At 59.1% G+C, this 57,671-nt stretch carries 52 protein-coding genes (2 of these 52 only partly in view); 10 read left to right on the top strand and 42 right to left on the bottom strand.

Features of this window, described 5'->3' with window-relative positions; genetic code table 11:
• A protein-coding gene (locus Q5H92_RS10435; RefSeq protein WP_305011457.1) for a rhomboid family intramembrane serine protease crosses the window boundary here: on the bottom strand, positions 1-240 show its start. 555 nt of this gene lie to the left of the window's left edge; only the first 240 of its 795 coding nucleotides appear in the window; the start codon lies at positions 238-240; the stop codon falls past the left edge of the window.
• A 40-nt stretch (positions 241-280) separates the two neighbouring features.
• Positions 281-2,347: a DNA mismatch repair endonuclease MutL gene (gene mutL / locus Q5H92_RS10430; RefSeq protein ID WP_305011456.1), complete on the bottom strand. Its 2,067-nt coding sequence runs from the start codon at positions 2,345-2,347 to the stop codon at positions 281-283.
• Positions 2,348-2,693: 346 nt separating this feature from the next.
• On the opposite strand from mutL, the gene Q5H92_RS10425 reads away from it, so the two are divergent.
• From Q5H92_RS10425 to bshA, 3 genes are all read left to right on the top strand, one after another.
• A complete protein-coding gene (locus tag Q5H92_RS10425; RefSeq protein ID WP_305011455.1) occupies positions 2,694-5,705 on the top strand; it encodes a serine hydrolase domain-containing protein in 3,012 nt (1,003 codons plus the stop codon).
• A 37-nt stretch (positions 5,706-5,742) separates the two neighbouring features.
• Positions 5,743-6,969: a hypothetical protein gene (locus Q5H92_RS10420; RefSeq protein WP_305011454.1), complete on the top strand. Its 1,227-nt coding sequence runs from the start codon at positions 5,743-5,745 to the stop codon at positions 6,967-6,969.
• Positions 6,970-7,134: 165 nt separating this feature from the next.
• Entirely contained in the window at positions 7,135-8,271 is a 1,137-nt protein-coding gene (bshA, locus tag Q5H92_RS10415; RefSeq protein WP_305011453.1) for an N-acetyl-alpha-D-glucosaminyl L-malate synthase BshA, read from the top strand.
• Positions 8,272-8,481: 210 nt separating this feature from the next.
• Here bshA and Q5H92_RS10410 read toward each other — a convergent pair whose 3' ends face one another.
• Complete coding sequence (locus Q5H92_RS10410; RefSeq protein WP_305011452.1) at positions 8,482-9,018, bottom strand: DUF7935 family protein; 537 nt, start codon at positions 9,016-9,018, stop codon at positions 8,482-8,484.
• 251 nt (positions 9,019-9,269) lie between these two features.
• On the opposite strand from Q5H92_RS10410, the gene Q5H92_RS10405 reads away from it, so the two are divergent.
• From Q5H92_RS10405 to Q5H92_RS10395, 3 genes are all read left to right on the top strand, one after another.
• On the top strand, positions 9,270-9,617 hold the full coding sequence (locus Q5H92_RS10405) for a HesB/IscA family protein (RefSeq protein WP_168675019.1): 348 nt from the start codon (positions 9,270-9,272) through the stop codon (positions 9,615-9,617).
• Positions 9,618-9,815: 198 nt separating this feature from the next.
• Positions 9,816-12,023 carry a penicillin acylase family protein gene (locus Q5H92_RS10400; RefSeq protein WP_305011451.1) on the top strand — a complete coding sequence of 736 codons (2,208 nt, stop codon included), beginning with the start codon at positions 9,816-9,818 and terminating at the stop codon, positions 12,021-12,023.
• A gap of 139 nt (positions 12,024-12,162) precedes the next feature.
• On the top strand, positions 12,163-12,339 hold the full coding sequence (locus tag Q5H92_RS10395) for a hypothetical protein (RefSeq protein WP_305011450.1): 177 nt from the start codon (positions 12,163-12,165) through the stop codon (positions 12,337-12,339).
• 193 nt (positions 12,340-12,532) lie between these two features.
• On the opposite strand, the gene Q5H92_RS10390 is transcribed toward Q5H92_RS10395, so the two are convergent.
• From Q5H92_RS10390 to Q5H92_RS10340, 11 genes are all read right to left on the bottom strand, one after another.
• Positions 12,533-13,021: a hypothetical protein gene (locus Q5H92_RS10390; RefSeq protein ID WP_305011449.1), complete on the bottom strand. Its 489-nt coding sequence runs from the start codon at positions 13,019-13,021 to the stop codon at positions 12,533-12,535.
• 100 nt (positions 13,022-13,121) lie between these two features.
• A complete protein-coding gene (locus tag Q5H92_RS10385; RefSeq protein WP_305011448.1) occupies positions 13,122-13,628 on the bottom strand; it encodes a cupin domain-containing protein in 507 nt (168 codons plus the stop codon).
• 57 nt (positions 13,629-13,685) lie between these two features.
• The gene (locus Q5H92_RS10380) at positions 13,686-14,084 is read right to left on the bottom strand and encodes a GNAT family N-acetyltransferase (RefSeq protein WP_305011447.1); all 399 of its coding nucleotides are present in this window, start codon (positions 14,082-14,084) and stop codon (positions 13,686-13,688) included.
• A gap of 163 nt (positions 14,085-14,247) precedes the next feature.
• Positions 14,248-14,685, bottom strand: a complete 438-nt coding sequence (locus Q5H92_RS10375) for a hypothetical protein (RefSeq protein ID WP_305011446.1) — start codon at positions 14,683-14,685, stop codon at positions 14,248-14,250.
• 36 nt (positions 14,686-14,721) lie between these two features.
• Entirely contained in the window at positions 14,722-15,606 is an 885-nt protein-coding gene (locus Q5H92_RS10370) for a ChaN family lipoprotein (RefSeq protein WP_305011445.1), read from the bottom strand.
• A 165-nt stretch (positions 15,607-15,771) separates the two neighbouring features.
• Entirely contained in the window at positions 15,772-17,154 is a 1,383-nt protein-coding gene (locus Q5H92_RS10365; protein ID WP_305011444.1) for an ABC transporter permease, read from the bottom strand.
• Positions 17,155-17,316: 162 nt separating this feature from the next.
• Positions 17,317-18,255 (bottom strand): ABC transporter ATP-binding protein, encoded by a 939-nt coding sequence (locus Q5H92_RS10360; protein WP_305011443.1) that lies wholly within the window; start codon positions 18,253-18,255, stop codon positions 17,317-17,319.
• A 150-nt stretch (positions 18,256-18,405) separates the two neighbouring features.
• Positions 18,406-19,050, bottom strand: coding sequence for a hypothetical protein (locus tag Q5H92_RS10355; RefSeq protein WP_305011442.1), 645 nt, complete (start codon positions 19,048-19,050; stop codon positions 18,406-18,408).
• Positions 19,044-19,559: an RNA polymerase sigma factor gene (locus Q5H92_RS10350; protein ID WP_305011441.1), complete on the bottom strand. Its 516-nt coding sequence runs from the start codon at positions 19,557-19,559 to the stop codon at positions 19,044-19,046. The genes Q5H92_RS10355 and Q5H92_RS10350 overlap by 7 nt, the downstream gene beginning before the upstream one ends.
• A gap of 242 nt (positions 19,560-19,801) precedes the next feature.
• The gene (gene dnaJ, locus Q5H92_RS10345; protein WP_305011440.1) at positions 19,802-20,953 is read right to left on the bottom strand and encodes a molecular chaperone DnaJ; all 1,152 of its coding nucleotides are present in this window, start codon (positions 20,951-20,953) and stop codon (positions 19,802-19,804) included.
• A gap of 161 nt (positions 20,954-21,114) precedes the next feature.
• Complete coding sequence (locus Q5H92_RS10340; RefSeq protein ID WP_305011439.1) at positions 21,115-21,696, bottom strand: nucleotide exchange factor GrpE; 582 nt, start codon at positions 21,694-21,696, stop codon at positions 21,115-21,117.
• A gap of 146 nt (positions 21,697-21,842) precedes the next feature.
• Here Q5H92_RS10340 and Q5H92_RS10335 point away from each other — a divergent pair, with 146 nt between their 5' ends.
• Positions 21,843-22,289: a hypothetical protein gene (locus Q5H92_RS10335; protein WP_305011438.1), complete on the top strand. Its 447-nt coding sequence runs from the start codon at positions 21,843-21,845 to the stop codon at positions 22,287-22,289.
• 123 nt (positions 22,290-22,412) lie between these two features.
• On the opposite strand, the gene obgE is transcribed toward Q5H92_RS10335, so the two are convergent.
• The 5 genes from obgE to Q5H92_RS10310 all read right to left on the bottom strand — a co-directional run bounded on the left by obgE (position 22,413) and on the right by Q5H92_RS10310 (position 28,447).
• Positions 22,413-23,474, bottom strand: coding sequence for a GTPase ObgE (obgE, locus tag Q5H92_RS10330; RefSeq protein ID WP_305011437.1), 1,062 nt, complete (start codon positions 23,472-23,474; stop codon positions 22,413-22,415).
• Between the two features lie 170 nt (positions 23,475-23,644).
• On the bottom strand, positions 23,645-24,268 hold the full coding sequence (locus Q5H92_RS10325) for an adenylate kinase (RefSeq protein ID WP_305011490.1): 624 nt from the start codon (positions 24,266-24,268) through the stop codon (positions 23,645-23,647).
• Between the two features lie 74 nt (positions 24,269-24,342).
• A complete protein-coding gene (locus Q5H92_RS10320) occupies positions 24,343-24,912 on the bottom strand; it encodes a phosphoribosyltransferase (RefSeq protein ID WP_369811133.1) in 570 nt (189 codons plus the stop codon).
• A gap of 193 nt (positions 24,913-25,105) precedes the next feature.
• Positions 25,106-27,343 (bottom strand): sodium-translocating pyrophosphatase, encoded by a 2,238-nt coding sequence (locus tag Q5H92_RS10315; RefSeq protein ID WP_305011436.1) that lies wholly within the window; start codon positions 27,341-27,343, stop codon positions 25,106-25,108.
• A 189-nt stretch (positions 27,344-27,532) separates the two neighbouring features.
• Entirely contained in the window at positions 27,533-28,447 is a 915-nt protein-coding gene (locus Q5H92_RS10310) for a M20/M25/M40 family metallo-hydrolase (RefSeq protein WP_305011435.1), read from the bottom strand.
• A 210-nt stretch (positions 28,448-28,657) separates the two neighbouring features.
• Here Q5H92_RS10310 and Q5H92_RS10305 point away from each other — a divergent pair, with 210 nt between their 5' ends.
• On the top strand, positions 28,658-29,815 hold the full coding sequence (locus tag Q5H92_RS10305) for a tetratricopeptide repeat protein (RefSeq protein WP_305011434.1): 1,158 nt from the start codon (positions 28,658-28,660) through the stop codon (positions 29,813-29,815).
• Between the two features lie 6 nt (positions 29,816-29,821).
• Positions 29,822-31,186, top strand: coding sequence for a hypothetical protein (locus Q5H92_RS10300; protein ID WP_305011433.1), 1,365 nt, complete (start codon positions 29,822-29,824; stop codon positions 31,184-31,186).
• Positions 31,187-31,190: 4 nt separating this feature from the next.
• Here the strand turns inward: Q5H92_RS10300 and Q5H92_RS10295 are convergent, their stop codons facing one another.
• The 16 genes from Q5H92_RS10295 to Q5H92_RS10220 form a co-directional block, all read right to left on the bottom strand.
• The gene (locus Q5H92_RS10295; RefSeq protein ID WP_305011432.1) at positions 31,191-32,261 is read right to left on the bottom strand and encodes a glycosyltransferase family 4 protein; all 1,071 of its coding nucleotides are present in this window, start codon (positions 32,259-32,261) and stop codon (positions 31,191-31,193) included.
• Positions 32,262-32,310: 49 nt separating this feature from the next.
• Positions 32,311-33,450, bottom strand: a complete 1,140-nt coding sequence (rffA, locus tag Q5H92_RS10290) for a dTDP-4-amino-4,6-dideoxygalactose transaminase (protein ID WP_305011431.1) — start codon at positions 33,448-33,450, stop codon at positions 32,311-32,313.
• Between the two features lie 30 nt (positions 33,451-33,480).
• Positions 33,481-34,209 carry a GNAT family N-acetyltransferase gene (locus Q5H92_RS10285; protein ID WP_305011430.1) on the bottom strand — a complete coding sequence of 243 codons (729 nt, stop codon included), beginning with the start codon at positions 34,207-34,209 and terminating at the stop codon, positions 33,481-33,483.
• Positions 34,210-34,219: 10 nt separating this feature from the next.
• Positions 34,220-35,419, bottom strand: a complete 1,200-nt coding sequence (locus Q5H92_RS10280; protein WP_305011429.1) for a glycosyltransferase — start codon at positions 35,417-35,419, stop codon at positions 34,220-34,222.
• A gap of 50 nt (positions 35,420-35,469) precedes the next feature.
• On the bottom strand, positions 35,470-36,375 hold the full coding sequence (locus Q5H92_RS10275; RefSeq protein WP_305011428.1) for a glycosyltransferase family 2 protein: 906 nt from the start codon (positions 36,373-36,375) through the stop codon (positions 35,470-35,472).
• Between the two features lie 45 nt (positions 36,376-36,420).
• Positions 36,421-37,446, bottom strand: coding sequence for a glycosyltransferase family 2 protein (locus Q5H92_RS10270; RefSeq protein WP_305011427.1), 1,026 nt, complete (start codon positions 37,444-37,446; stop codon positions 36,421-36,423).
• Between the two features lie 109 nt (positions 37,447-37,555).
• Positions 37,556-38,980, bottom strand: a complete 1,425-nt coding sequence (locus Q5H92_RS10265; RefSeq protein WP_305011426.1) for a lipopolysaccharide biosynthesis protein — start codon at positions 38,978-38,980, stop codon at positions 37,556-37,558.
• Positions 38,981-39,080: 100 nt separating this feature from the next.
• On the bottom strand, positions 39,081-40,283 hold the full coding sequence (locus Q5H92_RS10260) for a glycosyltransferase family protein (protein WP_305011425.1): 1,203 nt from the start codon (positions 40,281-40,283) through the stop codon (positions 39,081-39,083).
• A gap of 268 nt (positions 40,284-40,551) precedes the next feature.
• Complete coding sequence (gmd, locus tag Q5H92_RS10255; RefSeq protein WP_305011424.1) at positions 40,552-41,664, bottom strand: GDP-mannose 4,6-dehydratase; 1,113 nt, start codon at positions 41,662-41,664, stop codon at positions 40,552-40,554.
• A 74-nt stretch (positions 41,665-41,738) separates the two neighbouring features.
• Complete coding sequence (locus tag Q5H92_RS10250; protein WP_305011423.1) at positions 41,739-42,725, bottom strand: glycosyltransferase; 987 nt, start codon at positions 42,723-42,725, stop codon at positions 41,739-41,741.
• Positions 42,726-42,972: 247 nt separating this feature from the next.
• Positions 42,973-43,971, bottom strand: coding sequence for a glycosyltransferase family A protein (locus tag Q5H92_RS10245; protein WP_305011422.1), 999 nt, complete (start codon positions 43,969-43,971; stop codon positions 42,973-42,975).
• 52 nt (positions 43,972-44,023) lie between these two features.
• Positions 44,024-44,587, bottom strand: coding sequence for an acyltransferase (locus Q5H92_RS10240; RefSeq protein ID WP_305011421.1), 564 nt, complete (start codon positions 44,585-44,587; stop codon positions 44,024-44,026).
• A gap of 89 nt (positions 44,588-44,676) precedes the next feature.
• Complete coding sequence (locus tag Q5H92_RS10235; RefSeq protein ID WP_305011420.1) at positions 44,677-45,609, bottom strand: NAD-dependent epimerase/dehydratase family protein; 933 nt, start codon at positions 45,607-45,609, stop codon at positions 44,677-44,679.
• A gap of 24 nt (positions 45,610-45,633) precedes the next feature.
• Complete coding sequence (locus tag Q5H92_RS10230; protein WP_305011419.1) at positions 45,634-46,776, bottom strand: DegT/DnrJ/EryC1/StrS family aminotransferase; 1,143 nt, start codon at positions 46,774-46,776, stop codon at positions 45,634-45,636.
• Positions 46,777-46,904: 128 nt separating this feature from the next.
• A complete protein-coding gene (locus Q5H92_RS10225; protein WP_305011418.1) occupies positions 46,905-47,975 on the bottom strand; it encodes a Gfo/Idh/MocA family oxidoreductase in 1,071 nt (356 codons plus the stop codon).
• Positions 47,976-48,028: 53 nt separating this feature from the next.
• Positions 48,029-48,937, bottom strand: a complete 909-nt coding sequence (locus tag Q5H92_RS10220) for a glycosyltransferase (protein ID WP_305011417.1) — start codon at positions 48,935-48,937, stop codon at positions 48,029-48,031.
• 406 nt (positions 48,938-49,343) lie between these two features.
• On the opposite strand from Q5H92_RS10220, the gene Q5H92_RS10215 reads away from it, so the two are divergent.
• Entirely contained in the window at positions 49,344-50,357 is a 1,014-nt protein-coding gene (locus Q5H92_RS10215; protein WP_305011416.1) for a hypothetical protein, read from the top strand.
• A gap of 58 nt (positions 50,358-50,415) precedes the next feature.
• On the opposite strand, the gene Q5H92_RS10210 is transcribed toward Q5H92_RS10215, so the two are convergent.
• From Q5H92_RS10210 to Q5H92_RS10180, 7 genes are all read right to left on the bottom strand, one after another.
• Complete coding sequence (locus Q5H92_RS10210; protein WP_305011415.1) at positions 50,416-51,855, bottom strand: hypothetical protein; 1,440 nt, start codon at positions 51,853-51,855, stop codon at positions 50,416-50,418.
• 151 nt (positions 51,856-52,006) lie between these two features.
• A complete protein-coding gene (locus tag Q5H92_RS10205; RefSeq protein WP_305011414.1) occupies positions 52,007-53,578 on the bottom strand; it encodes a hypothetical protein in 1,572 nt (523 codons plus the stop codon).
• A gap of 77 nt (positions 53,579-53,655) precedes the next feature.
• The gene (locus Q5H92_RS10200) at positions 53,656-54,591 is read right to left on the bottom strand and encodes a glycosyltransferase family 2 protein (RefSeq protein ID WP_305011413.1); all 936 of its coding nucleotides are present in this window, start codon (positions 54,589-54,591) and stop codon (positions 53,656-53,658) included.
• Between the two features lie 186 nt (positions 54,592-54,777).
• On the bottom strand, positions 54,778-55,884 hold the full coding sequence (locus tag Q5H92_RS10195) for a DegT/DnrJ/EryC1/StrS family aminotransferase (protein ID WP_305011412.1): 1,107 nt from the start codon (positions 55,882-55,884) through the stop codon (positions 54,778-54,780).
• A gap of 20 nt (positions 55,885-55,904) precedes the next feature.
• Entirely contained in the window at positions 55,905-56,876 is a 972-nt protein-coding gene (locus Q5H92_RS10190) for a GNAT family protein (RefSeq protein WP_305011411.1), read from the bottom strand.
• The gene (locus Q5H92_RS10185; protein ID WP_305011410.1) at positions 56,858-57,277 is read right to left on the bottom strand and encodes a sugar 3,4-ketoisomerase; all 420 of its coding nucleotides are present in this window, start codon (positions 57,275-57,277) and stop codon (positions 56,858-56,860) included. Before Q5H92_RS10185 ends, Q5H92_RS10190 begins: the two co-directional genes overlap by 19 nt.
• Before the next feature lie 8 nt (positions 57,278-57,285).
• Positions 57,286-57,671, bottom strand: partial view of a UDP-glucuronic acid decarboxylase family protein gene (locus Q5H92_RS10180; RefSeq protein WP_305011409.1) — the 3' portion only. It continues 571 nt past the right edge of the window; 386 of the gene's 957 nt are visible here — the last part of the coding sequence; its start codon lies off the right edge, out of view; its stop codon occupies positions 57,286-57,288.

The raw sequence follows: 57,671 nt of genomic DNA, 5'->3' as shown, positions 1-57,671 counted from the left end.
GCCCCAGCGCTGTTCCAGCAGCGGCCCGAAGACTATCAGCCCCAGCATGTTGGAGAACAAGTGCCCCCAGCCGCCGTGCAGAAACATGTAGGTGAAGAACTGCCACGGGTAGAAATACGGCGAGCCGATGGGGTATAAGCTGCCCACCTGGGTGAGCAGCGGCAGCAGGCTCTGCTGGGCCACAAGGAAGAGCACATTCGCGATGAGCAGGTTGCGAACCGTGGGGGTGATGTTGAACATGAAGCGAAGAAAAGCGCCGCGCAAGCCGCGCGGCAAGGGCTTACTTACGGAAAAAATCGGCCAGCTGCTGCCCGTCCAGCAGCACCAGGGTTTTGCGGCCGTCGGGGGTGTAGCCGGGGGTTTGGCAGGCAAAAAGGCGGTCGGCCAGGGCGCTGAGTTCGGATTCGGGCAGGCGGGTGGCGGCGGTGCCGGCAGCCACGCGGCGGGCCAGGGCCCGGGCCAGGCTCTCGCTCTGGTCGAGCTTGAGCGGGCCGGCGGTGGTGCGGAACTGCTCAATCAGGCTTTCGAGCAGCTCTTTTTCGTTCTGGGGCGGCATACCGGCCGGGATGGCTTCCACGGCAATGGTGTTCGGCCCGAACTCCACGAAGATGAAGCCCAGCGCGTGCAGCGGCTCCGTCAGCTCGCGCAGCACCGCAAAATCGGCGGGCGAAAACGTGACCGTACGCGGAAACAGCAGCGTCTGGGAAGTACCCACAGCCCGGCCCAGCTCCTGCCGATACTGCTCGTAGAGAATGCGCTCCCGTGCCGCTTCCTGGTCAATCAGCAGCACACCCGATTTCACGGGTACCAGCACGTAGCGCTGCTGCACCTGCACGGCGCGGCTACTGGCGCCGCCCTCGCGGGTGGGCACGGGCGGCGCGGCGGCCGCTTCCGGCGCGGTGAGGCCCAAGGAGAAACCGGGCACGGCGGGCGGAGCGGGTACGTCGGGCGCGGCCGGAAAATCGGTCTCGAAGCTGCGCGCAATCGGGTTGTCGGCGCCCACGGTCCGGTCGTCGCGCACGGGCTGGCCCAGTTCGCGGTAGAAAGCTTCGAGCTCGCGGCGGGCCTGCTCGGTGGGGCGCGGCGGCAGCTGGCGCTCGTAGCCGTCGCGCCGGGTTTCGGGCGAGAAATTGGAAAAGCCGGAATTGTTGCTGGCGGAGCTGCGCGTGGCGGCCGAAGCGGCTGCGGCCAGCGCATCGGGGCGGTAATTATCAGAACTGGCGGCGCGGGCGGCGGGCGTGGCGGCGGGCAGGTGGTCGTCGGGGGTGGTGGGCGCGTCGCCGGTGCCCTTGCCTGCCCGTAGCGGCCGGATGGGCGCGAAGTTCACATCCCCGTCGAAGTCCAGCGACGGCGCGATGTTGTGGATGCCCAGGCTCTGTTTCACGGCGGCGCGCACCACGGCGTAGACGGTTTTTTCGTCCTCGAACTTTATTTCCGTCTTCGTGGGGTGCACGTTGATGTCGATGGCCTTGGGGTCGAGCTCCAGAAACAGCACGTAGAAGGGGTGCGTGTCACGGGCCAGCAGGCCCTCGTAGGCCGCCAGCACGGCGTGGTTGAGATAGGCCGAGCGAATGAAGCGGTTGTTGACGAAGAAAAACTGGTCGCCCCGGCTTTTTTTGCTCGATTCAGGCTTGCCCACGAAGCCGCGCACCGAAATGGAGTGCGTCACCTCCTCGCAGGCGGCCAGCTGTTCCTTATAGCCATTGCCTAGCAGCGCCACAATGCGCTGGCTGAGCTTGCCCGCCGGTAACCCAAACACCTCCAACTCATTCTGGTAGAGCGAAAATGCAATCTGCGGATTGGCCAGCGCCACATGCTGAAACTCATCCAGAATGTGCCGCATTTCCACGGCGTTGCTCTTGAGGAAATTGCGCCGGGCGGGCACGTTGAAGAACAGGTTCTTGACGGCGATGCTGGTACCGTCGGGGCAGGCGGTCGGCTGCTGGCTGGTAATTTGGGAGCCCTCCACCAACAGCAGGCTGCCGGTGTCGTGCTCGCGCTGCTTGGTCCGGATTTCAACCTGGGCCACCGCCGCGATGCTGGCCAACGCCTCGCCCCGGAAGCCGAGGGTGCGAATTTTAAATAAATCTTCGGTGCTGCGGATTTTGCTGGTGGCGTGGCGCTCCAGGCTCATGCGGGCATCGGTGGGGCTCATGCCGGCGCCGTTGTCGACGACCTGCACGAGCTGCTTGCCGGCCTCTTTCACAATGAGTTGCACCTGGGTAGCGCCGGCATCGACGGCATTTTCCAGCAGCTCCTTCACCACCGAGGCGGGGCGCTGCACCACCTCGCCGGCCGCAATCTGGTTAGCAAGGTATTCGGGGAGCAGGTGAATGATATCGGGCATAAAAGGTAGCGCACGCTTCCGCCTGCGCCGGGAAATGAACAACGCGCCGGCCAGGGCCGCACGTCAGGGTTTAATAAGCTAACCAGCACGTAAACAGGCTGGAACAAAAAGCACAATAAGCAAAAAACCGTTGCGTTGTCAGTCCGCAAGGCAGTTTTCTGCGTACCTTCGCGCCTGGAATGGCCGTCAGTATCAGGGAGTCAGTCGCGGGCGATGCTGTTGTTTCGTCCGCTTCCCGACCACCGAAAACCCACGGCCGCCGGCCACGTTTGGAACCTCCAAACCCAGCCAGCGGGTTCCGCTGCTACCCACGACAAAAGTACGGCCCCCGCGGCCCGTTTGCCTCTTGAACCAACCCACCACCCCCCCGGGGCTGTTGCGCATCCCTTTTCAGCTGAGCATTGCCGCGTTGGTACTGGCGGCGGGCCTGCTGCTGTCGTTTTCGGAAGTCAGAAAACTTCCCGCCGACCCGTTCACCAACTCGCCCGCCGAAGTAGCGTGGGTCGACAGCGTGTTCAACTCGCTCACGCTGGACCAACGCCTGGGCCAGTTCTTCATGGTGGCCGCGTATTCCAACAAGGACCGCAGCCACGTGGAGCGCATCGAGCGGCTGGTGCGCAATCAAAATATTGGCGGTGTGATGTTTATGCAGGGCGGGCCCAAGCGCCAGGCCCTCATGGCCAACCGCCTGCAGGCCGCCGCCAAAGTGCCGCTGCTGGTGGCCATGGACGCCGAATGGGGACTCGACATGCGCCTCGACTCCTCGGCTCACTTCGCCAAGCAGATGACGCTGGGCGCCATGGACGACCCCAAGTACGTATACCAGATGGGCCAGGACATTGCCCGCAAAATGCGCAACCTGGGCGTGCACATCGACTTCGCCCCAGTGCTCGACGTGAACTCCAACCCTGGCAACCCGGTCATTGGCAACCGCTCCTTCGGCGAAGACCAAACCCGCGTGGCCATGCTGGGCACGCACTATCTCAAAGGCTTGCAGGACAACAAGGTGATGGCCGTGGCCAAGCACTTCCCCGGCCACGGCGACACCGATACCGACTCGCACGTGGCCCTGCCGGTCATCAACACCGACTTGGCTCGGCTGACGAAAGTGGATTTGGTGCCCTTTCAGCAGTCGTTCGAGCAGGGCATCATGGGCGTGATGGTGGCCCACCTCTACATGCCGCTGTTCGACACCACGAACGCCAAAACCACCACCCTCTCGCACGCCCTCGTCACGGATTTGCTGAAGGACAAGATGGGTTTTAAGGGTCTGGTTTTCACCGACGCGCTCAACATGAAGAGCGTGAGCAAGCTCTACAAAGACGGCGAACTGGACGCTATGGCCCTGGCCGCCGGCAACGACATTCTGCTGTTTTCGGAAGACGTGCCGTCGGCGCTACTACGCATTAGGGAGGCGGTTGCGGCGGGCACGCTCAAGCAGGAGGATTTGGATTTGCGCGTGAAGAAAATTCTGCGCGCCAAGTATTGGGCCGGACTCAATAAATACCGGCCAGTAAACCTGGCCACGTTACGCGACAGCCTGAACCTGCCCAAATCGAAGGTGCTGGCGCAGGAGATTTTTGAGCACGCCGTGACGGTGGTGAAGAACGAGGACAAGCTCCTCCCCTTCCAGCGGCTCGACACGCTGCGCATGGCGGCCATCACCATCGGCACGCAGGCCGAGGGGCCGTATGCCACCATTTTCAACAAGTACCAGCCCGGGCCGGTGTACGCCGTACCTGACCGCTACGCCCCGGACAGCACATTTGCTCGTATCAGCAGTCGGTTGACTGGCTACAATGTGGTGGTGGTGAGCTTACACGCCATGAACAACACGCCCAGCCACAATTACGGCATCGGCGACGGGGCGCTGAAATTCATTAAGCAACTCCAGGCCAACAAAGGCTTCAAAACAGTGGTGGTGGCCATGGGCAACGCTTACTCGCTGAAGTTTCTGGAAGGTGCCCGCACGCTGGTGTGCGGTTACGAGGACCATTACGCGGCGCAACTGGTGGTGCCGCAGGTGCTGTTTGGAGCGCTGCCGGCGCGGGGCAAGCTGCCCGTCACGGTGTCGCCCACTATGCCCGTGGCCACCGGCATCGCCACACCCGACCTGCACCGCCTGCGCTACGCCGTGCCCGAAAGCCAGGGTTTGAACTCGCGCGTGCTGGCCCAGATTGACAACATCGCCCTCGAAAGCCAGACCTACGCCGCCGCGCCCGGTTGCCAGGTGCTGGTGGCCAAAAACGGCACCGTGGTATTCGACCAGAGCTACGGCTACTGCACCTACGACGAGAGTCAGCCCGTGACCAGCAGCACCTTATACGACTTGGCCTCCGTCACGAAAGTGGCCGGCACGCTACAGGCCGTGATGTATCTCAAGGACCAAGGCAAGCTAAACATTGAGGAGAAGGTTGCCACCTACCTGCCCGAGCTGGCCCGCACCAACAAGCGCGACATGACCATTCGCGATGTGCTGCTGCACCAGGCTGGCCTCAAGCCCGGCATCCCCACCTGGGAGCGCACCATGCGCGACGGCCAGCTGAAACCCACCTTCTACGCCAGCATCCGCTCCGACGACTTCCCCAACGAAGTGGCGCCCGGTGAGTACAGCACCAAAGCCGCCGACGACTCCGTCTGGGCCTGGACCATGCGCTCGGGCCTGCTGCCGAAAGTGAAAGGCAAGTACCCGACCGACTACTCCGACCTGAGCTTCATCGTGATGAAGCGGGTGTGCGAGAAAATTCTAAAGCAGCCGATTGAGAATTTCCTGGAGGATAATTTCTACCGGCCGCTGGGCCTGGGCAGCATGACCTACAACCCGCTGCAGCGCTTCCCCAAAAGCTGCATCGCGCCCACCGAGAAGGACACCTACTACCGCCGCGAACAGCTGCAAGGTACCGTGCACGACCAAACTGCGGCCCTCGTAGGCGGCGTGGGCGGCCACGCCGGCCTCTTCGCCACCGCCAATGACCTGGCCGTGCTCATGCAGATGAACCTGCAGAACGGCAACTACGGCGGCTCCCGCTACTTCCAGAACCCGGTGGTTTCGGAGTTTGCCCGCCCCCAGAACGGCGGCCGGCGCGGCCTGGGCTGGGACCACGGCGACCCCAGCAAGCCCGAAGGCCCCACCAGTAACCTCTCGCCGGCCAGCACCTTCGGCCACACCGGCTTCACGGGCACCTGCGTGTGGATGGACCCCGACAACCAGATTCTCTACGTCTTCCTCTCCAACCGCGTGTACCCCGACGCCGGCAACAACAAGCTGCGCCAGTACAACATCCGCACGCGCATCCACGAGGTGATTTACAAATCGTTGGCGGCGGGCTCGAAACCCTTAGCTGACAGTGGCAAGTAATTGTAGCTGAGTACGCGAACCCTGCTTACTTTACAGCATGGGCAAAGCACTCGGAAACACGCGCACACCGCTTATTACGGCCATTTTTGCTTCTGCTGCTTCGCTGGCATTGGCTACTCAGCTGGCCTTTACCGCTCCGGCGCCCGCAGGCTTATTGCTGACCAAGGACTTCAGTTGGCAGCAGCCGAACCGCAGCATTCTTCAGCCCGCGTTTTCACATTCGGGACGGGAATTGGCCTTTGTGCAGCAGTTCCACATTCCTGACGGCGATGAGTCCGAGCAGCGGGAAGGAGTGGCTGAAAGCCGGCTGGCCAAAGTGGCCAGCAATCAACGCCTCGCCGACCCGGTAGTTTCCATTCTCCACATAGCTACGCAACGGATTGATTCTGTTGACTACGGATGGGACCCCAGCTTTTCGCCTGGTGATAGCCTGTTAGCCTACGCCTATCAACATACGCCCATTTCGGGCAAGCGGGTGCTGGCCGAAACGCTCAAAGGCAATTCCATTAGGGTATACGAACGCCGAGCCCGGAAACGGGTCACCATCGCATTGCCCAAGCAAGGGTATCTATTGCAACCGGCTTTTGCGAACCCCAACACGCTGTGGTATCAGCAAGGCAACGCCATCAACGGCTCCTATGGGGGAGGGACAGGTATTTCGCAATACAATCTGCGCAGCAAGCGTGACAGCGTGGTAGAAGCTCCGCAAAAGCACTACGGCTATTTCAACATCATTGGCAGTTTCCATCCCGTACCCCGCGGGCTGGCGTACGTCGTGTGGCAGGCCGCCGACAAAGGGTTTGAATCGAATTGGATGGCCAACGAATACGACGCGTCGCTAAAAAGCCGGAGCGGCTTGCTCCATCAATTTAAAAAAATGCCGTTCAAAAACGTGGACAGTCGGGTGGCCATCACCTCAACCGGGGACGTCGTCTACCTGGACGACCAGCATAGTTTGCGGAAGGAGAAAAATTATTTCTACCAGTACCACGGCGCAGTCATCGTGTCCAGGAAGCTTTTTCCTGAAGAATACCACGAAGCCTACCTGAGTCCGAACGGCCGTTATGCACTGGTGTGCACCTACGAAAACACCGCTTACTTGCTGGATATCGCTACGTTAAAAAAGACGCCAATGGAATTGCCGGTGGATACCGAAGTATTTAACGCGGTATGGTCGGATACATCCGAACGGTTGGTAGTAGTTCAATCAACCAGCGGAGCCTCTCAAGACACCGATGTACTTTCAGTGTTCACTATTCACTAAATCAGCGCTTTTCAGGTGACGGCATTCCTAACTCAGAGGCCGAATTATTACCTGAGCTGAAAAATCAGCATTAATAAATTTCACATTCGCCCGAGCAACGTTTCAACATCCCGCCCCGATTCCGGTTAGGCAGAACGCGCGGCTCCTTTTCGCGTTAGCTCCTCTATGAACATCGGCATTGTTTGTTACCCCACCTTTGGTGGCTCCGGCGTGGTGGCCACGGAACTGGGCAAGGCCCTGGCCCAGCGCGGCCACCGCGTGCACTTCATCACCTACAGCCAGCCGGTGCGGCTCGATTTCTTCAACGAAAACCTCTTTTACCATGAGGTGTACGTGCCGGCGTATCCGCTGTTCCAGTTTCCGCCCTACGAGCTGGCCCTGACCAGCAAGATGGTCGACATCGTGCAGAACGAGAAGCTCGACGTACTGCATGTGCACTACGCCATTCCGCACGCCTCGGCCGCCTACATGGCCAAGCAGATTCTGCGCTCGCGCGGCATCCAGATTCCGGTTGTCACCACGCTGCACGGCACCGATATTACGCTGGTAGGCAAGGACGCCAGCTTCGAGCCGGTGGTCACGTTCAGCATCAACCAGAGCGACGGCGTGACGTCGGTGTCCGATGATTTGAAGCGCGAAACCTACCAGTATTTCGCCGTCGAAAAGGACATTACGGTCATCCCCAACTTCATCGACCTACACCGCTTCAAAAAGCAGGAAAAGAGTCACTTCCGCGCCGCCATTGCGCCCGAGGGCGAAAAGCTGCTCATCCACACCAGCAACTTCCGCACCGTGAAGCGGGTGGAAGACGTGCTGCGCATCTTCTGCGGGGTGCGGGCCGTGATGCCGGCCAAGCTGCTGCTCGTAGGCGACGGCCCCGACCGCAACCGCATGGAAAAGCTGGCACGCGAGCTGGATTGCCACCGCGACCTGCGCTTCCTGGGCAAGCTCGAAGCCGTGGAGGAAGTGCTCAGCGTGGGCGACTTGTTCCTGATGCCCTCTGAAAACGAGAGCTTCGGCCTCGCCGCCCTCGAAGCCATGGCCTGCGAAGTACCCGTGGTGAGCACCAACGCCGGCGGCATCCCCGAGTTGAACGTGCACGGCGTGACCGGCATGCTCAGCGAAATCGGCGACGTGCCCGATATGGTGCAAAACGCCCTCTTCGTGCTGGCTGATGAGAACCTGCCCCGCTTCAAAGCCGCCGCCCGCGCCCGCGCCGAGGAGTTCGACGTGGAGTTTATCGTGCCGAAATACGAGGAGTGCTACCGCCGGGCCATGGAGGCGGTAGTAGCGGCGGTGTAATCGTTTGTCATTGCGAGGCCGCAGGCCGCGGCAATCCGTCCTCTCTCAGCGACCAGCCCTGATTTGTGATAAACATTAATTAAAAAGCCCCGGCACTGCACAGTGCCGGGGCTTTCCGGTAAAAAGAAGCGTCTGGATTTGAGAGGACGGATTGCCGCGGCCTGCGGCCTCGCAATGACAGGCGCCCCTTGCCATGACCTTTCGGGACCTTTAAAACAGCCCGGCCGCCTCGTTCTTCACCACGGCCAGAGCCTGCGCGGTGGGCTCGGCGCCGTCCATCATCAAGCCTTCGAGAATGCGCTTGGCCAGCTCGGTGCCGCGGGCCTGGGCCGGGTTCTGGATGCCGTGGTAGGCGCGGTTGACCATCGTGAGCACGTTTTCTTTGGCTTCCTTCACCAGCGTCCAGGCATCGGCCGAGATGTAGAGCTGCTGCGAGAGGTTGTGCTCGTACTCGGCTCGGATTTCCTGCTGCAGCAGGCGGTGAAACTCCGGCGCGGTGGAGCCGGCGCTACTCAGGCGCACGAGGATGTTGTTGGGCGAGATGCGCTCCAGGAACAGCACCGCCCGCTCGTAGGCCTGCAGGCGCAGCGGCAGCGTGGTTTTGTTGCTTTCGAGGCGCAGCTCAATCAGGCGGCGCTGCTGCTCTTTCTCCAGAAACTCTTTGAACAGGAAGTAGATGGCCCCGGCCACGATGAGGGCGGGCAGAATAATCTTGAGCAGGTCGTAGAAATACGTGGTTGAATCCATGGCCTTAATGTGTTTTGAAACGTCATGCCCAGCGCAGCCGAGGCATCTCGCTTGTGGCAGTAATTCCTGACGATTGGTTTACTTCGGCACGCGAGATGCCTCGGCTGCGCTCGGCATGACGTTTTGGTTGTCGGGCAAGTCTTGCCGCCCAGCCCGCAAACTTACGCCGTGAACCGCCGGGCCCCAACCGCTGTTTACGCTCCGATACTGCCGTATCTTTGCCATCCACCTCTCTAAATCGACTTATCACTATGGCTGCTGTTGCCACCCTCGCCCCCATTACCCTCACCGACCGCGCCGTAGTGGAGGTGAAAAACATCATCCAGGAAAAGAACGTGCCTGCCGATTACGGCCTGCGCATCGGCGTGCAGGGCGGCGGCTGCTCGGGCATGAGCTACCTGCTGGGCTTCGACAAAGCCAAGGATGCCGACGAAACCTACGACCTCGACGGCCTGAAGCTCATCATGGATAAGAAACACGCCATGTACGTGCTGGGCATGGAAGTTGACTTCCAGGACGGCCTCAACGCCCGCGGCTTCGTCTTCAACAACCCCCAGGCCAAAAGCACCTGCGGCTGCGGCTCGTCGTTCTCGGCGTAAGGAGCCGTTTGTCATCCTGAGCGCAGCGAAGGACCTTATCACGTCCGAACGATTAGCAGTAGTCAATCCGTGCAAACGTGGTAAGGTCCTTCGCTGCGCTCAGGATGACAGTAGCACAACCATCGAACAAAGCCCTGGTCCACCGGCCGGGGCTTTTTCATTTACTTTCGCGCCCACCGCTTCCTAAATCCTGCCCTGATGCGTCTGCCCCTCTTGCTGCTGTTGATTCTGGCTGGCCTCGTGGCGCAGGCGCAAAAATTCAGCCCGGCCGAGCTGGCCCGTTGGCAGCAAAAGGCGCAGCAAGTGAGCATCACGCGCGACACGTACGGTGTGCCGCACATCTACGGCAAGACCGATGCCGACGCGGTATTTGGCCTGCTCTACACGCAGTGTGAGGACGATTTCGACCGCGTCGAAACCAATTATCTCGATGCCATTGGCCGGCTTGCGGAGGTGGAGGGCGAAGCCCAAATCTACCACGATTTGCGCGCCCGGCTGTTTCTGGACAGCACCCAGGCCATCGGCATCTACCGAAAGAGCCCGGCCGATATGAAGCTGCTGCTCGACGCCTTCGCGGCCGGTACCAACTATTACCTGGCCACCCACCCCACGGTGCGGCCCCGCCTGCTACGCCGCTTCCAGCCCTGGATGCCGCTGATGTTCAGCGAGGGCAGCATTGGCGGCAACATCAGCGTGGTGAGCCTGGAGCGGCTGAAAGCGTTTTACAGCCAGCAGAAATCCACCTCTTGGGTGAAGCCTGACGCCGGGCAGCCCGACCAGGACGAAATCGGCTCGAATGGCTTTGCCATTGCTCCGGCCAAAAGCGCCAGCGGCCACGCCCTGCTGCTCATCAACCCGCACACGTCATTCTATTTCCGCTCCGAGGTGCAGATGGCCAGCCAGCAGGGCATGAACGCCTACGGCGCCGTGACCTGGGGACAGTTTTTTGTGTACCAGGGCTTTAACGAGCACTGCGGCTGGATGCACACCTCCAGCCAAGCCGACTCGATGGATGAGTACCTGGAAACTATCGAAAAGAAAAACGGCACCTATTTCTACCGCTACGGCGGCAAGCTGCGGCCGGTGCAAACCGAAAAGGTGACACTGCCCTACCGCGCCGGCAACCAGATGCTGCGCCGAACCTTCACCATCTGCCGGACACACCACGGCCCCGTGGTGGGCCAGAAAACCGACCAGCAATGGGTGGCGCTGCGCATGATGAACACGCCGCTGGCCGCGCTGCAGCAGTCGTACCTGCGCACCAAAGCCACCGACTACGCCAGCTTTCAGCAGGTGATGAAGCTGAACGGCAACGCCACCAACAATACCGTATTTGCCGATAGCAAGGGCAGCATTGCCTACTGGCACGGCAACTTCATGCCCCGGCGCAACCCAAAATTCGACTGGAGCCAGCCCGTGGACGGCAGCACGCCCGCCACCGAATGGCAGGGCCTACACCCGCTGAGCGAACTGGTGCAGGTACACAACCCCGCCAGCGGCTTTATTCAAAACTGCAACTCGACGCCGTTCACGGTAGCAGGCCCCGGCAGCAGCCCCGCCCCCACCAAATACCCCAGCTACATGGCGCCCGACGCCGAAAACTACCGCGGCCTGAACGCCGTGCGCGTGCTCAGCCGCAAGGCCGTTTTCAGCCTCGATACGCTCATTGCCGCCGCCAACGACCCGCACCTCACCGCCTTCGACGACATGCTGCCGCCGCTGCTGGCTGCTTACGATGCTGCCGCAACTGAGGTAAAAGTCTCCATCCAACCCACGGCGGCCGATGAAGCAATTGCTGCTCTCCGTGCTTGGAACCGGAACTATAGTAAAACCTCAGCGGCCCAGACCGTGGCCATCTATTGGGCCGAGCGGCTGCTGGCTAAAGCCCGGGCCCGCGTGCCCGCAGCCCAGCCCCAGCTCGACTACATCAGCTTCACAAAATTTGCCCTGGCCAATACCAATCCGGCGGAAAAAACCGCTGCCCTCACCGAAGCCATAGACGACCTGACCCGCGCTTTTGGCACCTGGAAAATGCCCTGGGGCGACGTGAACCGTTTCCAGCGCCTCACCGGCCGCATCGAAGAAACCTACGACGACCAGCAGCCCAGCCTCCCGGTGGCCTTCACGTCGTCGGCCTGGGGCTCATTGGCATCGTTCAAGGCTCAAGCTTATCCCGGCACAAAAAAACGGTATGGAAGCGTGGGCAATAGCTTTGTGGCGGTGGTGGAGTTCGGACCGCGCGTGGTGGCGCGCTCCGTCGTTACGGGTGGCCAGAGCAGCCGGCCCGGCACCCCGCACTTCACCGACCAAGCCGAATTATACACCAACGGCCGATTTAAAGACGTGCGTTTTTACCCGGAAGACGTAAAGGCGCACGCGGAGCGGACATATCGGCCTGGGCAGTAGCACGCTTTCCTGAACGTCATGCTGAGCGCAGTCGAAGCAGCTCTACCGCGCAACGTAATCATATTCTAGTGCGGTAGAGCTGCTTCGACTGCGCTCAGCATGACGGCATTTTTACACAATTTTATTATACCCCATCCAAATGAACATTAAATACCTCTCCGACGACAAAGGCAAAATCACCGGTGTTTTTATTCCGATTGAGGAATGGGAGCGGCTGCAAAAGCAGTATAACATCACCGAGAAAGCCCCGGCCGACTCCGGCGCGCAGTTCCAGCAGTCGCTGGCTGACGCGCTGAAAAAGGCAAAGCCGGAGTAGCTGTTCACTATTCCGACTTCGCTTTATGCTGGTATGGTGTTATTAGAGCAGTTTCGGCGTCATTAGGTGTAGGGGCGGGGCTTGCCCCTGCCCGCCGTTAGGGCCGATTCGACGATTTCGTTCACCGACGGGCGGGGGCAAGTCCTGCCCCTACATGGGTAAGTACACTCTACCCAAAACCTCTCAAAATTACCTATCTAGTGGGGAGCGTGAGCAAGCCGGCAATGCCTTTCACGTTGAGGCGGGCAAACTTGCGCACGCGGTCGAAGCGGGCGGTGGTTTCGGCCAGCTCTTCGTCGGGGGGCAGGGCGTTGGGTATTTCGGTGTGCAGGCGCTCAAAAATGGTCGCGGCGATGTCCATGTAGCCCAGCAGCAGCAGGTAGAGCTGCTTCTTTTCGGCCTCGGCGTAGCCCTTGGTACGAATGGCCTTGTTGAGCGTATCGAGCTGGGTGGTTTCGTCGGTGAACAGGTCGCGCAGGGCATTGCGCGCCGCCCAGTAGTCGGCCAGCTGCCCGGCACTGGCCCCCGATACCGCAAAGGGAAACGCTTCGGCAAAAGCCGTGGCCCGCGCAAAAGTCGTTTCGGCCTTGTACACGCTGGCTAAGTGCTTTTGCAGGCTGGTCCAGAGGCCCGTGCGGGCCTTGTCGAAAGCGGAAGCAGCGGTGGGGTCCGTAGGATTCATGGGCAGTAGATAAAGCGGTGTGAAGTGCGGATTGATAGGTTAAAGAACGTCGGACCGGCGTCATGCTTCGGCTGCGCTCAGCATGACGGCCTGCCCCTTCCTAGCGCCCGAAATCGTCCTGCACGCGCACAATGTCGTCTTCATCCGAGGGGTTGGCGGCATCGGTGTGCTGCCAGATTTCGGCTAGCACGCCCCAGTCTTTCAGGCCCACGAGGCGGTGGCGCTCGCCTTGCTTGAGGACGATGCGCTCGCCCACCTGGTAGCTTTTCACTTCGCCCTGCTCATCGGTGTCGCTGGTGGCCACGCCCACGGGGCCCTGCACCACCTGCCAGATTTCGGCCCGACGGTGGTGGTACTGCCAGCTCAGGCGCTGGTGCGGCGCCACCAGCAGCACCTTGGGGCTAAGCTTGCCCGAAATGCGCAGATTGTCAACGGACAGGCCATCAAAATAGGTATCGGCAAACTGCTGGGCCTGCTCCTCGTCAATCACGAAAAAGCCACCCCACGGGCGCGTCGGGTCTTCTTGGGCAATGTTGAAGCCCTGCTGCTTCAGCGTAGCAGCCACCTGATGAAACAAGGCACGCTTAGAGGAATCTATTTCGGACATGGAAAATTATGTTTCAGAATCCGGCAAAATTAGCGGAATACGTACACTTCGCAGCTTTTAAGTCGGGCTATTCCATTTGGTGAGCTCAAACCGTACCTCGCCGCTGGCTGTACGGCCGGTTTCGCACCAGCCGGCGCGGCGGTAAAAGCCTTCGGCACGCGTGCCAGGCGCGGTGCTGAGCCACAGCGGCTCAGATGTTTGGCCGAAGTACCAGCTTAGCATCGCATCGTGCAGGGCGCGGCCGATGCCGCGCTGGTCGAAGTCAGGATGCACAAACAGGGCCCAGATACTATGGCCCGTCAGGTCGGCGATGGCGAAGCCCACGATGCGACCCGCCTCCTCGCCCACCCAGCCCCGGCCACGACGCGTGAGGTACTCCACGTAGTCGGCGTAGGTGACCAACGCCGGGTTATTGAGCACGTTTTCCCGTACGGCGAGACGGATTTCGGTTAACACCGGAATATCTTGAATATCAGCTTCTCGAATAATCACAAGGGGAATTGGCTTAAGCGAATTTCAAAGGTATTATCAAGGCTGTTTTTGCCCATCGGCTGGAAGGGTTGTATCGGTTTGCCTTCCCAGCCGTATTTCCTGCCCAAGAAACTGTCCGCCAACCTGTTTACGTTGCTACCCGGCGGGCCAGATAGCTTTCCAGTGCCATCACACTTTGGTCGTGTTTCAGGGTATCGAGCGGAAATACCAACCGGCGACGGTTGACACGCACCACCAGAATGTCCGTTACCCGCAGGGCTTGCCAGATGGCCGCAACACCAATAACTGCGGGGAGGAATGGAGTAGCCAGGGTTTGGATGTAGAAATGGCCCCGGCCAAATGTTAGAAACAGATACAAACGGTAGGCGGTGAACGCGGAGAAGCCGATACAAAGCACGCCGACCAGCAAAAGCAAAGGCCAGTTTTGCACCGACTTGCCCCGCCTGACCTCGACGGAGCTTAGCTGTTCGTAGGCAATGTTCTCGAAAGGAAAGCGGCTGCGCAGCCGATGCAGCCCCTGTTCATCAAGGCCAAACTCAGGGGTTTCGAAAGCGTATGTGGCCATCAATTCGATGCAGTATGGGGGCGACCGCTGCTTTTTTTAATACGTCTTTGCCGCGTCGGCCGGCACCACCACCACGTAGTCGGCCACGTTCAGCTGCTCTTTCTCCAGCGTCTGCAGCTGCTCTTGCGTCACTACGCTCAGGGTGCGTACGCGCAGCTTGGGCGCGTATTGGCGCAGCCAGGCCATGATGCCGTCGTGGTGGTCGGAGTGGTAGCTGCCGTTGAAGTGCAGCATGGTTTGGCCGGGTGCGATGCTGGTTTTGATGAAGTGGGCCATGGTGGCATCTTTCAGCGCCTGGGCCTGAATAATGTTCTGGGCTCCGCCACCGTGGGCTTTTCCGTCGCCGCCGAACATGGCGGCCATGTTTTTGTAGCCGGGCAGGTCGTAGTCCACCTTCAGCGGTAGCGGGGCCAGCAGGGCGCGGTCGTTGGCGGGCAGCTTGTCGAGGGCGGTGAGGCTGCGCTGGGCCACGGTGCGGGCGAAGGGGCGCGGGGCATTGGTGCCGATGACGGGCAGGTGGTTGGCGCGCGCGAATTGCAGCAGCGGGCGGTAGTCGGTGCCGTAGTTGGGCCAAGGGCGGGCCTGGCGCTCAAAGGCCGTATCGGCCAGCTCGCCGGTGGCGTATTGGGCCACCAAGGGCTGCACGTCGCGCTCAAACATTTCCAGGCCCAGCACCAGCTGGCCGGGTTGCTTGAGTTTCAGCAGGTCCTTGGCTACCTGTAGCTCCAGCCAGTGCGTGAGGGCGTCGTTGTGCTGCTCGCCGAAGAGCACCACGTCGGCCTGCGCCAGTTCCTGCAGCATCTGGTCGTAGTCGGCGGGCAGGCCGGCGGCGGTGAAGAGGCGGTAGGCCGGCCGGTCGCCGGTGAAGCTAGCGAGGCTGATAAGCATCAAAAAGAGGCTGGGGAAGCGGAGGAAGCGCATGGGTCTGGGCATCTATTAATACAAAAGAACATCCGGTTAAACCAGAACGTCATGCTGAGCTTGTCGAAGCATCTCTACCGCAGAAGTAAATAATTACTCTTCGCGGTAGAGATGCTTCGACAAGCTCAGCATGACGTTCAAAGTTCGTCGGCCAAGCCGTATCGCCTACCCTTTATAAAACATCCACTTGCCCAATTCCTTGTACGTCACCTTCTTGCCATACATCAGAATGCCCACGCGGTAGATGCGGGCCGCCACCCATACCGTGCCGATAAAGCCCAGGATGAGCAGGAAGATGGACAGCGCCAACTGCCACATCGGCACACCAAATGGCAGGCGGATGACCATGGCAATGGGCGAAGTAAGCGGGAACATCGACATCCAGAAAGCCACCGGGCCGTCGGGGTTGCGCAGAATGACCGACACGCCTACGATGTAACTCAGAATGAGCGGCATCGTGATGGGAAACATGAACTGCTGGGTGTCGGTCTGGTCGTCCACGGCCGCGCCCACGGCCCCAAACAGCGCCCCGTACAGCAGGTAGCCGCCCAGGAAGTAGATGATGAAGCCGAACAGAATGGTGCCCACGGGCAGGCTCCCCAGTGCACTGAACATGCCGCCCGCGCGATTGGCCGGATTCATGGTTGCTGCGGAGCCGCTCATCGCCTTGTCCATTTTCGCGCTGCTGGATTGCGGAGCATCGGCCGAAGCGGGGGCGGCCGCCGGAGCCTTGGTGACCATTTCAGTTTTGGGCTTGTCATCTACCAGCATGGGGGTGAGCACCGCGCCGACGCCGTACGAGAGAATCCCCCACAGCAGAAACTGGGTGAGGCCCACGGCCGCAATGCCCACAATTTTGCCCATCATCAAATCAAACGGCTTCACCGACGACAGCATCACCTCCATGATGCGGCTCGACTTCTCCTCCCCCACCCCACGCATAATCTGCACGCCGTAGATGAAAATGAACAGATAAATGGCCAGCGCCAGCCCGTAAGCAGTGAGCGAGGTAGCCTTCGCGTTGCTATCGGCTTCTTTACCAGATTCATCAAGGCTAATGGCTTTTAGCTCCACTTCCGAGCGCAACCGGTCGAGTTTTTCCTGCGAAATGCCCGACTTCTCCATTTTCAAATCGGAGAAGACTTTATTCAAAGCATCTTCTACTGCCCCTTGCTTTTTCAGGCTGATGTTGCCTTTGCCGAAGAACTGCACGCCTTCGGGCTTCTCCACGTCGAGGCCGGCGGGCAGCACCAGCAGGCCGTCGTGCTTGGCTTTCTGGAAGCCTTTTTTGGCCTCGGCCAGCGTGCCGGTGGCCTGCACGAAGCGCAGCTGCGGCGTGCTGGCCAAACGGCTGGCCACGTTCAGGCCGGATTCGTCGCGCACTTCCACCACGTCGGTGGTGTCGTTGTCGGAGCTGGCCACTTTGGCAATGATGAAGCCGAAGGCCGCCAGCAGCAGCGGCACGGCCAGCGTGAGCACAATAAAGGCCTTTTTGCGCACCCGCGTGAGGTATTCGCGCTGGGCAATGAGGAAAAATTTGGAAGCCATGATGAGGTATTATGGTCGATTGCAGAAAAAAAGAACGTCATGCAGAGCGCAGCGAAGCATCTCGCGTGTGGTAGTAATTTCAACCAAAATATTTACCATTGCACGCGAGATGCTTCGCTGCGCTCTGCATGACCGGCAGATGTCAGCCTGACAGACGTTTAGCTAGGCAGTTTCTTCCACCAGCGTTTCGGGCATGGTTTCGCGCACGCGCCGGATGAAAATCTCGTTGATGCTCGGGATTTTTTCGCGGAAGGCTTCCACCTCCACCGCTCCGATAAGGTAGCGCAGCAGGTCGTTGGGGCGCACGCCGGCGTGCAGCTGCACCCGGGCGTAGAAGTGGCCGTTTTCGCGCTCCTTCTGCTCCACCACCTCAAAATCGGGGTGTACCAGGATGAGCTTGCCCTTGCCTTCCACCTCATAGGTGTTGGTTTTGAACTGGTCCCGAATCAGACCAATGGGCCCGTCGAGCACCTTGCGCGAGCGGTTGATGAGGGCGATGTTGTCGCACATCTCCTCCACCGATTCCATGCGGTGCGTCGAGAAAATGATGGTAGCCCCCTGCTTGCGCAGCTCCAGAATCTCGTCCTTAATCAGGTTGGCATTGATGGGGTCGAACCCCGAAAACGGCTCGTCCAGGATAATCAGCTTGGGGTCGTGCAGCACGGTGGCAATGAACTGCACCTTCTGCTGCATGCCCTTGCTGAGGTCTTCCACGTTTTTGCCAGCCCATTCCTTTATCTCAAAGCGGTTCAGCCAGCTTTTGATGCGCGCCGTGGCATCGCTGCGGCTCAGGCCGCGCAGCTGGGCCAGGTAAAGCAGCTGCTCGCCCACTTTCATCTTTTTATAGAGCCCCCGCTCCTCGGGCAGGTAGCCGATTTCGGCGATATGACCGGGGTTCAGCCGCTCGCCGCGGAAGCGGATTTCGCCCTCGTCGGCCCCCGTAATCTGGGTGATGATGCGGATGAGCGAGGTTTTGCCCGCGCCGTTGGGCCCGAGCAGGCCGAAGATGCTGCCCTCGGGAATTTCCAGGCTCACGCCCGAGAGGGCGACGTGGTTGGCGTAGGCCTTGCGCACGTCGATGGCTTCCAGAATTGGTTTCACAGAAAGAAGGGTTGGTTGGCGGGTTAAATGTAGAAGAATGTCGCTCGGCAAATGTATCAAGCGCCGCCTTCGCGCGCCAGCGGCCGGGTGCCAGGCGGCAACAAACGGCCCCCAAACGGCGAATAAGCCGGATGAATGGGGCGGCGGCCGTCAGCGGGCCGCCACTGGTTCCGGCTCGGCCAGCTCGGCCAGGCTGGCTTCGAGCCGGTCGAGGTGCTGGCCGTAGAGGCGCTGCAGGTACTTCCGCGTCAGGCTGGCCACCGGCAGGTAGAGCAGCGCTGGCAGCACGACGACCAGGCCCAGCACCAGCGCCATACCAAACCCGGAAGTGAGCCTGATTTCGTGCTTCGAGGTCGAAACCACCATCAGCACGTTCAGCAGCCCGCCCACCGGCAGCATGGCCAGCGTGAAGCGGTAATAGAAGCGGATGAGCGCCCGCAGGCCCCCGTCGAGGCGCAGCAGGTGGGCGCGCAGGTCGGCGGCGGGGTCGTCCAGGCGGCGCAGCAAATGCAGCTTCCGGTACAAATACACGATACACACGGCCCCAATAGCGGCCAGCACCCCGCCGGCGGCCTGTAGCCAGAACACCCGGGCCGAGCCGGCCACGGCCAGGGCCCCCACGAGTATCGCGATATTCGCCCCCAGCTCCCACCGGGCGCTCCGGCGCAGCTTGGCAATAATGCCATCGGATTGCCGGGCCAGCAGGCGCGTCAGCGCGGCGGCATCGAGCGGGGCGGGCGCATCGGCCGGGGCCGGTTGCTGCCACTGGCGGCGGAGGTCATCGAGTTCTAGCATCGGGCGGCGGGGACTAAAAGGGCGCGGAGCTTTTCCTGCACGCGGTGCATTTTCACGCGCACGTTGTTTTGGGTAATGCCCAGAATGTCGGCCATTTCCTCATAGGGCCGGTCTTCGAGGTAAAGTAGAATAAATGCCTTGTCGACCTCCGACAGCCGGCCAATGGCCCGGTAGAGCTGGGCGCGGTCGTCGGCATCGTAGCCGGTTTCCGGGGCCTGGGCCACGGCCAGCGCCTCGGCATCCAGCTCGGTGGGGGCCGGGCGGCGGGTGCGCTGGCGCAGGTTCGAGATGGCCACGTTCAGGGCAATGCGGTAGAGCCAGGTGCTGAGCTTGGCATTGGCCTGGGGCACGTAGCGCGGCCAGGCCCGCCACAACTGCAGCACCATTTCCTGGAACAAGTCCTGGCGGTCGTCGGCATCCTGGCAGTAGAGCCGGGCTACGCGCCGCAGCAGCGGCTGGTACTCGTGCAGCGCGGCAACAAAATCAGCAGACGGGGTGGCGGCGGCCATGCGGGGGTAAGAGTGTTTCAGGGAGTGAATCGGCGGCGGCGGTGCGGCATTACAGCCATCCATGAAAATTTCCGCAATAACTGCAATCGCCTGTCATGCTGAACGCAGTGAAGCACCTTATCACGCTGGAACAAATCGTTCGGACGTGATAAGGTGCTTCACTGCGTTCAGCATGACAGATGCAAAAAAGCCCCGCCTGACCAATGGCCAGACGGGGCTTTTCAAAATTTTCTAATCAAAAATTATGCGAAATACTCCTTCACTTTCTCGAAGAAGCCCTTCTCATTCTTACCGGGGTGCGGCGTGAAGTTGTCCGAGTCGCGCAGTTTCTCCAGCAGCTCACGCTCCTGGTTGCTCACGTTTTTGGGCGTCCATACATTCAGGTGGATGAGTTGGTCGCCGCGGCCGTAGCCGTTCAGGTCCTTAATGCCCTTGCCGCGCAGGCGCAGGATTTTGCCGGGCTGGGTGCCGGGGTCCACCTTAATTTTCACCTTGCCCTCGATGGTGGGCACCTCCAAGCTCGCGCCGAGGGCGGCATCCACGAATGAGATGTACTGCTCGAACATGATGTTGTTGCCGTCGCGCTTCAGGAACTCGTGCGGCTCCTCCTCAATCTGGATGAGCAGGTCGCCGGGCACGCCGCCGCGCTCGGGGAAGTTGCCTTTGCCGTTCATGCTCAGCTGCATGTCGTTGGCCACGCCGGCGGGGATGTTGATGGGAATTACTTCCTCGTGCAGCTGGCGGCCTTCGCCTTTGCACACGTCGCAGGTTGTCACAATGGTTTTGCCCTCGCCGTTGCAGGTGGGGCAGGTGCTGCTGCTCACCATCTGGCCGAGCATGGTGTTCACCACGCGCTTGGTCTGGCCCTGGCCCTGGCAGGTGGGGCAGGTTTTGAGGTCGGTGCCGTTTTTGGCGCCGGTGCCGCTGCACGGCTGGCAGGCCACGTAGCGCTTCACCTTGATTTTCTTCTCGACGCCGTTGGCAATTTCCTCCAAGTCGAGCTTCAGCTTGATGCGCAGGTTCGAGCCCTTTTTCTGGCGCCGCCCGCCGCCCTGGCGTCCGCCTCCGAAGAAGCCCTCGAAGCCCCCGCCCCCGCCCCCGCCGAAAATATCGCCGAACTGCGAGAAGATGTCCTCCATGTTCTGCGGGCCGCCGCCGTTGCCGCCGCCCACGCCCTGATGGCCGTACCGGTCGTAGCGCGCGCGTTTGTCGGCATTGCTGAGTACTTCGTAAGCCTCGGCCGCTTCTTTGAATTTGTCCTCGGCCGTGGGGTCGTCGGGGTTTTTATCGGGGTGGTACTTGATGGCCATCTTGCGGTAAGCCGACTTGATAACGTCGCCTTCCGCCGTTTTGGTAATGCCTAATACCTCGTAATAATCGCGCTTCGTAGCCATCTCTGCTTCTGTATGAATCGTCTGTCATCCTGAGCGTAGCGAAGGACCTTATCACGCCTATGGCAGTCATTACTGCAAGTCGTGCCGTTGTAGGAAGGTCCTTCGCTACGCTCAGGATGACAGATTTTTTAATTTCTTCAACCTCAAACCAAACCCTAAAATTATTGCCCCAGCACCACTTTGGCGTGGCGAATTACCTTGTCGCCCAAATAGTAGCCTTGCTCCACCACGTCCACGATTTTTCCTTTCAGGTCGTCGCTGGGCGCGGGAATCTGGGTAATGGCCTCGTGCAGCTCGGCATCGAAGTCGCCGCCCTTGGCTTCCATCTGGGTCAAACCCTTTTGCTGGAGCGTTTTGTTCAGCTTGTTCTGAATAATGTCGATGCTCTCGCGCACGGCGTTGGCATCGGTGGTGCTGGCGGTGGCGTTGCGGGCGCGCTCGAAGTCGTCGAGCACGGGCAGCAGGGCCGTCATAAGCTCCTGGTTGGCGGTTTTGAAGAGGTCGATGCGCTCCTTGCTGGTGCGGCGCTTGTAGTTCTCAAACTCGGCGGCCAGGCGCAGGTATTTGTCTTTGAGGTCGGCCAGCTCGGCGTCGGTGCGCGAGGCAGCGGGCTGGGGGGCGCCGGTGGCCGTCATGTTCGGGTCGGTGGTTTCGCCGTCGGCGTTGTCGGCCATTTCGCCAGCTACGTGGTTGGGGTCGGCGGTCAGGTTGTCGTCCTGCGGCAGGTTATTCTCGTTAGCCATTTGCGGAAATATTCGTCGGAAGGGGTTTTTCACGGGGTTAGCCGGTTAGTCAAGCTGCGGGCGCAATTCACTTGCCAAAGGGGCGCGGGCTGCCATAGTGGCATTGGTTACATTTGACTATCAGACAACCAAATTTGAAAACTGCTATGAATTTTGAAGACCTTTCCAAACAATTTTTCCAAACCTTTTCACGCGTCGAATATTCCTTGAAGGCTAGTGGCTTCCACAACGGAGAAGGCAGGGCTGAACCTAATTGGCTAAAATTTGCTGATGCTGTAGAATCAATTATCGAACATCCCAACAGCCCGTCTTTAAGTGAAGCCATCAATTATATATTGACAAATCCGCCTAAAAGTCAATTTATTAGAGATGAGCAAATCCGTTGGGAGGACAGTAACCCAGGCCAGAACACAAAGTCAAAGGAGCTTTTCATTTATCTCACAAGGGTTAGAAACAACCTTTTTCACGGTGGGAAAGTGAATGGACAAATCTTCCCAGCCGATAGAAGAGAAAAGCTATTGCGCTACAGCATATTAATTTTAGAAAGCTGCATTCATCATTTGCCCGAAGTGAGGGAAGTATTCCATGCATGAGTAATCCCTACTCATGCAGTACTTTCCAAATCATATTCTTCAACAAATGAATTTTTCTTTTCGCGGGGCCGAAAATGAATACCCTGGGCACCTCCGACGGCAGCGCCTGCCGAATCTAACGCGCTAAGCAGGCCATTCTCCGTCGCCTTCCTCTTCGCCAAGGCCCTGCCGTTTGACTGGCGCAGCGTCGCGGCGGGTTTCTTCCAGCGCCTTCCAAATCATATCTTTCAGCGGCATGATGTTCTTGTTCGTGAGGCTGGAAATGAAGATGGCGGGCACTTCAGCCGGCAGCGTAGCGCGGATTTCAGCCTCCAGCTCCTCGTCAATCATGTCGGACTTGGTGATGGCCAACAGGCGCTTTTTGTCCAGCAGGTCGGGGTTGAACTGCTCCAGCTCGCCGATTAGCACGTCGTATTCGGCGTTGATGTCGGGCGAGTCGCAGCTTATCATGAAGAGCAGCATGGAGTTGCGCTCAATGTGGCGCAGGAAGCGCGTGCCCAGGCCTTTGCCCTCGGCCGCGCCCTCAATGATGCCGGGAATGTCGGCCATCACGAAGGATTTGTAGTCGCGGTAGGCCACCACGCCCAGGTTGGGCACGAGGGTGGTGAAGGCGTAGTCGGCAATCTTGGGCTTGGCCGCGCTCACCACCGACAGCAGCGTGCTCTTGCCCGCGTTGGGGAAGCCCACGAGGCCCACGTCGGCCAGCAGTTTGAGCTCCAGGATGATGATGGCCTCAATGGCCGGCTCGCCGGGCTGCGCGTACTGCGGGGCCTGGTTGATGGAATTCTTGAAATGGTCGTTGCCCCAGCCGCCGCGCCCGCCGGGCACGAGGATGAGCCGCTGGCCGTGCTCCGTGATTTCCAGAATCTGGGTGCCGTCAGGGTCGCGGGCCACGGTGCCGAGGGGCACCTGCAGCACAATGTCTTCGCCCTGGGCGCCGGAGCGCAGGTTTTCGCCCCCGCCCTCGCCATCTTTGGCGAATACGTGCTTCTGATACTGCAGGTGTAGCAGCGTCCAGAGCTGCGAGTTGCCTTCGAGGATGATGTGGCCGCCGCGGCCGCCGTCGCCGCCATCGGGGCCGCCGTTGGGCAGGCCCTTGGCTCGGAAGAAGTGGTGCGAGCCCGCGCCGCCCTTGCCCGAGCGGCAGATGAGTTTGACGTAGTCGATGAAGTTATTGGATGCCACGGGAATTGGGGTATTGAGGTAAAAAAACGGTCATCCTGAGCGTAGCGAAGGACCTTATCACGGTCAGACGATTTGCAGTAACGCTAAACCGTGCAAGCGTGATAAGGTCCTTCGCTACGCTCAGGATGACAGTCGTATTAAAAACTGACAGTCTTGTTAAAGGCGTAAAGTTACGCTTTTACTTCTTTGGTGGCTTCGGCCGGGGTTTCGGGCACGGCGGCCTGGTGCTGGTCAATCAGCCCGCAGATTTGGCCGAAAATGCCATCAATCGGGCCGATGCCGTTGAGGGCGTGGAATTTCTTCTGGGCGGCGTAGTAGCCGGCCACCTGGGCGGTTTCGGTGTTGTACACCGTCACGCGGCGGCGGATTTTGGTTTCGTCCTGGTCGTCGGGCCGGTTGCTGGTTTTGCCGCGCTCCAGCAGGCGCTTCACCAGCTCTTCTTCCTGCACTTCGAGCGCAATCATGCAGCCGATGTGGGTGTTGTGCTCAGCCATGAGGCGGTCAAGGCTTTCGGCCTGGGCCACGGTGCGAGGGAAGCCATCGAAGATGAAGCCGCCCGCCTGGGGGTTGTTTTCCAAGGCGCTGCCAATCATGCCAATCACCACGGCGTCGGGCACGAGCAGGCCTTCGTCCATCAGCTTTTTGGCAGTCAGGCCCAGCTCGGTGCCTTCGGCAATCTGGGCGCGCAGCAGGTCGCCGGTGCTCAGGTGCACGAGGTTGTAGTGGGCAATGAGTTTCTGGCTCTGGGTTCCTTTGCCGGCGCCGGGGGGGCCGAACAGCACGATATTCAACATGAACGAGGAGAGTTGCGCGGAGGCAGTTGGGGAGGTGGGGTTGGGCAAGTTACTCAATCGGGGCAGAATTGTTGCTACACGGCCACGTACACATCGGGCAGGTTGCGGCCCAGCCCGTCGTAGTCGAGGCCGTAGCCCACCACGAAATCATTGGGGATTTCCTTGGCCACGTAGCGGATAGACAGTTCGTGGCGCAAGCTTTCGGGCTTGAAAAACAGCGTGGCAATTTCCACCGAAGCGGGGCCCTTGCTTTGCAGCGTGGGCAGCAGGTGGTGCATGGTGGTGCCGGTGTCCACAATGTCTTCGACGAGGATAATGTGGCGGCCCTGCACTTCTTCGCGCAGGCCCAGCACTTCCTGCACCACGCCGGTGCTGCCCGTGCCCTCGTAGGAGGCCACGCGGATGAACACAATCTCGCACTCGCCCCGGTAGCGCTTCAGCAAATCGGAGGCAAACATGAAGCCGCCCGTGAGCACTACCACGAACAGCGGCCGGCGCCCGGCATAGTCGGCGCTCAGGCGGGCCGCCAGCCCGTCCACCGCCTCATCCAATTGATTAGCCGATAGATACGGCCGGAATTCTTTGTTGTGGATGGTAACGTTGGCGTGGGCCATGCGGCGCGAGGGGTTGGAATGAGGGTGCAAAGCTACGGCCGGAATCGTCTGAACCGCAGATTTGACGGATGAAACGGATTGAACGGATTCGACTGCCCGCTGCCTTTCTGAACTCGTACCATGCCAACAAAAAGGCCACTGCTTATAAAGCAGCGGCCTTTTTGTTTCTCAGGACAGTCCGAATCCGTTTAATCTGTTCAATCCGTTTAATCTGCGGTTCAGACTACTTCACCAGCACCGTGTAGATGAAGTGCGCGGCCGCCGGAGCGACCTCGGCGAAGGCGTAGCGCACGTGCGGACGAACCGCTACTTCCACCCGGTCCTTTTCCAACTGCACCGGGGCCATGCCGCGCTCACCGTCTTTGGCAGCAATGTGGGGCGCAATGACCAGCGACACGATACTCATCAGCTTGATGAGGATGTTCATGCTCGGGCCGGAGGTGTCTTTGAACGGGTCGCCCACGGTGTCACCCGTCACCGAAGCTTTGTGGGCGTCGGAGCCTTTGTATTCCATCTTGCCGTTCACCATCACGCCTTTCTCGAAAGACTTTTTGGCGTTGTCCCAGGCGCCGCCGGCGTTGCTCTGGAACATGGCCATGAGCACACCGCTCACCGTGACGCCGGCCAACAGACCGCCTAGCACGTGCGGGCCAAACAGAAAGCCCACGATAATGGGCGAAAGCAGGGCAATGGCACCCGGCGCAATCATCTTCTTAATAGCGGCCTCGGTGCTGATGGCCACGCACTTCTCGTACTCGGGCTTGCCGGTGCCTTCCATAATGCCCGGAATCTCGCGGAACTGCCGACGCACTTCCTGCACCATGGCCATGGCCGCCTCCCCTACTGCCTTGATGGCCAGCGCCGAGAAGATGAACGGAATCATGGCCCCCACAAACAGCCCGGCCAGCACTTCGGCGTTCGAAATATCGATGGTATCGATGTGGGCCGTGCCCATGAAGGCGGCAAACAGAGCCAGCGAAGTGAGGGCGGCCGAGGCGATGGCGAAGCCCTTGCCGGTGGCGGCAGTGGTGTTGCCCACGGCATCGAGAATGTCGGTGCGCTCGCGCACTTCCTTGGGCAGCTCGCACATCTCGGCGATGCCGCCAGCGTTATCGGCAATGGGGCCGAAGGCGTCGATGGCCAGCTGCATGGCGGTGGTAGCCATCATGCCGGCGGCCGCAATGGCCACGCCGTAGAGGCCGGCGGCCTTGAAGCTGAGCACAATACCAGCCGCCAGCACCAGAATGGGCAGTACCGTCGATTCCATGCCCACGGCCAGACCGCCGATGACGGTGGTGGCGTGGCCGGTGCTGCTTTGCTGCACAATGCTCATCACCGGGCGCTTACCCATGGCGGTGTAATACTCCGTGATGATGCTCATCAGCGTGCCCACAATCAGGCCCACCACCACGGCATAGAACACGTGCAGGGCATCGAAGCTGATGCTGCGAATGGTGAAGGTGCCCGAAGGCAAAATCCACATAATGAGGAAGTACGAAGCCACTGCCGATACAATCACCGAGATGTAATTACCCAGGTTGAGCGCGCTTTGCACGTTGCCGCCTTCCTTCACCCGTACGCAGAGGATGCCGACGAGCGAGGCGATGATGCCCATGCCCGCAATAGCCATCGGCAGGAAAATGGGCGAGAGACCGCCGAACTGGTCGCCGGTCACGGTTACTTCGCGACCTAGTACCATGGTAGCCAAAATAGTAGCCACGTAAGAGCCGAATAAGTCGGCGCCCATGCCGGCCACGTCGCCCACGTTGTCGCCCACGTTATCGGCGATGGTGGCGGGGTTGCGGGGGTCGTCTTCCGGGATGCCGGCTTCGACTTTGCCTACGAGGTCGGCCCCCACGTCGGCCGCTTTGGTATAGATGCCGCCGCCCACGCGGGCAAACAGGGCAATGCTTTCAGCCCCGAGCGAGAAGCCGGTGAGGACTTCGAGGGCTTTTTCCATTTCGGTGCCGTTGGCGAGGCCGCTGGGCACGAACATTTTATAAAACACAATGAACAGCGAGCCCAGCCCGAGCACGGCCAGGCCGGCTACGCCCATGCCCATTACCGAGCCACCCGAAAACGACACGTTGAGCGCGGTGCTGAGGCTGGTTTTGGCGGCCTGCGCGGTGCGCACGTTGGCCTTGGTGGCAATCTTCATCCCGATGAATCCGGCCAGGGCCGAGAACACCGCGCCAATGATGAAGGCAATGACGATGACGGGGCTGGAGTTGCCGCTGGTGCTGCCCAGGTAGAATAGGAAGGCCCCGGCGATGAGCCCAAACAGGGCCAGTACCTTGTATTCGGCCTTGAGAAAGGCAATGGCGCCGTCGGCAATAAAGCCGGCAATGGTCGTCATGCGGGCATCGCCGGCGTCCTGCCGCGTCACCCAGCCGGCGCGCAACCAGGTGTAGAGCAAGGCAAAAATGCCCAACGCGGGCACTGCGTAGAGGTAATTCGTCATAAAAGGTGAATGGGTGGGGAAAAGTGAGTTAGGCGGTTTTCGGTGCGCAAAATAGGGGAAATTGGACCGAATCCAATTTTATCTGTTTTAGCGTCCGCCGTTTCAACTTTTTCTTGCCCGCTCAGCCTCATTTACCCAGAACAACAGGCAGTTTGGCAAATTGTCGCTGCCCCTTGCGCGCCCGTTGGCTTACAGCTCGCGCATCAGCACCCGATAAAGAGCGAGCATGCTGTCGATGTCGCGTTTGTCCACCAGCTCGTCGGGCGAGTGCACGTGGTCTTCGGGCGCGCCAATGAAGCACCAGTCCCAGGGCGCGGCGGCGTGCTGCAGCTCTTTGGCATCGGAGCCGCCGCTGCCTTCTACTTCGAGCTGGTGCGGCACGCCCGAGGCGGCGGCAATGGCCCGAATGCGGTCGACGTAGCTGCGACGCGGAATGAGCGAGTCGCGCAGCGAAATGGCGCAGCCCTGGCCCGCGTGTACGCCTTCGGTCACCCAGGTAATGTCGGAGATGAGGGCCTGGCGCACGCCGTAGGTGTCGTAAATGTATTTGGCTAGGTAGGCCACCGAGCCGCCGCCGTGCTCTTCCCAGCACGAGAAGGCGATGATGCCGTGCTCCAGGGTTTCGCAAAGGCGCAGGGCGTTCCACACGCCGAGGCGGTTGTCGAGGTAACAGCTCTGCACGGTGGTTTCGGTTTCGCGGAAGTCGCAGTAGAAGGTAAGCTCCGTGCCGCGGTCGATTTCGCGGTGGAACGCGTAGCCTAGTTCGCCCGTTTCTTCGTCTATGGTCAGCGTGCAGTCTATTTCCCCTTGCGAATCGTGCCCCACCAAGCGGTAGCCAGCCTCAGCCTGCGGCCCGCCAATGCGCACCAGCTGCCGTCCGTAGCGCACGGTGAAGCCGATGCTGTCGAGGTGGGCAAACACGGCCGTTCGCGGCTGCCCAAACACCAGCAACAGGCAGTCCTGAAACCGTTCGTCGGCAATAATCTGGGGCTGGTACCGCCAGTTACCTTGGTGCTGGCGCACGTAGTCGAGCACGAAACGGGACAAGGGAGCTTCGTTGCCGGCTGGGGCCGCGATGCGGCAAAGCGAATGCAGCAATTGCATATGAAAAGGAATTTACGCCCAAAGCTAGGCCAAAGTCCGTACTTTAGCAGACCTGTTTGCTTTGGCCGAATTCTGCCCGAGCCCCACCTTGGGCCCGCCTTCGACTTTCTATCTATGTTGCGTTCGCTGTTTTGTATCTGTTGGGGCCTGCTCCTGCTGCCACACTTGGCCAGGGCCCAGAAGCCCGATACAATTCGCACTCCTCCGGCGATGAAGACGGTGGCCCTCGACACTGTGGGCGTGCTGCCCTCGGCCATCGATACCAAGGGCTGGCTGCTGCTGGACAAAGACATTCAGCTGGAGCTCGACGGGGCAGTGCACAACATCTACAATTTCAAGTATGAGCGGGCCGAAAAGCAGTTCCGCTCCTTGCGGCGGCGCTACCCCAACCACCCCATGCCTTACTTCCTGCTGGGCCTGAGCACGTGGTGGAAAATCATGCCCACCAACTTCCAGACCGAGCAATACGACAAGACCTTCTTCGCCTACATGGACACGGCGGCGACCAAAGCGCAGAAGCTCTACGATGCCGACAACAACAACTACGAAGCCAGCTTCTTCCTCTCGGCCGCCTATGGCTTCGACGCCCGCCTGCACGCCGAGCGCCATGACTGGCGCAAAGCCACGGTGGGCGCCCGCCGTTCCCTCAACTTCCTCAAGAAAAGCCAGGAAGCCAACGGCCTGAGCCCTGAATTTCAGTTCGGACAGGCGTTATTCAACTACTACGCCGTTTGGATTCCGGACAACTACCCGTTGCTGAAACCAGTGTTGCTATTTTTCCCGAAGGGCGACAAAAAGTTGGGCATGCAACAGCTGCGTAGTGTGGCCAACAACGGCTTCTACACCGCCACCGAAGCGCGGGTGTTCCTCATGCGCATTCTCAAGAATGAGGAAAATAACGCCGAGGAAGCCATTCCGGTGGCGCGCTACCTGGCCAGCACCTTTCCCGACAACGGTTACTTCCAGCGCTTTTACGCCTTATTGGCCTACGACCAGGGCGAATTTGCCGACTGCGAGCGGGTAAGCCGGGAAATTCTCGATAAGATTAACAAAGGCATGCCGGGCTACGAAGGCATCAGCGGACGCTACGCCAGCTATTTCCTGGGCTACCTGATGCAGAACCGTTACCGCGACATGGCCAAGGCCAAGGACTACTACCAGCGGTGCATCGTGTTTTCGGAAAGCACCGGCGACACTTCCGGCGGTTTTTATTTGTTCGCCAACGTAAACCTGGCCCGCCTGGCCGTGAAGGAAAAAGATGTTACGGCGGCCAAACGCTACTACGCCGTGATAGCCGACAAGGCCGACCACAAATCGGAGCAGTACAAAGAAGCCAAAGGGTGGCTTAAGAAGAACGGCAAGAGTTAGATTATTATGGAGATATCCGACTTTTTTATCACGCCAATCTATTTGGCGATATTTTATATTATCGCTTTCGCGGTAAGGTCATCTGTCACGAACCAATTTACCAAGCCTTATTTTATTCCGGCGCTCACGCTGAAGTTTATCGGGGCCATCAGCCTGGGGCTTATTTATCAATTTTACTACAACGGCGGTGACACCTTCAACTACTACCGCCACGCCACTATCATCCACGAGGCCTTCGGTAAATCTTTTTCGACCGGTTTTCAGCTGTTGCTCGACAACGGCAGTGGCAATACTCCCGAAACAGCTCCCTACGTCGCCCGTATGTTCTGGCACCAGACCAATTCCACGGAGTTTTTGGTATCCCGCATTGCAGCATTTTTCGGCCTTCTGTGCTTCAATACCTACACGGTGATAGCGTTGTTTTTTGCTATTGTCAGCTTTAGCGGGGTTTGGGCCATGTTTATTGCTTTTGCCAAAATTAGGCCGCACGTTTATAAACAGTTGGGCTGGACGATGTTTTACGTGCCATCCATGTTTTTCTGGGGGTCGGGGCTGCTAAAAGACTCCTTGTGCCTGGGGGCTCTGGGCTGGCTTTTTTACGCCATGTATCGGGGTATTATTCAGCGGCAAGCGCTAATTAAATGCTTGACAATTGGCGCATTGGCCGTTTATGCGCTACTATCTATCAAAGTTTATATTCTGCTGTGCTTCCTGCCCGCGGCACTGGTGTGGATATTTAACGAAACCAACGACCGCATCAAAAGCAAGCTATTACGATTAGTTGCCCGTCCGTTGTTTCTAAGCGTGGGAGCCATTGTTGCGTTCTACGCGGCTACCAACCTGACCAAAGGCGACGATAAGTACGACATGGACAAAATTGGGGAACGCAGCAAGATTACCGCCGACTACCTCTACCAGCAAAGCATGAAGCAGGAAGGCGCCGGATATTCCCTGGGTGAGCTCGATGGCAGCCTCGGCAGCATGGTGAAGCTGGCGCCTCAGGCTATTGGAACCGCCATCTACCGGCCCTTCATCTGGGAGGCACACAACCCGGTGATGTTCCTATCGGCACTGGAAGCAGGATTTTTTCTGCTTTTCACGTTGCGCATTTTCTGGCGCACGGGTCTTTTCCGTACGTTCGGCGTCATCGGCAGCAACCCGATTCTACTCCTGTGCTTTGTATTTGCGCTGGTATTTGCGGCTTCGGTCGGCATCACGAGTTCCAACTTCGGCACGCTGGTGCGCTACAAAATCCCGATGATTCCCTTCTACCTCGGCGGGTTATATATTCTCCAGGACATGGCCACGCGCCAGGCAGCTGGCCCCGTTGGGCGGCCCGCTGCCCGGCTGCGGCCACAGGTGGCAGCATAGCCTGCTACTGGAACAGCGCCAGAAAGTTGGCGGTGTTCGATACAACTGAATAGCGGGCCTCGATAGTGGCTCGGGCCGCCTGGCCCAAACGTTGGCGCAAGCCGGCATCGGCGAGTAGCTGCCGCAGGCTGGCTTCCCACTCGGCGGGTGTGGCGCACACGAAGCCGTTGTAGCCGTGCTGCACCACTTCAGTGTTCATGCCTACCGGCGACACCAGTGCTGGCACACCCAATGCCATGTATTGCAGGGCTTTAAAGGCGCACTTACCCTTGGCCCAAGGGTCGTCTTCCAGCGGCATCAGCCCCACGTGGAAGCCCAGCAGGTCGGCAATTTCAGTCTCTTTGCGCCACGGCAAAAAAACCAGGGAACGCAGCGGAAACTGGGGCGGCTGATTGGAAATAACGCGAAACTCAAAGTCCAGCCCCTCGGCCTCCAGCTTGGCCAGCACGGGCACCACCTGGTCGAGGTACTTGAGGGTGGAGTGCGTGCCCGTCCAGCCGATGATGAGGCGGCCGGGCGCGGCCTGGTCGCGCACCCGGTTGTGCAGATGCACCGTGTCGATGGTGGTCGGGTTGACCACGGCCGCGGGATTGAACTGTCGGGCGTAAGACGCTAGGTAGGCATTGCCACAGCTGTTTTTATAAGCCCAGGCACAGATGTCGGCCACTTTGTGGTGCCACTTCACGCCGGCTGCTATTTTATTGGCTTCGGAGGTATTGGCCAGCCAAATGGCGTCATCAAAATCGTAAATAATTTTTTTCCCCAGCAGCTTGCTGATTATCCATTCAAACACGGGTGGGCCGATGGGGGCCGCCTCCCGGTGAATGAAAATGAAATCGAAAGTCGGCACCGAAAACAGCAGCGCAAAACGGCGCAGAAACCCCAGCAAAATGCCACTGGCCTTGAGCAAGGTGTGGCCCGGCTTGTAGAGAATGTCCCAGGTAGCCACCGAAATAAACGGCGCCACTTCGTAGCGGTGTCCGGTCGCGGCGAGCACGTCGAAATACTGCTCAAAGCGAAATCTTTGCGACGGTGCCCGGCCGGGAGGATAGGGAACAATGAACAGAATACGCATAAAATGAAGGCAATAGGCCAGCGCCGTGGCTAGCTGGCAGAAACTGATGCTAGGCCGGGTTAAAATAGAAATCCAACACCGCCTCGATGACCCGTTGCTGGTCGTGTTCGGCTAGCTCGTAGAACAACGGCAGCCGGACCAGCCGCTCGCCGTAGTAGTCGGCCCAGGGCAGCGTCCGGCCGTCGTGCTTGGCGGCATAGTAGGCGCTCCGGTGCAGGGGCAGGTAATGGAAAACGGCCCATACCTGCCGGGCTTTCAGGTGGGCCAGCAGCGCGGTGCGCTCGGCTAGGCTGCGGCAGATGAGGTAGAAGAGGTGGCCGTTGTTGGTGGCGTAGTCGGGCACCACGGGGAGGCCAATGCCCTGCACGGCCAGCGGGGCCAGCGCGTGGTAGTAGCGCTGCCACACGGCCCGGCGCACGCGCTGGATGTCGTCCATCTGCTCGAGCTGGGCCCACAAATAGGCAGCAATGATGTCGGAGGGCAAAAAAGACGACCCGACGTCGACCCAGCCGTATTTGTCCACCTCGCCGCGATGGAAGGCCGAGCGGGTGGTTCCCTTTTCCCGGATGACTTCGGCCCGCGCATCGTATCGCCCCTCGTTGATGACGAGCATGCCGCCCTCACCGGAAATAATGTTCTTGGTTTCGTGAAACGAGAAAGTGGCCATATTGCCCAGGCTACCCAGCGGCCGGCCCCGGTGGTAGCTGTCGATGGCGTGCGCGGCGTCTTCTATCACGGCCAGGCCGTGGCGGTCCGCTACCTGCTGAATGGCATCCATGTCGCAGGCGATGCCCGCGTAGTGCACCGGCACAATAGCCCGGGTGCGCGGCGTCACGAGTTGCTCCAAATCGGCGGCGCTCATGTTGGGGTTGAGCGCGGTGCTGTCGGCAAAAACGATGGTGGCCCCGCGCAGCACGAAGGCATTGGCCGTGCTTACGAACGTAAACGAGGGCATGATTATCTCGTCGCCGGGCTGCACGTCTAGCAACAGGGCGGCCATTTCCAGCGCGTCGGTGCACGAGGTGGTGAGCAACACCTTGCGAAACCCCAACTGTTCCTCAAAGAAGCGGTGCACGCGCTGCGTGAACATGCCATCCCCGGAAATTTTGCCGGAACGTACCGCTTCTTCAATGTAGCGGGACTCGTTGCCGGAAAAATAAGGTTTATTAAAGGGAATCAGGTCACTCATCGGGCCCGCAAAGATACGCCGCGCAACAGCCTACTCGGGCTGCCGCCAGAGATGAAACACGTACTCGCGCCGGGCCAGTCGGAAACCGCAGTGCTCGTAAAAAAGCTGCGCGACTCGGTTGGCCTGCTGCGTCACCACTTGCAGCACCTCCCGCTCCTGTCGGTGCGCCTCTTGCTGCGCCACTTGCACCAGCCCCTGCCCAATGCGCTGGTGCCGGGCGGCCGGGCTCACGGCCAATAACTCGATGCTGGCGTGGCCCTCGCGGGTGCCGAGCGTAAGCAGCCCCAACGGCGTGCCCTGCCGCACGGCAGCCCAGGCTCCGCCGCTGGCCAGCGCCTGGCTCAGCCATTCGGTATAAAGCTGGTCGCAGGCCTGGTCGGAGATGTTCGCATCGCGCCGAAAGCGGGAATGCTGGCTGCTCTGCTGGGCAAGCTGGTTGAGCACAGCCGAAGGCTGGGTCACCAGTAGATAATCGATGCCGGGCGGCGGCGTCACTTCGCTGGGCGCAGCCACGTCGGCCAGCGAAGTGCGGTAAGTCATTCGCACGTCGGCCAGCCACGCCCCGGTGGCTTGCGCGCTGGCAACGGCGGTTTCGGCGGCGGCATCGACCACCAGATACAGCAGTTGCAGGCCCAGGGACTGGCTATTGGCCACCGCTGCGGCCACCTGCTGCGGGGTGTGGGCGGTGGCGCGCCCCACGGGGTAGCCCAGCCACGCGCTGTCCCAGGCAAGCCGCTCGACCCGTGCGTTATTTCTCATGGCCAGCGGCTTAGGGCAGCAGTTGGTCGTATGCTTCCTGCACGCGCGTGAGGCTGCGGTGGCGCACGGCCAGCTCGTGAATGCGGGCGCGGTAGCCGGGCTCGTGCATCAGCGCCGCGAGGCGGGCCAGGGCGGCGAGCACGCTGCCCGGCTGCATGAGGTCGAACACGGCCCCGCCGCGCTCGGCTTCGATGATGGCTGAGTCGTCGCCCACGCCGGGCGTTACCAGCACGGGCAGGCCACTGGCCCAGTATTCGCCAATCTTGATGGCCGAACAAAACAACCGGCACGGCGCCGGCCGAATGGGCGAAAACGCGAAGTCGGCCGCCGAGAGGTAATCGGGCACTTCGGCGTGCGGGGCTTTGGTCACGAAAGCCTGCTCTGGGCCCAGGCCCACGGCTTGCAGCTTGCGGCGCACGTCGGCTTCGGCATTAGGCGTGAGCACGATGAGCCGGAAAGTAGGCCCGAAATGGTCGGCCGCAGCGCGGAAAAGCGCGAAAGCTTCCTGGTCGTAGTAGATGTCGCCAAACTTGCCCACGTAAATGCCCACCACCGCCGTAGCTGGGTAGCCCAGCCTCTGGCGCACCCGCTGGGCCGCCACGGCATCGAAAGCAAATGCCTGAGCATCAACCGAGCAGGGCACCGTCACGATGCGCTGGGCCGGTACGCCTTCGCTGATGAGCTGCTGCCGGTAGTTTTCGGCCACGGGCATCAGGCCCTGGGCCAGCTGCTTCTGGCGCTTTTCCCAATGCCGCTGAAATAAGTAGCGCGGGTCGTAGGCACGCCACACCCCCGATTCGCGCATGTAGGCGGCGTGGGGCTCAAAGGATTCCACGTAGAAGGGCAGCTTGGTTTTCTGCCACACCAGGTAAGCCAAGGCACCGGCCGGCGCTCCCCGGGCCAGAATGAAGTCGGGCTTAAACTCGGCCACCTGCCGGATAAGCTCCTGCGGGAAACGCGTGAAATCCTCAATTTTATTGAGAATCACGTTGCGGCCCGGCCGGGAACGCAAGGGCTCAAAGGAGATTTTATCGGCCTCAAACCCCGGGGCAAAAGACAGGTCGGCCTGGGCGTCGGGGCCGCGCTCAATGGTCACGAGGCGCACGGCCTGCACGTCGGCGCGGTTTTGCAACACGCGCAGGTGCGGGAAAACGGTCGAAGTGGTCAAGCCGTCGTGCAGGCCCCAATAACTCAAAAACAGAATGCGCATAGCAGCGGTAACAACGAGCGGAAAGAAATAAGTCGGCGGCGGGGCCGGGCTTAGGCGCGCAGCTTTTTCAGGCTTTGCACCACGCCTTCGCCCACCAGGCAGCGGGCCAGCAGCAGGGCCGCGGTGCGGGCGGGCAAGTAGGGCGCGGCCTTGCGGGCATAGCCCCAGGCCTGGCCGCGGTGGTGGTCGGCGTAGGCATGAATGGCGCAGAGGTAGTACACGCGCCCCGTGAGCGTGCGGCGCTGCTCCGGCGTGAGCGTCACCCGACGCAGCATCCACTCCAGGGCCAGTTCGAGGCGCCGCACCAGCGCCGAGTTATCGGACCGCATCGAGCGCTGGTCGTGGTCGTTCATGGTGAGCGTCACGGCATCGACGAGATACACCCGGTCCTGTTGCGTGTTTTCCAGCATGAACATCCAGTCCTCCACGGCGGCGTAGCGGCGGTCCTCCTCGAAGAGGTGCAGGCCCGGATTCTGGCGCCGGATGCAGATGTTGCAGGCCAGGGCATTGCCGCGCACAAAGGTTTCGAGTCCGTACCAGCCCTCGGCCAGGGCCGCCGTGTCGCTGGGCGCGATGACGCCGCCGCGGTCAAAATAGTACTTCGTGGCAATGAAGTTGGGCTGCTTCAGTTCCTGAATTTTGGCGTGCAGGGTAGCCAGATGCTCGGGATGAAACCGGTCGTCAGAATCCAGAAACAGTACGTATTCGCCCGCGGCGCGGGCAAAACCGTAGTTGCGGGCCGCGCCGCGCTCGGCATTTTCCTTGGGGAAGTAGCGCAGGCGCGCATCGGTGGCGTAGCGCTGCACCACGTCGGCGGTATTGTCCTGGCTGCCATCGTCCACCACCAAAATTTCCAGGTGCGGGTACGTTTGGCCCAGCACCGACTGCAGCGTCAGGCCGATAAGGTCGGCGCGGTTGTAGGTGGGGATGACAATGCTGAAAAACGGAGCGGCCATGGAGCGGAATGAATTGATAATCGGAGGAAGCAACCGGCGCGGTTGCTAGTCGACCACCACGCCCATGCTGGCATACACTTGTTTGAAGCTCGCAATCCACTGCAGCCAGTTGGCGTAGGTGCAGCGGGGGTCGTTGGCTTCGTCGAACACGAACTTCAGCGCCGCCGGGTCGAAGTCGCGCGGGTAGTTCTGCATGGCGTCAAACCGTCCGCGCAGCCACGCCTGGTTGAGGTGGTGGTTGGCCGCGATAACGTCGAAGTCGACGCCCTTAAACATGTTGGTGGCCGACGAAATAAACGAGGTTTGGGTGAGCTCGACTTCGGACTTGGCGAAGCGCGAGAGGCGCTGCCGCGTCCAGCGCAGGGCCCGGGCCAGTTGGTGCACTTCATCGGCCTGCTGCTGGCCGGCTTGCCATAGGTTCAGCCAGTAATCTTTGCTAAAAACAGCCGAGGCGACCGAATACAGACTATAGAATGGGAGTTGGAAGTAGATGCCCTCTTTGGCCAGGCCCAGCCGGTGCAGCACCGAATGCAGCTTGAACCGGTTGAGCAGCAACGTGCGCAGCCACCACTCGGGGCCGGCCGGCAGCGACAGCTCGTATTCCTGCAAGCCATTGCCGCGCACCCCCATATTGGCCTGGAACGTGTTGATGTTGCCGCCCCAGTAAAATTTGGTCATCACCACCTGGCGCGCCTGCATGTAGTCGGCCATCTCGGTGAGGCTAACGGGCTGGGTCATCCAGATATCGTCTTCCAGCAAACAGAAAAAGGGCGTGGCCTCCTCCACGCCCGCAATCCAGAGCTTGGTCGGGATGCTGCGCAGCGAAAACTTGGGGCCGCCCGCCGCGTGGGCCTCCAGCTGCGCCACTTTGGCGTCGTATAGCTCGGAGCGCTCGATTTTTACCTGCGGGTACCGGCGCGTTATTTCGGCCAGATAGGCCGGCGGGGTGCCATCGTCAAGCACCGTGATGGTGAAATTACCCGTCACGTGCTCGTAAATGCTGCGCAGGCAACGGTCCAAGTAATAAGGACGGTTGAAGGATTTGACGAGGATGGAAACGGCAGTCGACATGGTGAATAATTCGGCCCGGCCGCAGCAGCCCCGGCGGGCAATGACAAACGAATAGCGGAGCGCATCAGCACCCGCGCAAAAATAGCAACGCCCGAGGCGAGCAGGCAGCCTAGGGCCGCACCGTCACGGCCAGAAACTTAGGGAACAGCGGCGTCAGCCCCCAGCGCGACAGCTTCACCAGCAGCAGCGTGGCCCCAATGAGCAGCAGCGTGCGCAGGGCAATGCGCACGACAGGCAGCTTCAGCAGGTAGAGCACATGCAAATCGACGGCAAACGTGGAGAGCAAGCTGCCCACGCCAAACAGGAGCAGCGTCAGGTCGAGGTTGTGCGTCGATACGCCGATGCCCAGGCCGGCCGCCCGCACCACCAGCAGCAATATGTTGGCGTACAGGTAGTAGTTCTGACGCTCCATGATGGTGTAGATGCCCGACGTGCCCAGCGACAGCAGCTTGAACAGCGAGTAGAACCCCAGGTAGCTGGTGAAGACACCCGCCATTTCCCATTTGGTCCCGAAAACAAAGCGGAAAAGCACGTCCCCATACACCGTCACAATGCTGAACGGCACCACCCCAATGTAGAGCAGCTTGTAGTAGAGACTAAGCGTGATATTGGGCAGCCGCTCAGGGGCCTCGCGGTAGGTTTCGGCCGCCTTTTGCATGTACACCGGCGCAATGGCACCCCCCAGCACGTTGATGGGCATTTCGAGCAGGCTCATCGAGAATGAGTACAACCCAACCGCTTCGGTCCCGAATACCGGGGCCAGCAGGAAGATGGGCAGCTGTGTGGAGGCGATATAGATGTACGCCGCCGGCATGTACACAATGGGGAAATCGCGGTACCGGTAAGCCACCAGCCACAGCCGCCGCCACGAAAAGGCCCGCAAAATGCTCCGGAACTCGTGCCGAATGCTGCCCAACGCCAGCGCGATGGTGGCCGAAATGCGGTTGAAAAAATCCGCCAACAGCAAGCCGACCACGTTGCCCTGCACCAGCAAGCCGTAGCCAATGGTGAAGCCCCGCGTGGCCAGATTGGTCGCAATTTCTACGCCTACCCGCTTGCCAAACTGCTTGTCCCGCATGTACCAGGTGCTGAGAACCCCGTTCAAATTGAACATCAGCAGCATCAGCGGCAACGTGTAAAACCAGTTTCCCAGCCCTTCAACGTGCAGTTTTTTGATGACCCAAGGCCCCACTATGCCCAGCCCGATGGTCAGCATGATGCAGCTCGACACGGTAATCAGCAGCGTGAGCTGCACCAGGCTCAGAAAATGCGTCCGGCGCCGCGGCAGCAGAAATGCGCCCGAATACGAAAGCGTAGTCAACAGGTTCAGGTTGCTAACCAGCGCATTATACACGGCAAACTGTCCGTAGGCAATCGGCGCATAAATGCGCGACACCACCGGCGTGAGCAGGATGCCGATAATAGTGCTCAGCGTAGAGCCGGATAGGGTAATGGCTAAGTTGCGAGTAAACGAGCCTTTTTGCTGAAGCGCACTTAAATTACTTTTAAATACGCTGGTGAGTCGTTTAATCATAAATCATTTTTATTGACCTGATATAATTCGCAATTGATAACAGGCCATTCGCCATCAACAATTCGATACCACCCCAATTCGGGAACGGCAAGCAACACAACTATGACTTTAACTCAATTAAATCGAGCAGTTCGGAAAACGACTCGGCGTAGGCCTTTCGCGTATGGTGCGTGCTGGCGTATTGGTACACGCTCCGCGAACGGGCGTCTAGCTCCTCATCGGACAGCGCTACCAATTCTTGCACCGCCTGCACGGTTTGCGCAATAATTTCTTCGGGCTCGTCCGATTTGATAACGGTCGCCAATTCTTCGCGCACTGTGCTGGCTTCCGTCACGATGGGTATCAGGCCAAAGTGCGCCAGCTGCACCACCGCGCCGCCACCGCCCTCGCTGCTCGACAAATACACCGTACCAATGCACTGTTTGGCCAAATCAAAAAACTTCTGGCTCCCAACATCCACCCAGCCCAGATAAACCAAATTGCTATGTTTGGCAAACATAGGCTTTAGCCAAGACCACAGCCGCTCCTCCTGCTCCAGATGCCCACCGATGTAGAGCGTTAGCTCCGGCATCCGCGCAAAGGCTTCCACCACCAAGTCAAGGCCTTTGAGTAGCAGGCCATTGCTTCCCAGCCAAACAAACTTCTTTCGGGCCGAAGCAATGTCCTTGGCATGATATTCCGGCTCGTAAACAGCCGAAATATTCAACCGATGTTTCTGAAGAGGCTGCTGGAAAAGCCTGAGTTGAAAGTCGGTTCCCATGTAAGTCATATAATCGGCTATTTCATTCGAATAATTCGGAATGGTTTGCCGGGCAGGACTTATGTATAGCTTATTTCTTGCCTGAAAATCGCGAATTCGATGAATTTCTGCCATATTCTGAAAGAGCCAGTAATTGCTGGTCGCATAAAATACTTTAACCGTATTCCTGCGGGCACTATCGGGCATTGTAATCAGGTTGTTGCCCTCATCAATCACCAAGTCGTACTTGCTCCAGTCTATCGGCGCTTTGCTGTGCACATGATGATAATCAACCACATAGCCCCGCTCATTTAGCTGCCGGACCATCTCGGCCGACTCCCAGTACATAGAATGCTCGTTCAGCACCGGGCATTGCATCACGTCGCCAGCTATGTAATAAGGAATGGAGTAAATACTGTATTTAATGAAAGCATACTTTTTTTTGCCTTTAATATTATCTGCTCCAATGTTCGCAATTTCACCACCGGGCACTCGGTACAGGCGGTCGGCTATGCTGATTAGTCCTTTGGATAAGCGGTAGCGAGCACCTTGAATAGTTGGCATAAGGAAACGACGATTTTGAATAAATTCTCCTGTTGAAAGGCTTGTGCGAAACACCTGCCTTAATGGTGCCGGTAATCTCCCCGAACCAGCTACTTCACCCAGCCACCAAGGACCTTGAACACGAATAGCGCACCGGCTAATAGATTTGGTGCATGGCGTAGGGTGCCGCTAACAAAGATTTTCCACCAACACCGCTTATTTATTCGCAGGTTGCGAATAAATAAGCGGTGTTGGTGGACATCGTTTTGTAGCCAAAAGCTATAGCCGGTTATTCGTGCTGGCCGAACACTTTGTGGCCGCCCTTCATCAGGTAGGCATCGCGCTCAAACAGCGACATGTCGGCCTGCATCATGTCTTTCACCAGGGCCGGCAGGTCGTAGCGGGGCTCCCAGCCCAGCTTGGTTTTCGATTTGGTGGGGTCGCCGATGAGCAGGTCCACTTCCGTCGGGCGGAAATAGGCGGCGTCCACGCTCACTACCACCTGCCCAACCGGCACGTGGTATTTGCCCGAAACGCTGACCACGCGGCCAATCTCATTCACGCCCTCGCCCTCAAAGGCCACTTCGATGCCGGCTTCGGCAAACGCCATCCGCACAAAGTCGCGCACGGTGGTGGTGACGCCGGTGGCAATCACGAAGTCCTCGGGCTCATCCTGCTGCAGGATACGCCACATGGCTTCCACGTAGTCTTTGGCGTGGCCCCAGTCGCGCTTGGCGTCCAAATTGCCCAGCTTCAGGCCGTTGCGCATGCCCAGGGCAATTTGCGCAACGCCGCGGGTGATTTTGCGGGTTACGAAGGTTTCGCCGCGCAGCGGGCTTTCGTGGTTGAACAGGATGCCGTTGCAGGCAAACATGCCGTAAGCCTCGCGGTAGTTCACCGTAATCCAGAAGCCGTACATTTTGGCCACGGCGTAGGGCGAGCGCGGGTAGAAGGGCGTCGTTTCCGACTGCGGCACTTCTTGCACTAGGCCGTACAGCTCCGAGGTGCTGGCCTGGTAGATGCGCGTCTTCTTGGTCAGGTTCAGCAGGCGCACGGCTTCCAGAATGCGCAGCGTGCCAATGCCGTCGACGTCGGCCACGTACTCGGGCGAGTCGAACGACACCTTCACGTGCGACATGGCCCCGAGGTTATAAATCTCGTCGGGCTGCACTTCCTGAATGATGCGAATCAGGTTGGTCGAATCGGTCAGGTCGCCGTAGTGGTTGGTGAAGCGCGGGTTTTTCGTCCCCCGGTCATCCGCAATCAGGTGGTCGATGCGGTCGGTGTTGAACAACGACGAGCGGCGTTTGATGCCGTGCACTTCGTAGCCTTTTTCAAGGAGAAGTTCGGCCAAATAAGCTCCGTCCTGGCCAGTGATTCCAGTGATAAGGGCTACTTTCATATGATGCAATGTGGTAAAACTCTTCAGGCCCGGGAATGGGCACAGATTGACAATGGACGCGGAGCAGCAGCCCGCTAAGAAGTTTGAAGCACTTTCGTGACCTCGCTGGGCCGGTAGATAAAGGTGATTTCCCGCTCGGCGTTTCGGGCCGCCATAAATTCGTCGCAGACGCGGTACGCGGCCGCCAGCTGGTCTTCTTCGGGGCGGGGTACGTAGCCGGTGCTATAACGTTCGGGGTCCTGGACCTGCGGCAGGCCGGCCCGCTCAAAAAACCGCCGCTTCACCGGCCGCAACGGCCGCTTCAGGCCCTCCACAAATTCCTTGCTGAGCGCAATGGCGCCCTTTAGGGAAAAGGGCGTATTACGCACGTCGTAGAATATCTGCACGCGGCGGGCCTCGTCGGCAATGCTGCGGGGGCTCATGTTGTTGAAGTTGCCTTTGGGGTTGTTCAGGTGCATGCTCAGCACGCCGGTGCACCAGGCAATGTTCACGTTCAGGCGGGTGATGCGGAAGATAAACTCGGCATCGACCATCACAATACCCGTATGAAACAACCCAGTGATGGCCAACGACTTGCGCCGCACCAGCATGGGCATGTCAATCATCCAGAACGGCTCCTTGGTGGCCAGCCAGTTTTTGTACTCGTCCACCTTCTTTTCGCCCACGCGGGCAAACGTCTGGTCGTAGAGCTGGCCAAAAGCCGTGTGGCCCAGCATCACGTCCACGTCGGGGTGCGCAATCATGAAATCGGCGGCCATCCGAATGGTGGGGTACCAGTAAGCGTCATCGTCGCTGATGGACTTGATGATTTCGCCCTTGGCCATCAGAAAGCCCTTGTTCAGCCCGTGGGACTGGCCTTTGTCGCGCTCGGAAACGAAACTCTGGATTTTGCCTTCGTCGTACAGGCTTTGCAGGAAGGCCGGCGTGCCGTCGTTGCTGCCGCCATCGCACACAATGATTTCCTCGTCGGGCTGCCGGGCGGCCACCAGTCGCGCCATGATGTGGCGCAAATAAGGCAGCTTGTTGTAAGTAGATACGACGTATGAAATGCGGTACTCCATCAAGTGTTTGGCGATTGTAAAAACCAATCGGTTCCGCAAAGGTAACTCAAAATGGTGACTGACAAGCAACCCAATCCGCTGGTGAAATCCCTCAAAGGCCCTGCATCAGCCTAAACAATCTCTTTTTAAATATTTTACAATCAGATAATTACCAATCAAAATCCAGTTGCCTACCTTACGGCTACGGGCTGTTGTGGCTGAATGCTGGGTAGGATTGCCAGCGGCCGGTGGGCCTTTGCCAGGCGCCTCACGTTGCGGACAGGGCTTTGGTAATTTGATTGGTTTTGAACAGAAACTGGGTGGGATTGGCGGCGTTGTGCGCGGCCATGAACTGGTCGGCGACCTCAAAGGCGACGGCCAGGCGGGTGGTTTCGTCGAGCGCCGCTTTGGCCACGTAGCCCGTGGCAACGGCCGTGTTGCCTTGGTATTGAGGGCGTTTCAGCAAATCGAACAGGGCGCGCTTGATGGGCCGGAAAGGCTCTTTCAACCAATCGAAGGGCAGGCGCTGCGTGAGCACGTTTTTCAGGCTGCTGTAGCGCTTATCGTAGTAGTAGCGAATGCGGTCGGCTTCTTCGTCGCTGGCCCGGCGCCATTTCTGGCCGCGGTTCATCACCCGGAAGTTGCTTTGCGGGTTTTCCAGGCGCACGCTCATCATGGCCGTGCTCCAGGCCAGGTTGACGTTGAGGCTGGTGATGCGATACGTGAATTCGGTATCGACCTGCACGGTGCCCGTGTGGAGCAAACCGGTGAGGGCCAACGACTCGCGCCGGATGAGCAGGGGCAAGCCAATCATCCACACCACTTCCTTCTTGTCGAGCCAGCGCCGAAAGTTTTCGGCCACGTCGTCGTAAAAGCTGACGGTTTCGAGGCGCTCCAGATGAATCAGGCCGGTGTTGCCGGTGAGCACATCTACCTCCGGATTGGCCAGCATGAACTGTTTGGCTTCGGCAATGGCCGTGTAGCAAAAGGCGTCGTCGTCGGTGATAAGCTTCAGCAACAAACCTTTAGCCCGCAAGAAGCCTTTGTTGAAGCCGTGCGCTTCGCCCTTGTCGCGCTCCGACACAAACTGCTGGATTTTGCCGGCCTCGAACAGCCCCTGCAGGTATTCTTTGGTGCCGTCCTTGCTGCCGCCGTCGCACACCACAATTTCCTCGTCGGGCTGGCGGGCCGCAATCAGCCGCTCCACCACCTGCCGCAGAAATGGCAATTTATTGTAAGTGGTCAGAACGTACGAAAGCGTGTACATAGCGGGAAATAACGGTCAGGAGTGTGGAGGACTGCCAAACGAGCAAAGCAAGTTAATAGCCCAACCGGCGGGCGTATTCCAGCATCTTATCGCGAGGGCGCGCCTTGACGGGCCGCGCCGGCACGCCCACGTACACCGTCCAGGGTTCGGTGTCTTCGGTTACGAAAGCGCAGGCGCCTACCACGCTGCCCTCGCCCAGGGTCACGTTGGGCATGATGACGGCGTTGGTGCCGACGCCCGCGAAGCGCGCGCACCGAATCGTGCCGAAATCAACGGTATCGCGGAATTCTTCGGGCACCGTGACGCTGGTGAAGCCGTCGCCCATGAACCGGTCGGAACCGCAGATGAGCCGGCTGCCGGCGGCAATGGTCACAAAATCCTCCACGACGAGCGTGCTTTGGGCACCGCCGATGCTGGTGATGTAGGGCGAAAGGTGCACGTAGTCGCCAATTTGCGCGGCCGTGGTGAGGTACACGCCGGAATCGATGGCGACGTGGCAGCCCACCGTCACGAGGTGCGGCCGGCGAATTTCCACATGGGCGCTGATAAACACGTCTTCGCCGCAGCTTTTCAGCTGCGCCTTGTCGTACTGAGCCGAACCGGGGAAGGCTGCCATGGCGTCGGAGGGATTGGAAGGCGGCAAGAAGCGGCCGGCCCGCCGGCATTGCCAACGCACCGGCCGCTTCCAGACCAGTCAGTTAGAACCTAATACGGAAAAACCGATTCGTAGTAGGTGATGGTGTTGGCAATGCCTTTTTCGAAATCCGTGAACTCGAAGTCCGGAAATACCTGCCGGAAACGGGTGTCGTCCATCACCTTCTTCGGGGCACCGTCGGGCTTGGTGTGGTCCCACACCACGTTGCCTTTGTAGTCGAATTTGCTTTGGATGATGTCCACCAGCTCTTTCACACTCAGGCCATCGTTCTGGGCCACGTTGAGCGGATTTTCCAGGCCGGGGCGGTCGGGCTGCAGGAGCACGGCGCGCACGATGCGGGCAAAATCCGGGGCGTAGAGCCATTCACGAATGGCCACGCCGGTGCCCCAGATTGGCAGCTCGGCCTGCGCTGTTTTTTCGGCTTTCACAAATTTGGAAATCAACGCGTTCAGGGCGTGGGCCTTGTTGGGGTCAGTCGAGTCGTAGGGGCCGTACATGTTTGGCGTGAGCAGGTTGATGCTGCGGATGCCGTACTGCATCTGGAAGCACTCGGCCGTGGCCCACAGCAGGCGGCGGGTGGCGCCGTAGCTCAGCACTGAGCGGTGCAGGTGGCCGTCCCACCACTCGTCTTCGCGGAACAAATCGGCTTTGGCCGGATAGGCGCAGTTGGCAATCGGGTTGATGACCAGCGCCTGCGGGCAAGCTTGGGCAATGGCTTCGTACATGCCCAGAATCATGCGCGAATTGTCGGCCACTACGGTGGCGGCCTTCTCGGTCACGTAGTTCAGGCTGCCCACGTGGGCCGCGCAGTTGACGATGTGCGTGGGCTGGTGCTCCTGCAGAAACGCGGTGGCAGCGGCCGTATCGCGCAAATCGAGGCCGTCGCTGAGCGAGCTCTCGATTACTTCAATATTGTGACTGCGCAAGTCATTGGCCACGTTACGGCCGGCGAAGCCCTTGGCCCCAAACAATACAACTTTCATGGTCTGTAAAATAAATGAAGGGCGTTACCACCCTTGTTTGATGGTGTTGATAATGTAGGCCACCTGCTCGGTGGTTAGCGCATCGTGCAGGGGCACGTGCACCTGGGTTTCGTCGAAGCGCCGCTGCTGCACCAGGTCCGGCCGCTTGCCGCCGAACAGCGTGTTGCGGTCGATGCCGTCGTGTACCACGGAAGAGGCGATGCCGTACGCGTGCAGGTGGCGCATGAACGCCGGCCGGCTTTCGACATGAAACCCGAACAGCCAGTGGGCGCTTTCGCGGTCGGGCTGGTGCTCGAAATGCGTGAGCCCGGGCACGTTTTGCAGGCCCTCCCGGTACTGCCCCACCAGCTGCCGCCGGTGCGCCATGCGCTCCGCAAAACCGGTGAGGTTGGCCAGGCCAAGGGCGGCGGCGTAGTCCGAGAGGTGATATTTGAAACCGACTTCGGTCAGGTTGTATTGGCGCTCGCCGGTTTCCGATATGGGTGAGTGGGCCCGGTCAATGCCAAACCAGCGGCGGCGAAATACTTCCTGCGCCTTTGCCGGGTCGCGGGCACAGAGGGCGCCCCCATCGCCGGTGGTTATGTGCTTGATGGCCTGAAAGCTAAAGCATGTATAGTCGGAAATGCCCCCAATGGCTTGCCCCCGATACGTGGCCCCCAATGCATGAGCGGCATCTTCGATGACCACCAGCCCACGCCGGGCAGCAATGGCGTGAATTTCGGCTATGTCGCACGGATAGCCGCCCCAGTGCACTGCCATAATGGCCTTGGTACGCGGCGTGATGCGGTGTTCGATGTCGGCCGGGTCGAGATTACCGTTGGCGTAGTGGATGTCGGCAAAGACGGGTTTGGCGCCGGTTTGCACAATGGTCATGGCCGAAGCAATAAACGTTTGGGCGGCCAGAATGACTTCATCGCCGACCCCGACGCCGGCCACCTCTAGGGCCAGATGCAGGGCGCTGGTGCCGCTGTTCAGTGCCGCCGGGTGCAGCAGCCCCAGCTGCTCGGTCAGTTGGGCCTCAAACGCTTTCACCTGCTCGCCTTCGCTGAGCATGGTGCTTGCCAATACTTCGGCTACCCGCTGCGGCGCCGTCGGATGCACGAAGGTTGCAAACAGCGGGATGGGCTGGCCGCCTGAAAAACGGGGCGTGTCGGCAATACCGGTCATGAAACATTCGTGAATGGAGGGCACAAAGATACCATAGCGGCCCTCGCCTGCCGGTCCTTTGCGCATAAGAGCGTTTCCGGCGGGCATTGGGGCTGGCGGAACTGCCGGGCAGCTCCGCCAGCCCGTTGCTAGCGTTCGAAGGGAAGGGTGCGGCGCTGGCGGCTGCTTTCCTCGGCCAGCTCAATGACTCGGATGACGTCGCGGGCTTCTTCGGGCAGTACCAGCAGGTCGGCCCCGGCGGTGATGACGCCGTGGATGTTGCGGTAGAAGTCGCCGAAATTGCCCAGCTCGCTTTTAACGATGCCGTTTATTTCCAAACCATTAACCTGGGTATTGAGCCGGCCCCAGAAGTTCTCGGGCTCCAGGCCCCAGTCGGGGCCGAGGTGCGGCACCACGCCCTGGCGCAGGGCGTCGTCCTGCACGTCGCGGCCGTATTTCATGAACGTGCCCTGGTCGCCGAATACGGTGAACTGCGGAAACGGCTCCTTGGCCAGCATGCTGCCCTTGAGCGTGGCTTTCAGGTTGGGGTATTCCAGCACCACCTCGAAGCTGTCGCACGACTGGCCGCCGGTGCGCTGCACCCGCAAATCGGCCCGCACGGCCTCGGGCAAGCCGAACAGCTGCAGGGCCTGGTCGATGAGGTGGGTGCCCATATCGTAGAATATGCCGCCGCCGGGGCCTTCGTCTTCTTTCCACGAGCCGGCCCGGATGCTGTTGCGAAAACGGTCGAAGTGCGCTTCGTACTCCACGATGCGGCCGAGCATGCCGCTCTCACACACCTTGCGCACGGTGCGGAAGTCACTGGAGAATCGGCGGTTGTGATAAATACTCAGCACCCGTTGGTGGCGGGCAGCCAACTCAATGAGCTCATCGGCTTCGGCCACGGTGAGCGTGAACGGCTTGTCTACCACCACGTGCTTGCCGGCTTCGAGGGCCTGCCGGGCCAGCGAATGGTGCAGGCTGTTGGGCGCCGCCACCACCACCAGGTCAATCTCCGGGTCGTCGAAGATGGCCTCGCTGGTGGTCACCACCTGGGTGTGGCCGTGCAGCTCGCGGGCATGAATCTCGGGGCTGGTGCTCGTGGTCCGCACTTTGCTGAGCCGGTAGCCGGCGTAGGCATTCAGGAAAGGCGCGTGGTAGATGCGGCCGGCGCTGCCAAAGCCGAGCAGGCCCACGTTGATGATGGAAGTGGTTTTCACGAAGCTAAAAAATGACGAAACAGATGAACGGAACAAGCACTGGCTTTCGGCCGCTACGCTAGGAAGGCTTCGCCTTTGGCCGTTTTGTAAGCTTCGTACAGCGTGGCGCGGTGCTTGGCGTAGAGCGTGCCGAAGTCCGTCAGCTCGTATTTCTCGGGCACGATGGTGGACGAGCGGCGGTAAATCAGGTCGTACACTTTGCGCTTCACGGAGTTAATCATGCGCTCGCGCTTAGCCTGGGCCACGGGGCGGCCGGTGGCAATTTCGCGGTACACATCGTTCAGGCCCTGCTCCACACGCTTGATGTTAATGAACTTCAGCGTGTTGCTGTCGGGGTTGATGATGCGCACGAACACCGGCTTGCGGTACCAAGCCATTTTGATGGGCAGCGAGGTGATGCGGTAAGTATATTCGTTGTCGACGAAGCGGCTGAGGGCGTGCGTGAGGCCGATGAGCGTGAGGGCCGAGCGGCGCAGCATCAGGCCGGGGCCGTAGAAGCCAAAGGGCTCTTTCTCGTTTTTCCACTTGGTGAAGTGGGGCAGGTGCGTCACCAGCTCCAGCTCCTGGCCGGTGTAGTTGTCGAAGCCGTCGGCGCCCACCACATCGTATTCCGGGTGCGTGAGCAAAAACTCCTTGCACTCGGCAATGGCCGGGTAGCAAAACACGTCGTCGTCGTTAATCCACTTCAGCAATTGCCCTTTGCAGGCCATAAGGGCGCGGTTCACGCCGTGGGCTTCGCCGCGGTCGGGCGCGGAAGTGTAGTACTGGATTTTCTTTTCGGCAAAAAGCTGCTCCAGCCATTCCACGGTGCCGTCCTTGCTGCCGCCATCGGCCACCACAATTTCCTCGTCGGGCTGGCGGTTGTCAATCAGGTCCTGCAGCACCACCTTCAGGTAGGACAGCTTTTGAAACGTGGTGATGTAATAGGAAAGCCTGATTTCCGGGTTTAATGCGTTGTCCAACGTGCTAGAATGTTATTGGCGGGGCAGGATTGCCACTTTGCCAAGCCCGGATGCTTCTTCTTTCGGGATAAAAAGTTGAAGAAGCCCGGTCAATTGGCCGGGCAAAGTTCGCCTATTTTCGCCTTGCGGCCAAAAAGACCTGCCCGTTGCCAAAATCACGACCTTAATAGTCGTTTGATTGGCAGCCTTTTGGTGCTGCCCAAACGCCTCCGTTGATGAGATTGCCGGGCGGCAGGTTCGCGGGTTCGTCAGAGGCAAGGACGGCGCAAGCTGCTGTTTCTGCACGGCTGCTGACCAGCTCTCAAGCTCTGGCACGGCCACTGTACCAAATGCCGGGTAATTTTGCCGGGCAGCGTGCACTGGTGCACCGCAGCGGCCACCCCACGCCGGGCCTTCAACCTATCTCATGACCAACCTTGTCCTTCTCTCCTACGGGAGCCAAAACGAATACCGCCGGGCGGTGCTCGCCGTGCTGAGTTTTTTCAGCTACTACCAAGTCGGGGAGAATGCCCCGGACGTGCGGGTTGTGCTCTTCACCGATAGCTCGGAGTATTTCGCGAAGTACCTGGGGCATTTGCCGGTCGAATATGTTATTCTGACCTCGGCCCAGCAAACCGAGATGATGGGGACGGTGGGGTACCGGCACCGCATCAAGGCCGTGGTGGTGGGCGATACGCTGGTGCGCTTCCCGCAGGACAACCTGTTATTTTTCGATTCGGACACTTTTTTCACGCAGCACCCCGGCCCGCTGCTGGCCCGCATTGCCCCCGGCGTCAGCCTAATGCACACGGTAGAATTCACGTTTGCCGACCAGGCGCAGGTGGCGCTGCCCAACGGCAAGACGGTAAACGATTTCAACAAGCTGCTGGAAGAACGGCCCTTTGCGCTGTCGCGCGGGCCCGAGCAGTTTTCGCGCCGGCAGCAATGCTGGAACTCGGGCGTGCTGGGGCTGGCCCCCAGCGTGGCGGCGTACCTGCCGGATGTTTATCAACTAATTGACTATCTGTACGCCAACTCGCACTGGCACATTGTGGAGCAGATTGCCTTTTCGCTGGTGCTGCAAACCCGCGACGTGATTGAGCCGGCCATCGACTACGTGTACCACTACTGGGAAGGCGACAAAAAAGTAGCCGCCGACGCCTTGCTGGCCGAAACGATTAACTCAGATTTCCTGGCTTTGCCGGTTGGCGCGCAGCGGGCGGCCGTGCAGGCGCTGGTACAACGGTTGCCAACGGCCATTCCGGCGTATCTGGCGGCGCACAGCGAGATTGGCACCAAGCAGGAAGCCATCACGGCGTTCAACGCCGGCCGGTTCGGGACGGGTTACCGCGCGGCGTTCTTTTACCTGCTCAAAGTGCCGAACGACCGCAAGTTCCTGCGCGATGTGCTGTACCATACCAAGCGCTTTATCCAACGGTAAGAGACGGACGGCTACAGAACGAATTCCTTGTCCTCAGCGACAAAAGAGCTTGTTTGACTTAATAATCAGTAACGGCAGTGTTTGGCGATAGCAGTTGTGCCTGTGTATTGGCAGAAAATCGGCTGCCGCCCCACGTAACAACCACTATAACCGCCCCAATAGCCAAGTACGTGCTCAAAGTCTGTTGACGCCACTTAAACGAACATAATGCGGCAGAGGCTGATGCCAATAGCAGCAAATGCAAGGGTATCAAAAAGCGTACTTCTACTGCTGTAGGAATAGCTATAGCTACCGGAATCAATAGGACGACCACCAACCACAATACCGCTGACCGATTGTAATTTACCTGTTGGAATGATTTCCTGGCCTGGTATGCCAGCCACACAATGCCCAGCGTTACCACATTGTAATTCAACAGTTGAAGGCCCGTGATGTGGCCGGCAACTATTTTCGCCGGATAAGGTGCGCGGTAGTCAACGTCCAACCCGTTGAACAAATGCCGCAGATAGTGTCCAATGCCTGCCAGCGGGTGGGTTAGGAAGTATTTAGCAAAGGCGCCGTAACTCTCAAAATACCCTTTGGTTTGGGCTGCCAACTCTCGAACACCCTCGCGGTCGCCATAAAATACTGCGCCAAAATGCAGCGGATTAGTACTGGTATCGTAGCGCTGATAAGCCAAGCCCCAGTTGAGTTGAATTAAATAAAAAGGCAGGTGTTGGTTGGTGTTCACCAACACAAATGGGCTGAGTTGGTGAAAGTGGCGGTAATTAATTAGTATCTGGGGCAACAGAACGAGGATGATTCCGAGCACAAATACCAGGATAGACTGTGCCCACCAAGTAATTGTAACGGCTGTTTTCTCGTTTCTTTGGGTTTGCCACCAAAACCAACCCAGTACGCCTGGAATACTAGCCATGTATATCGGCCTCATGTTGATGCACATCGCCAGCAATACTCCACCATAGCCTATCCAAACCAGCTTAGGCTTTGACAGTGCGATGAGAGCCAATAGTAAAATAGTGAAAGCAGGGAAATCCTGTAGGCAATAATTGAAGTAATCGCCCCAAAAAACAAAGCACAGTGTCGTTAATAGCAACCATCTGTTGGCTATGAGTTGAACACCGGTCGTGACCTGCCAAAGCTTGGGAATAGCGAAACCAAAAAGTATAGCTGCCCAAACCATTCCAATGAGTTTGGAACCATACATAGGGTCTAGATTCAGCACCGTACAAACTACACGGACGGGCATAACAAGCAACGGCCCCATGTAACCCCGAAATATGAAATTATAGTTTAACAGTGAAAAACTACTTTTATTGAGAAAAAATCTCGACACGGCTTCCCAATACTGCTTGGCATCCCAAATCAGTTCATTGTACCCACTAAATGGCAAATAGATTAAATAGAGAACAAATACCAAACAAATGTAGCGCGCTATTGGCCAGGCAGTTTTTAGCGACCAAGAGGATTGAGAATAAGCTTGCTGAAAGTTCACCATGTTGTAATTTAACTGTAGCTGAAGCTGTAGATAACAAGTCAGAGAAATCAGGTAGAATTAACTTGATAAATACATCAATTCACAGCGCTTCGATTCTACATCAGGCTACGCAAGTGACTAGCTGTCTAGTAAAAAGCCTCTTCTTACTGATTTACGATTGCTGCTTGCCGCTTAAGCTTACGGATTGTCGGTTTGTGAATAATTTGTAGATAACTACGGCAGTCAGCAATAGGCCTAAGCCTTGTAACACCAGATACTTATTGCTAATCCAAGGTCCCTGATTCATGAAATAGACTTGAAAAGGCCACTCCAACATTATCCCCGTGTGAACGAAGGAAAAAGAGGGAAATCTATCGGCTGGCTGCCCGTAAGTTGGGTCGAACCAGTTGAACGGCAGCCACATTTTAGAAATAAGTAATAAAATAGCGGCCGTCCAGACCAGCGCAGTGCGGCGGATGGGCAAGGTATTGGCCACTACCGCTGCTATTAAAGCTAGTAAAGGCAGCACATTGGACAGCTGCCGGGTTTCACTGTTGATGGCTTGTACCATCACCACCATGAACATAATGCCCAACCCCAAACCCAATTGCTGCACTGCGGCCAGCACCCGCGGCCAGAACAGGGCTATTATCAACACCGATAAGCCGTAGTACACGCCGTGAGATACTAAGAACTGCAAGGGCCGCTGCAACACGGCAAAAGTGGTATTAATCAGAAAGGTTTTAAAGGGCAAATAGGGCCGGGAGGCATCGCCCAATACACGGGTTAGAACTACATAAGCGACCAATAAACTGATGACATAAAGCCATTCGCGACGAGGGCGCAGCAGATGCTTGGCGAGAGGCCACAGGCCTGTCCAACCGGGCAGGAGGCGCTGAGCCAGCGTAAACTGTGTGTAGAACAGAAAAACAGCAGTCAGAACTATACCAACCGGCAATAGTGGGTGCACATCGGCTGTAAGACGGGGCGGCACAGGCACATGCTGTATATAAAGCACACCTACAAAAAGTCCGGCAAACAAGCCAGCTATTCCCAAGGCCCATAAGGCACTTATTGAGCGGTTACCACTGGTAGCCCGAATTGGCTCGTGACGGGGTACCATCAACAACAAAATATTATAAGCCAGTGCTGTAGGCCATACTGCCAGCGATAGAAGTGCATTCAACCACAGAGCTAACGTGCGGTTTTGAAGATAGAAATATAAGCTGAGCAGCCCCATGGTCGCACTCAGGCGGTCGGTAGTGAACGGGATGTACAGGTCGTATTTAGCGAAGGCGAAATGGGCCAGCAGGCAAAAATACCCAACCCATTCGGCTGTCAGCGACAAGCGCAGGATGGTGGCAATGCGATGCCACACATAAACGATAATCACTCCGAGCAGCATGTTAAATAACTGCATCCAGAGAATCAGATTACGGTCTTGAAAGGTTATTCCAAACAGCTCAAAAAATTCGTGCAGTATCACGAACGGAAGAATGCGCTGAATGCTATAACTATTCACCCGAGCCACAAACAAGTTGTAATCCAGATTGATAGCAATAGTACGGTAGTACTCGCCCTCCCACGCAAAACCATTGTGTAAAGGAATAATATCTGGAAGAAATATATACCAGAGTGACAAGCCAATTGCAAATGCCAAGCACACCCACATTGGTGAACGGTACACTATATCAGAAAAAGAAACTGAGGTGTTTGGTACCGTATTAGGTATTGGTAAGGCCATAAGAGCTTGTAAGTGTCAAAAGTAAATCCTTGGCCAAAGCACTGCTAATCACACACTATTGGCATACTGTACTACATTCATTTTTGCTCAAACACGTCCTTTACCACGTATAACGGCCGGCTCCGAGCGGCATCCAAGCCTCGCCACACGTACTCGCCAATTATTCCCAAAGCCACCATTTGAAAGGCTGAGACGAAAAGCACCACCACCATCAGGGCGGTCCAGCCCTCGGGCTCATCTGGACGCATGAACTTCAGGGCGATGATGTAGATGCCGTAAACCGTAGCAATGGCGCCGAGCAGCAGCCCAATAACGGAAATGGCCCGCACCGGAAAGAAAGAAAAAGCAAGTAGCGAATCGATGAGGAGCTTGATTTTTTTGGACAGAGTCCACCGAGATGTGCCAATTTCGCGCTTGCGCCGCACATACGGAATGTTTACATACGGAAAGCCCAGCCACACCATGAGGTAGAACACGTTGGAGTTGCGCTCACGCAAGGACACTACTTCCTCGCTCACGATACGGTCGAAGAAGACAAAATCGAAGCCGCCGTCCGGGATATTTTTCAGGGCCAAGCGCTTCATCAGCCAATGAAATGTTTGGGCAAACCAGCGTGAAGGGCCCTTCTCTTCGCGGTCTTGCCGGTTGCCGATGACGAGCTTGAAGCCCTTCTTCCAATAGTCGTACATCTGCACCATCAGTTCTGGCGGGTCCTGCATATCGGCGGTGATGACGGCCAGACAGTCGCCGGTAGCGTGGGCCATGCCGGCTACAATAGCGTTGTAAGACCCTACATTAGCCGCCAGGTCCACAATGCGAATTTTGCCCGGGTACGTAGTTTGCGCCTGCTGTAGGGCTCCAAGGGTATTATCGCCGGAGCCGTCGTTCACGAATACGTATTCAAAGCTTACCTCAGGGGGAAAGTTGGCCTCGTTGGCCACCAGCTCGCGCGCGGTTACAGGAATATTTTCTTCGTTAAAGTAGCAGGGTATTACAACCGAAAGCTTGGGCATGGGACGGAATATTAGGCAAGCACTCAGAACCGGGGGATAAATAGCCGGACCGTCTTGCTTTTAACAATCGGCTATCTATCCCCAATTCTAATCACTAATTATTTTATCTGAGTACATATAAAACTACCGCTGGGGCATACGCCGCGTCCAGCAGCAGCGCGGCCCTGTGGCAGGACCGCCCCCGGGCTACTGCTGCGAAAAGCTGCGAATAGCTGCCGCTACGGCGGCCACGTGCTCCTCCGTCATGCCCGGCCACATGGGCAGGCTCAGGCAGGTAGCGGCCAGCTCTTCGGCAATGGGGAACGCGCCTACGGGCAATTGCATGCTGGCGTAGGCTTGTTGCCGGTGCGGCGGCACCGGATAGTGAATGAGCGTGCCAATACCTTGAGCCGTGAGGTGCTGCTGCAGCGCGGTGCGGTGCGGGGTATGCACCACGTAGAGGTGGTAAACGTGAGTAGCGCCCGGGGCCACCGTCGGCAGGCGCAAATCCGGAATGCCGGCCAGATGCTGGTCGTACCAAGCAGCTACTTGCTGGCGCTGGCGGGTCCATTCGGGTAAGTAATCCAGTTTCACGCCGAGCACGGCGGCCTGCAGCTCGTCGAGGCGCGAGTTGTAGCCCACTACTTCGTTGTAGTATTTCTGCTGCGAACCGTAATTGCGGAGCACCCGCACTTTCTGAGCCAGGTCGGCGTCGTTGGTGGTCACGGCACCGGCGTCGCCCAAGGCGCCTAGGTTTTTGCCGGGGTAGAAGCTGGTGCCGTTCACCGCGCCAAAGCTGCCGGTGAGTCCGCCATCGAAGGCCGCGCCCTGCGACTGGGCGTTGTCTTCCACTACGTGCAGGTTGTGCTGCTTGGCAAGGGCCATGATTTCCGTCATGCGGCAGGCTTGGCCGTAGAGGTGCACCGGCATGATGGCGCGGGTGCGAGGCGTGATGGCCGCCGCAATGCGGGCAGGGTCGAGGTTGCTGGTGGCGGGGTCGGGCTCCACAGGCACCGGGGTGCCGCCTACCTGCGTCACGGCCAGCCAAGTGGCGATGTAGGTATTGGAAGGCACAATGACCTCGTCGCCGGGGCCGATTTCCAGCACCCGCAGCGCCAGCACTAGCGCATCGAGTCCGTTGGCCACGCCCACGGTGTGCGCCACCTGATTGTAGCCCGAATAGGCCTGCTCAAATTTTTGTACTTCCTCGCCCAGTACGTACCAGTACGAATCATACACGCGACCAATGGCGGCCATAATTTCCTCACGAGCCGGCACGTGCTGAGGCTGGAAAGACAAAAAGGGAACACTCATACAATTAGATTAAAATTTTATCAGGAGAAATGACAAGCCAAGACGTGGGTAGTAGCCCCTAGGCGGAAGCCCAATTTTTCGCAAGTTCTGAACACGGCCCGATTAGTGGCCTGTGTCGTCATCATTACCTGCCCAAAGCCCAGTTGCTGGGCCCGGCGCACCGTTTCGGCCGTCAGGCGCAGGTGCCACCCGCGGTTGAGCGGCCCCACGGCCGTGAGCAGCACCCGCGAGAGACCCATGCCCAGTGCTTCGGCATCGGCCTGCAGGTCGCCAATGGCCAAGAAGGAATCGACAGGCAGGCCCGGCTCATCGGGCACCAACACTGCATCAGCAAAGCTGCCGCTCACGGCCGCTTCGGCGTAGCGCGCCAGGAAGGCATCGCCCCGTTCCGGACCGAACCAAGGGTCGGCGTGGAAACGGTCGTATGGATTGCGGGCCGTGGCCGAAATCCGGCCAATGTGCGCGGCCTCGTCGGGCCGGGCCAAGCGCACCGGCGAGGGGGGCGGCAGCGTGGCTGCCGCTGTTGGGCAGTGCAGATTCAGCCGGGTTTCCACCAGCCGCCAGCCGCCGCCAGTTAAGGCCTGCAGCAAGGCAATGTCTTCGGCTGGCACCACGCTGAAGGCGTAGAATGGACCGCGCGCAGCCAGTTGCTCACGCAGCGTAGCCGCGGCCCGCACAAGGTCGGCCGGGGCGGCATCCTCGGCGAAAAGGCCGGTGAATAGGCGATAAGTGGGCGTGCCGAAGTACTCGGAATCCCAAGCCAACTGCTGCAACAGCCATTGCCCGCCGCCAGCCGTCATGGATAGCACTTCAGCGTGGGGCTCGGCAGAAAAGCGCCGTGCGGCACCCGTACCAAACCGCTCCTGCTGTGCATCGGCCGGCAGTTCCCGCAGAAAGTGGTATGGCGAGTGCAGGGCCAGCATTTCGGCCCGGCTGGTCAGCAGCACCTCGTCAATGCCAACTGATGCGGGGGCTACTGCAGGGGCTTCCATACCAGTTGAAACTGTTCGTACTGACGAATATAATCTGCTTCGTCGTAGGCAGCCGAGGCCATCACCAGTTGCACTGCCGAGTGCGAGTACTGCATGGTATGCCAAGCATTGGGCGGCACATACAGACCCACGTGGGGGTCTTCCAGGCGGAAGGTTTGAATGGTGCCATCGGCCAGTTCAGTCGTGACCGTGATGCGCCCCGAAACAGCCACAAGCACCTGTTGCGTTTGGTGGTGCGCGTGGCGGCCCCGCACAATGTTTTCAGGCGTGTAATAGGTCCAGAAAATGCGCTGTACCTCGAAGGGAATTAGCTTTTGCTGTTCCGTTACCGAAATATAACCGATTTCAGGTGCCCCCAGCTTCGGAAATTCAATTAAATACGGGGGAGAAAAGTCGTTCATAACCGGTTTTACTTAACGTGCTCTTTGAAGTATTCCAGCGTGCGACGCAGGCCTTCGGCGCGGTCCACCTGGGGCTCCCAGCCCAGGATTTCCTTGGCCTTGGTGATGTCGGGCCGGCGCTTCATGGGGTCGTTTTCGGGCAGGGCCTGGTAGGTCGGCTTAAACTCGACGCCGGTGAGGCGCGCGATTTCCTCACCAAACTCCTTGATGGTGATTTCCGACGGGTTGCCGATGTTCACGGGCAGGTGGTAGTCGCTGAGCAATAGGCGATAAATACCTTCCACAAGGTCGTCCACGTAGCAGAAAGAGCGGGTCTGGGAGCCGTCACCGAACACAGTTAGGTTCTCGCCGCGCAGGGCCTGCGAGAGGAATGCCGGCAGCACACGGCCGTCGT

Origin of the sequence: Hymenobacter mellowenesis, from assembly GCF_030581005.1 — a bacterium.
Classification (GTDB): domain Bacteria; phylum Bacteroidota; class Bacteroidia; order Cytophagales; family Hymenobacteraceae; genus Hymenobacter; species Hymenobacter mellowenesis.
This window is presented reverse-complemented; position numbering and strand designations above follow the sequence as displayed.

Bases quoted from the DNA above. Each gene is read 5' to 3' on its own strand.
- mutL (WP_305011456.1), bottom strand. From the start codon at position 2,347: ATGCCCGATATCATTCACCTGCTCCCCGAATACCTTGCTAACCAGATT.
- Q5H92_RS10420 (WP_305011454.1), top strand. From the start codon at position 5,743: ATGGGCAAAGCACTCGGAAACACGCGCACACCGCTTATTACGGCCATT.
- bshA (WP_305011453.1), top strand. From the start codon at position 7,135: ATGAACATCGGCATTGTTTGTTACCCCACCTTTGGTGGCTCCGGCGTG.
- Q5H92_RS10410 (WP_305011452.1), bottom strand. From the start codon at position 9,018: ATGGATTCAACCACGTATTTCTACGACCTGCTCAAGATTATTCTGCCC.
- Q5H92_RS10405 (WP_168675019.1), top strand. From the start codon at position 9,270: ATGGCTGCTGTTGCCACCCTCGCCCCCATTACCCTCACCGACCGCGCC.
- Q5H92_RS10400 (WP_305011451.1), top strand. From the start codon at position 9,816: ATGCGTCTGCCCCTCTTGCTGCTGTTGATTCTGGCTGGCCTCGTGGCG.
- Q5H92_RS10395 (WP_305011450.1), top strand. From the start codon at position 12,163: ATGAACATTAAATACCTCTCCGACGACAAAGGCAAAATCACCGGTGTT.
- Q5H92_RS10390 (WP_305011449.1), bottom strand. From the start codon at position 13,021: ATGAATCCTACGGACCCCACCGCTGCTTCCGCTTTCGACAAGGCCCGC.
- Q5H92_RS10385 (WP_305011448.1), bottom strand. From the start codon at position 13,628: ATGTCCGAAATAGATTCCTCTAAGCGTGCCTTGTTTCATCAGGTGGCT.
- Q5H92_RS10375 (WP_305011446.1), bottom strand. From the start codon at position 14,685: ATGGCCACATACGCTTTCGAAACCCCTGAGTTTGGCCTTGATGAACAG.
- Q5H92_RS10370 (WP_305011445.1), bottom strand. From the start codon at position 15,606: ATGCGCTTCCTCCGCTTCCCCAGCCTCTTTTTGATGCTTATCAGCCTC.
- Q5H92_RS10365 (WP_305011444.1), bottom strand. From the start codon at position 17,154: ATGGCTTCCAAATTTTTCCTCATTGCCCAGCGCGAATACCTCACGCGG.
- Q5H92_RS10355 (WP_305011442.1), bottom strand. From the start codon at position 19,050: ATGCTAGAACTCGATGACCTCCGCCGCCAGTGGCAGCAACCGGCCCCG.
- Q5H92_RS10350 (WP_305011441.1), bottom strand. From the start codon at position 19,559: ATGGCCGCCGCCACCCCGTCTGCTGATTTTGTTGCCGCGCTGCACGAG.
- dnaJ (WP_305011440.1), bottom strand. From the start codon at position 20,953: ATGGCTACGAAGCGCGATTATTACGAGGTATTAGGCATTACCAAAACG.
- Q5H92_RS10340 (WP_305011439.1), bottom strand. From the start codon at position 21,696: ATGGCTAACGAGAATAACCTGCCGCAGGACGACAACCTGACCGCCGAC.
- Q5H92_RS10335 (WP_305011438.1), top strand. From the start codon at position 21,843: ATGAATTTTGAAGACCTTTCCAAACAATTTTTCCAAACCTTTTCACGC.
- Q5H92_RS10325 (WP_305011490.1), bottom strand. From the start codon at position 24,268: ATGTTGAATATCGTGCTGTTCGGCCCCCCCGGCGCCGGCAAAGGAACC.
- Q5H92_RS10315 (WP_305011436.1), bottom strand. From the start codon at position 27,343: ATGACGAATTACCTCTACGCAGTGCCCGCGTTGGGCATTTTTGCCTTG.
- Q5H92_RS10310 (WP_305011435.1), bottom strand. From the start codon at position 28,447: ATGCAATTGCTGCATTCGCTTTGCCGCATCGCGGCCCCAGCCGGCAAC.
- Q5H92_RS10305 (WP_305011434.1), top strand. From the start codon at position 28,658: ATGAAGACGGTGGCCCTCGACACTGTGGGCGTGCTGCCCTCGGCCATC.
- Q5H92_RS10300 (WP_305011433.1), top strand. From the start codon at position 29,822: ATGGAGATATCCGACTTTTTTATCACGCCAATCTATTTGGCGATATTT.
- Q5H92_RS10295 (WP_305011432.1), bottom strand. From the start codon at position 32,261: ATGCGTATTCTGTTCATTGTTCCCTATCCTCCCGGCCGGGCACCGTCG.
- rffA (WP_305011431.1), bottom strand. From the start codon at position 33,450: ATGAGTGACCTGATTCCCTTTAATAAACCTTATTTTTCCGGCAACGAG.
- Q5H92_RS10285 (WP_305011430.1), bottom strand. From the start codon at position 34,209: ATGAGAAATAACGCACGGGTCGAGCGGCTTGCCTGGGACAGCGCGTGG.
- Q5H92_RS10280 (WP_305011429.1), bottom strand. From the start codon at position 35,419: ATGCGCATTCTGTTTTTGAGTTATTGGGGCCTGCACGACGGCTTGACC.
- Q5H92_RS10275 (WP_305011428.1), bottom strand. From the start codon at position 36,375: ATGGCCGCTCCGTTTTTCAGCATTGTCATCCCCACCTACAACCGCGCC.
- Q5H92_RS10270 (WP_305011427.1), bottom strand. From the start codon at position 37,446: ATGTCGACTGCCGTTTCCATCCTCGTCAAATCCTTCAACCGTCCTTAT.
- Q5H92_RS10265 (WP_305011426.1), bottom strand. From the start codon at position 38,980: ATGATTAAACGACTCACCAGCGTATTTAAAAGTAATTTAAGTGCGCTT.
- Q5H92_RS10260 (WP_305011425.1), bottom strand. From the start codon at position 40,283: ATGCCAACTATTCAAGGTGCTCGCTACCGCTTATCCAAAGGACTAATC.
- gmd (WP_305011424.1), bottom strand. From the start codon at position 41,664: ATGAAAGTAGCCCTTATCACTGGAATCACTGGCCAGGACGGAGCTTAT.
- Q5H92_RS10250 (WP_305011423.1), bottom strand. From the start codon at position 42,725: ATGGAGTACCGCATTTCATACGTCGTATCTACTTACAACAAGCTGCCT.
- Q5H92_RS10245 (WP_305011422.1), bottom strand. From the start codon at position 43,971: ATGTACACGCTTTCGTACGTTCTGACCACTTACAATAAATTGCCATTT.
- Q5H92_RS10240 (WP_305011421.1), bottom strand. From the start codon at position 44,587: ATGGCAGCCTTCCCCGGTTCGGCTCAGTACGACAAGGCGCAGCTGAAA.
- Q5H92_RS10235 (WP_305011420.1), bottom strand. From the start codon at position 45,609: ATGAAAGTTGTATTGTTTGGGGCCAAGGGCTTCGCCGGCCGTAACGTG.
- Q5H92_RS10230 (WP_305011419.1), bottom strand. From the start codon at position 46,776: ATGACCGGTATTGCCGACACGCCCCGTTTTTCAGGCGGCCAGCCCATC.
- Q5H92_RS10215 (WP_305011416.1), top strand. From the start codon at position 49,344: ATGACCAACCTTGTCCTTCTCTCCTACGGGAGCCAAAACGAATACCGC.
- Q5H92_RS10210 (WP_305011415.1), bottom strand. From the start codon at position 51,855: ATGGTGAACTTTCAGCAAGCTTATTCTCAATCCTCTTGGTCGCTAAAA.
- Q5H92_RS10205 (WP_305011414.1), bottom strand. From the start codon at position 53,578: ATGGCCTTACCAATACCTAATACGGTACCAAACACCTCAGTTTCTTTT.
- Q5H92_RS10200 (WP_305011413.1), bottom strand. From the start codon at position 54,591: ATGCCCAAGCTTTCGGTTGTAATACCCTGCTACTTTAACGAAGAAAAT.
- Q5H92_RS10195 (WP_305011412.1), bottom strand. From the start codon at position 55,884: ATGAGTGTTCCCTTTTTGTCTTTCCAGCCTCAGCACGTGCCGGCTCGT.
- Q5H92_RS10190 (WP_305011411.1), bottom strand. From the start codon at position 56,876: ATGGAAGCCCCTGCAGTAGCCCCCGCATCAGTTGGCATTGACGAGGTG.
- Q5H92_RS10185 (WP_305011410.1), bottom strand. From the start codon at position 57,277: ATGAACGACTTTTCTCCCCCGTATTTAATTGAATTTCCGAAGCTGGGG.